Below are 57,671 nucleotides of genomic sequence, written 5' to 3'. Positions count from 1 at the left end.
CGAACCGCCAGTCCCCTCCCTGTTTACCTTTAACATTAAAGATAAAAGACTAGAAGATTTAGCCGGTGTTAGCGTTGATAGCGCCCGCTTGCGATTGCCAATCGCGGGTAAAACCGCTTTAGAACAAACCGGCGCATTACTCGTCACTCACTGGGGTTTAAGCGGCCCTGCCGTACTGAAACTTTCGGCTTGGGGTGCTAGATTGCTCCACGATTGTAACTATCAAACAACCCTGGTAATTAACTGGCTACCGCAATCCAATCGGGAAAATTTACACCAACAACTACTAGCCGTTAGATCCCAGTTAGCGCGACGCCAAATAGCTGCTAATTGCCCAGTTCTCCTGCCGCGACGCCTGTGGCAGCAGTTAGTTACTTATGTAGGTATTGATGCAGAACAAAAATGGGCCGAGTTATCTAACAAAGTACTAAATCAACTGATTCAAGAACTTTGCGAAGGCAAATATCAAATTCAGGGGAAGGGCGTTTTCAAGGAAGAATTTGTTACCTGCGGCGGCGTCCGTTTAAACGAGGTCAATTTTAAAACAATGGAAAGTCGGATAGTGCCCGGTTTGTTCTTTGCTGGCGAAATTCTCGATATCGATGGCGTTACGGGTGGATTTAACTTCCAAAGTGCTTGGACAACTGCATGGCTAGCCGCTAGGGGGATGTGCGACCAGGGGGCGAACTGATAATTTTTATCGTAGTTGGAACTAAATCATTGCATTTGGGTCAAATGAAACTAAATTTCAGATGAATTTCCATCTCATATCATGTCCGTTTGATTACCCATAGTTAGGACTGACGCCCAGACGCGGGGACACGGGGACGGGGAGAGTTTTAATTATGGGTGAAAAGCCTGACATGATATGAAATCTAAAACTTCAAGGGGGAACTATTAAAATGTCATTTGCAATTTTTGACGAACGTTTTTACCTGGAGAGAAACCCTGACGTGAGAGCAGCTGTAGCGTCACGATCTATCGGTTCGGCACTGGAACACTTTCAACGCTTTGGTATCGGAGAAGGCCGCGTTCTCGTCTCATCCCAATGGAACGAATCAGAGTATTTGCGACTAAATCCGGATGTAGCAGCTGCTGTAGCAAGAAGGGAACTCGCTTCGGGACTACAACACTTTATTTTATATGGGGAAAACGAACGCCGTCCCGGCGCCCCCGTCATCGTTAGGGAAGCGGGTTTCAACGAATCGTTTTACCTATCCCGCAATACCGATGTAGCAGCAGCTGTTGCTAGGGGTGAATTCGCTTCTGGAAAGGCTCACTTTATTCGGAACGGACAATTAGAAACTCGATTGGCTGTATTTACAGGCACAAGCGGGGATGACATTGTTACTGGGATCGGTCAGCAAACGGGTGTGGTCGGAGTACAAGTGGATGTTATTGCTAGCAGGGATATGCCCGATATTAGACCCGTAAGTTTGGGAGTCGGTGAACTCGATTTACTGACAGGTTCTGGCGGGTTTGATACCTTTATTTTGGGCGTAGGCAGAAGCCCTGCTAATGCGTTTGCTCAAAGATTTTACGTGGGCAGGGGCGACGGCGACTATGCTTACATCAAGAACTTTGAGCGCAATCGAGATGCGGTTCAGCTAGCGGGAAGACCGAGCGACTACAATATTGCGACTGGTGGGACAGTGCGCGTGGGAGGAGTAGATCTACCGGCTGTGAGCATTCTTACTAATACTGGCGATCGCGTAGCTATAGTGGAAAACGTATCATCCCTACAGTTGACTCAGGACGATCCCAATCAAAACATCTTTTTCCTCGCCTAGTAGGCTTCTTGAGCAGAGGGGCAAAAGGTGCTCCAGGGGCAAAGGGGAAATTGAATCAACATTCTCCCCATCTCCCCATCTCCCCATCTCCTGGAGCACACCCGCTCCTATTGGATCGGTTGGATGCGAACCGGACCGCTGGGTATAGTCCCAGGTTGATTAAAGCTGGGTGGTGCAGCGGGTGGTGGGGGTGGTGCGATCTGTTGTTCGCCAAATGGAGCGATGGGCTGGATGCGTACTGGTTCGCTTGTACTGCTGCTGCGACGGCGGCGAATCTCGATTTCAGAGTCTCTCCGCTCAACTGGGCGACTGAAATCGGTCGCCGTACTGCCTCCAGGTTGGAGCGGTTGGATGCGAACCGGGCCGTTTGGTAGGGGTGTAGTCGGTTGATTGAAGTTGCGTTGTTGGTAGATGGGTTGTTGGTAGATGGGGGAGATGGGCTGGATGCGGACGGGTGTGTTGGAGCCAATTCTGTCTCTAACTTCTTCGCTGCGCTCAATTTGACGGCGAATCTCGCTTAAGGAATCTCCACTGGCTAAGCGATTTGTCCAAGTATTCAGTCCCCTAGAATCGGCATCGCGCCCCAAAACTTCGCGATAAATTTGGTTAACTGCTGACCTGGCTTCGGAACTATTAGCAATTTCGCGGCGGATATCGTTGAGCGAACGACCTCTGGTTAAGCGATCGCTCCAAGTTAGCAACCCCTGCCGATCGGCATCGCGCCCCAGAACTTCGCGATAAATCCGGTTAATATCATCGTAGCTATAGCGTCGCCGATAATAGCGGTCATTGTAGCCATACCGATAATAGGGGTCGTATCGATCATATGAGTCATACCGATAATAGGGGTCGTATCGGTAATCAGAGTCATACCGATAATAGGGGTCATAGCCATAATATTGCGTGACTATTGTGCCGCTGAGGTTGGCACCATCGAGATAGGCATTTCTTGCGTCAACACCTCTCAAGTTGGCATTTCTCAGGTTGGCATTCCTCAGATTGGCACCATCTTCCGCCGCACCTCTTAAATCGGCTTGCTCTAAGTTTGCACCATCGAGGTAAGCACCCCGCAGGTCGGCATTTCTGAGATTGGCATTTCTGAGATTTGCACCCCGCAGGTCGGCATTCCTGAGGTCGGCATCTCTGAGGTCAGCATTTCTCAGGTCGGCATAGTTCAACTGAACGCCGCTAAGATCGCACTTTGCACAAGAGTTAGTTTGTGCAAGTTGTCTAATGTCTCGCAGACTGGCTGCACTTGCCGGAGTTGCTAACCCAATCGCGAGTAATAAAGCAGTGGTTGTCAGAATGGGAAATTTCATACAAGGCGCCTCAACTGCTTGCACGTCGTTAGGCGATGATATATAACACTTACTTGTAAATAATGACCGTTGTATCCTTTCCTGGGTTCCTCCAGTTGGGTGAAATGCGTTTCTATCCCATGGGTTGGATGCAAACTGAACCGCCAGGGATGGTTTAAGGTAGATTGGGGTTGGCTTCCTTGCTGCGGATACGGCGGGGCACTTGGGGGAACCAGTGTTTAGCCAGAAGTTGCCCCCCAGGGGGCAACTTCCGCTGCAAATTTATCCCAATCATTCACTTTTACGCTTCTGCCACTGTCTATGTGGCAGTTGAGCGTGGGGAATCTGGGTTAAGAAATAATAAAACAATCAGTCAAACAAATCTTTGATGTGATACTTTACCAGTAACTTACCATATTATTGCGGTCGAGCAATCCCAGACATCTCGAACATCAAAAACGGGAAAGTTGCGCTTAAAGACCAGTTTTTATATGTTGCTATATAAAGGCGATTATGAAGCAGAAAATAAAATCTATGATCCAGTTATCCCTGCGGAGCTTTGATATCGAGCTCGCACGCTACAGCTCACTAAAAGCGACCGCGAGAAAGGCTAGAGACATGGAGTTACTACTCAGTATGCCTGAAGAACGCGCTGCGGAAGTATTGAAAAATCTGCGAAAATCCCGTTCACAGATACGTCAAGATTTGTTTGTATTATCCCAATTGAATTTCAAGAAAAACGGTTATTTTGTAGAGTTTGGAGCAACAAACGGTGTCACTTTAAGCAATACATACTTGCTAGAAAAGGAATTTGGCTGGACTGGAATACTTGCTGAGCCTGCTATTTGTTGGCACGATGATTTAAAAAAAAACAGAAACGCTAAAATAGAAACTCGATGCGTCTGGAAAGATTCAAGTTCAACAGTTAATTTCAATGAAATTGCCGAATACTCCACTATCAATTCATACAGCGATAAAGATAGACATAAAGAAAGAAGAAAAAAAGGTAATACTTATGATGTAAAAACAATATCATTAAATGAATTACTAGAAAAACATGAAGCCCCAGTAGATATTGATTATCTGTCTATTGATACTGAAGGTAGCGAATTTGAAATATTAAATAATTTTGACTTCAGCAAACACAGCTTCAAAGTAATCACTTGCGAACACAACTTTACACCAATGCGGGAAAAAATATTTGAACTGCTAGTTAAAAATGGATATGTTAGGAAGTTGGAAAAAATCTCCGATTTTGATGATTGGTATGTTAGGCTAGATGTAGCAAGCGTGTCATCAGGGGCAAGTTAGTTTAAAAGTATTGGTATATAAGCTTTTAAGCTATATTTTCCTATTAAATCGTCTAGATATAGTTCCTACTCATCTGCCCAAAGTTACCACAGGGGTGGAACGAAAGAATAAGAGTTTTAGCCATGTTCTAGATATGACAAACTGAGGTTTTGTAAGACTTTGCCCCTGATGACACGCTTGCTAGATTTACCCCAACTTTTGTGGTTGATTTTTCGGATATAATCAGAGTTGTAGAGCTAATTATTAATAATTTTGCAGGAAAAGCTTGCAGTTGCGGCAAACTTTTCCTTTAATATCATGTCGGGTCGATTACCCATAATTAGGAGTAGGGAACATCCAACAGCTGCGTCAAAAAACTTTTAACCAATTGATGTTCCCTACAAGACAACGCACAAGAGAAGGTTTTTATTACGGGTGATTCAACGGACATGATATAAGTCACAGTGACAAGCGCAGAGGCGAAAAAGATAATAGAGAGAAGCGATTCGCCTCGTCGCCGAGATGGGAAAAGTAGCCTCTTCTCTCTGCCTATCGGATGGGTTGAATGCGAATTGGACCGCCAGGAATGGTAGAAGGTCGATCGCGGTTGGGTTCGTGGCGCTGGATGCGGCGTGCTTCTTCGCTGCGTTCGATTTGGCGGCGAATTTCGTCGAGGGAATCTCCACTCGCTAAGCGATCGCTCCAAGTTCTCAACCCCTCGCGATCGGCATCGCGACCCAAAATTTGGCGATAAATGCGGTTAATGGCGTCTCTAGCTGCGCTGCTGTTGGCAATTTCGCGGCGGATATCGCCCAGGGAACGACCGGAATTTAAGCGATCGCCCCAAGTCCTGAAACCCTCGCGATCGACTTCGCGTCCCAAAACTTCCCAATAAATGCGGTTAATCTCATCCCGACGGCGGGAACCGATCCATCTGTCGTCGCGCCAGGGACGATCGCGCTGGAGATCTGTACCGTCGAGAATCGCACCATCGAGGAAAGCATTTCTAGTATTAGTATTTCTCAGCTGAGCATCCCGCAGGTTGGCATTTGTGAGATTGGCACCTTCGAGATCCGCACCCCTTAAATCTGCTTGCTCGATGTTGGCGCGCCTTAATCTGGCGCGGCGCAAGTCAGCATCTCTCAAATTGGCACCCTGTAGGTTAGCATTGTCGAGATCCGCACCCCGGAGTCTAGCGCCGGACAAGTCTGCACCTTCGAGATCCGCATCATCCAGGGTAGCTGCTGCCAAATCCGCATTCCTCAGATTAGCGCCTCTGAGGTCGCATCCCGAACACTCACCAGAGTCTAGCAGTTGTCTGAGGTGTCGGCGATTAAATGCATTTCCCGGATCTGCTAAACCAAGGGTAACGAGTAGTACTGTAGTAACCAGAAGTCCAAGTTTCATTTTATGCCCCTCCACGCGCCTAGATGTGGGTGCGGTGTTTACATTGATCTTGACGCTGTAAGATCGGTTTTTGATTCCGGCTTCTGGTTCCTCCAGTCGGGTGAAAAAATTTATACGCGGAATCGTTCAACGGCGGGAGCATAACCAATTGGCAACACGAAATCCAGATTCGGGTGGGGACGGGGAATGACGTGGTAAGAAAGCAAGGGCGACTCGATGCTATCGATGTTTTTGGCAGCTTCTATCCCTGCTGTAACGGCGGAAAGCACCTCGGCGACATCTCCTCGAACAATGACGGTGACATAACCGATATCGATGCTTTCGTAGGCGACAAAGGTAACGCGGGCAGCTTTTACCATCACATCTGCCACGGCAGATACCGCCGGAATCCCCAGCACCTCAACCATTCCCACTGCTTTGGTCATTTGCTAGTGCGCCCCACTTTTGTTGCTTAGTGTCTTCATTAGTCGCATCCTACTAGAATTTTTATATTCTCTAAAAGAGGCTTCCAGTTCCCAATCTAGATCTTTAATAAAGAGAGCGATCGCTATGATAAACAACGAGTGGCTTTTGAGTGCAGTTACCTTTATTGTCGGTTTTACCCTGACCTTGCTGGTCTTGGGCAACATTCAAACCGCATTGTTAGCAGGAGTGTTCACGGTCCCTGCTGCTTTTGCGGGGTTGATCGCGGTGAATATCCAGCGCCGGATCGCCCAAAAACGGGTGTTAACGGCGCTACAGGTGGAAATTCGCCAGATGGAAAAGTTGAAACACCTGTTGCAGCAAGATTTGTGGGCGATCGCCAATCAATCCGACCAAATACAGGAACAAATCAATTATCGCCAAAACCAATTAAATTGGCTGCAAGTTCAAATCGGGGAGAAACAAAAGTCCAAGCAGGAGCTAACTTTGGCTTTGATCGGTTTGGGTGAAGATAAGCGCCTTATGGAGGAAGCTATTTATCACCTGAACCAACAGAAAGAAGAACTGGATTTATCCGTGCGATCGATCAAATCCCAACATTACAAAGCCGAAACCAACAAAAACGAATTGCTCGCCGAACTACAGCATTTAAAAGAAGAAATTGCTTTTCAAAAAACCGAAAAACAACGGTTGCAGGAAACAATCGATTTTCTGCGGAGTCAATTCCACGAATGGCAAATGGAAGACATCGAAGTCCACGACATCACCCCCCCAGTTCAGGACTTAACTTCCCCCGAAACTCAAAAACTGCTAACCGCTTCGGATGACCAAGAAGACGCTCTGACGCCCAGAAAGGGAGACTCGGAGAGTAACCTTTCTCAAGAGGGCAGCAGTGGGCGCAGCGACAGCGAATCTATTAGTGGAAAAGAAGAAAGATCTGCCGATTTTGAATCAACAGAATTTATTGATGGTGTATCCCCGCGTCTCCCTTTTTCCGCGTCCCCTTGTCTTCTTCAAGAGCAATCCGACGCAGATTTAGATGCAGAATGGGCTGAGTTTGTCGCGCAATTAACTTATCCAGAACTTGAGGTACTCAAAGCCATAGTCGAGCAATCCAATCCAAATTCCACGATTAAAAATATTGCCGAATCCAACATAACCATGCCAGAATTGCTCATCGATGCTATCAACGAAAGAGCGATCGCGACCCTTGGTGATATAATTATCGAACCCGGTACGGATGCGCCAGCGATCGCCGATCCGGAATATTTGGAAACTGTCAAAAAATTGCTGGAAATCAAGGCAGTAAAATGAACAGGAATTATGCAGGCGGGGTGAGAAACCCGGTTTCTTGGTCAACGTCTTGTTGCCAGGACAAATTTTCAGAGAAACCGGGTTTATTTGCGCGTTGCATTCCCAATCCTTCAATCTAAAATCTAAAATCCCCCAATGGCAAAGCCTAAAATTCCTAAAAGAGTTTCTACTGCCCTCATCAACTCCTTAAGTGCGGGAGTTGTGCCAAGAATTGGTCTAGAAAACATTGCCGTAGGTCGAGAAAAAGAAATCGCCGCGCTTTGGCAAGATTTGGAAAATATCGCCGCTGGCGGTGCAGCATTTCGCTTTGTTGTGGGACGTTACGGTTCCGGCAAAAGTTTTATACTGCAACTGATTCGCAACCAAGCAATGGAAAAAAATTTTGTCGTCGCCGATGTTGATTTATCCCCCGAACGCAGACTAGCAGGAACCGAAGGACAAGGCGTCGCCACCTATCGCGAATTAATGCGAAATATTGCCACAAAAACTCATCCCAATGGCGGTGCTTTAGCCCTAATTTTAGAACGATGGATTAGTGGGATTCAAACCCAAGTTGCCCAAGCAACCGGAATGGGACCAAACGATAATGGCTTTGACGACGAAGTAGAAGCTAAAATATTAGCAGCAGTTAAAAATATTGAAGGATTAGTTCACGGATTTGACTTTGCCACCGTCGTCACTGCCTATTGGCGCGGTTATCGACTCGATGAAAGCGATAAAAAAGATGCCGCATTGCGGTGGTTGCGGGGAGAATTTGCCACTAAAACCGATGCCAAAACTGCCTTGGGAGTGCGGGTAATTATTGATGATGAAACATGGTACGATTATATCAAATTATTTGCCAAATTTGCTGCGGATATTGGCTACAAAGGATTTTTAGTTTTATTCGACGAAGCCGTTCATTTGTGGAAAATTACCCATGCAGTATCCCGCCAGAACAATTACGACAAATTGCTGGCAATGTTTAACGATACGATGCAGGGTAAAGCCGAACATCTGGGTATTATTGTGGGAGGAACGCCCAAATTTTTAGAAGATCCGAAGCGGGGACTTTTTAACGACCCCGCATGGCAGAGACGCACAGCGAAAAGCCGTTTTGTGCAAGCCGGTTTTCAGGATACTTCGAGTCCGGTGATTCAGTTAGAAAGCTTGACACAGCCGGAAATTTTGCTGCTGTTGCAAAGGTTAGCAGATGTTCACGCCACTCATTACGGCAGTGAAAAGAAACTCAACCAGAAAGAATTTGAGGAGTTTATGCAAGAAATTGTTAACCGTTTGGGTGCAGAAACATTGCTAACACCGGGAGAGATTGTGCGGGATTTCTTGAGCGTGATGAATATCCTGCAACAAAATCCGGAAATGTCTTTGAGTCAATTAATTCATGGTGCTGGGTTGCCACTTTCTTCGGCTAAGAAAACCCAGGTAGATGAAGATGGGGAAATAGCCGAGTTTACTTTATGAAATCATAGGAGCAGCTTGAGGCAATACGGGAACCTCATCATCTGGGATGGGAATTGGTACGCCTAAAACCCGCCTCGCATCTGCTTCTGCCATCTTGCGGTCATGTTCGTTGTTGAATTGACCTTTATCTAGTAGATAGTCGCTGCGTGCGGCTTCATCTTGTGTTGGCTGATTGCCATTTTTCCATCTGTACTTAAAGTCCATAAGTGGCTCGATGCTTTTAGCAAGCGATACTATTTTTCCTATGTTAGAGTTCGATGGAAAATGGGACTTCTATAGTTGGGAATAGAGTGGGAACGCATCTCGCTATTAAACTAGCTCAATCTGCATATTACTATAGATAGAGATACATTTTTTCAAAGTGGACATCAACCAGCAAAAAGAACAATTTAGCAATACATACATACAGGCAGTTGCCTCAGTTGCAGGCTACTCTCTCTACAGACCTGACGTAGACGATGACAGCGTTGACTTGGGAATTGCCGCTAGAGGTGGAATGGGGCCAATTCTTTCTCCTAGACTAGAATTGCAGTTAAAATGTACCTCAAGGGACATACTCGACTCAGCTTGTGTTAGATATCCGCTCAATCTCAAGAACTACAACGATTTAAGAATTAATACTCTTGTCCCTCCCATTCTAGTTGTAGTTTTAGTTCCTGACAATTTAAACGAATGGTTACAGCAGTCTGAACAAAAACTATGTATGAGGTATTGCGGTTATTGGATATCGCTGCGAGGACAACCAGAGACAAGAAATACAACGGCTGTAACCGTTGAGTTGCCTCGCTCAAATCAGTTTACAGTAGAAGCTCTTAGAGGCATAATTGATCGCATTAGTTTAGGAGGTGTTCCATGAAAGTAACGCTGCGAGATAGTGACATTCTTAAAACGATTGATCCAAAGGTTTTGGAGACGCATTTGAAAGCATTTGGCTGGCACGAACAAGGGCGGATTTATAATGGTGCCGGAGCAATTTGGAGACTGAAAAACGGCTCTGTTGATGATGAGTTTGAAATTTTGTTACCTCTGATTAAAAGTCTTGGGGATTATGGGGAGCGAATTGCCGATGCTATTTCGACCTTAGAAATAGTAGAAAAGCGATCTAAGTTGGAGATTTTAAGCGATTTGCTTACGAAGGCTTCCAATGTCGAAATTCAAGGAATTGTTGTTGAAATTCAAAATTATGATGCAACGGGTACTGTCACTTTGATGGGGATTGTTGTCATGAGAGGGATTGTTGTTGGGAAACTCCAGAGAATCAAGGTTGAACTAAAGCAACCAGAATACACCCTGGCAATTAAAGCTTACCAGGAGCGTTTGCCAGTAATATGCACTGGCGATTTGGTTAAAGAGGGTAGCTTCTTTGTAGTGAATAAACCAGGCCAATTTGCGCTTATATAGTTTTATATCCAGGATTTGAGCGATCGCACAAGCTTCACTGTAAAATTTAAAATCTAAAATTGGCATGATCGATTGTTTTAAAAGATTAGCACCCTTTATCCAAGAATACATCTACACCCACGGCTGGACTGAATTAAGGTCAGTTCAAATTGAAGCCTGTCGCGTTATCTTTGAAACCGACGCACATCTATTACTAGCCGCAGGAACCGCTTCCGGAAAAACCGAAGCCGCCTTTCTTCCCGTCATCACTTTATTGTACGAACAACCTGCTACAAGTATTGGCGTTTTATATATTGGCCCGATTAAAGCATTAATCAACGACCAATTTGAGCGGTTAAACGACCTATTAAAAGAAGCAGAGATTCCCGTATGTTCCTGGCACGGGGATGTAGCGCGCAGCCGTAAGGAAATATTCCTCAAAGATCCGAGAGGCATTTTGCAAATTACGCCCGAATCTTTAGAAAGTTTGTTAATTAATAAAAACGAGACAGAGCTAACTCGTTTATTCAATGATTTACGATTTGTAATTATAGATGAAATACATGCATTTATGGGAAGCGATCGCGGCACTCAAATTCTCTGCCAGTTATCGCGTTTATCCAAATACGTAAAACAACCACCGCGTCGAATCGGTTTATCAGCAACCTTGGGAGATTATTCATCTGCTGAAAATTGGTTGCGTTGCGAAACAGATCGACCAGTTATAACTCCCGAAGTCAAAAGCAATCAAAGGAAAGTTCACCTAGCCTTAGAACATTTCTACATTCCCGAAGACCGCAAAAAACCTCCCCTAACTCGTTCCCAGGTTCAACCTGGGAACGAAATACAAGAGGCTCCGCCTCGGCTAATTCCTAATGTAAAATCTCAGCATTACAGATATATTTTCGACCGCACAAAATCGCGCAAATGCCTGATATTTACCAACAACCGCACCGAAACAGAATCCGTCATCGCCAACTTGCGTCAAATTGCCAAAACTGAAGGACTCCCCGATATTTATCACGTCCATCACGGTAGCATTTCTGCCAAATTGCGACAAGCAGCAGAATCAGCAATGCGCGAATCTGATGCACCCGCCGTCACCGCTGCAACGGTAACCTTAGAAATGGGAATTGATATCGGACAATTAGAAAGAGTAATTCAACTAGATGCACCTTTTTCTGTTTCTAGCTTTCTGCAAAGATTAGGACGAACTGGTAGGCGCGGCGCACCCGCAGATATGCGATTTGTCTGCACTGAAAACGAACTATTAGGAGAAGAATCATTACCTGAACGCATTCCTTGGCAACTTCTACAGTGCATCGCAATTATTCAACTTTATTTAGAAGAACGCTGGATTGAACCGATTCGACCCGTTCAATATCCTTTGAGTTTACTGTATCACCAAACTCTGAGCATTTTAGCGGCAATGGGAGAACTTTCACCAGCAGAACTTGCGGCGCAGGTGCTAACTTTACCGCCATTTCGAGCAATTTATCCAGAGGATTACAGGCAATTATTGCGCTATCTCATTAGCATCGACCACATGCAAGAAACAGAACAAGATAAACTCATCATCGGTATGACTGGCGAAAAGATTGTGCGGTCTTTTCAGTTCTACGCCGTATTTTCTGATACTAAAGAATACGTCGTCAGAGATGATTCGATGGAAATTGGCACGATAATCTTACCGCCGCCAATTGGACAAAGGTTGACGCTAGCGGGTAGAACTTGGGAAGTTATCGATATTGAACCAACAGCGAGAACGCTTTGGGTGAAACAAGTGGAAGGAATTGCTAATAGTGCTTGGCCAAGTAGAAGTAGTAGCAATATTCATACTAAAATTTTAGCGCGAATGCGGCAAGTTTTGTTGGAAGATGTGGAATATAGTTACTTGCAAAAGGGTGCTAAAGAACGCTTAAAAGCGGCTCGGCAATTGGCTCGAATTAATGAAATCGATCGAAGTAATATTATCCTTTTAGAAGATAGGGCTTATTGCATCTTTCCCTGGATGGGGACGGTGGCTTATCGCACGCTGGAAAGATTGCTGAATTTCTTTGGTAGGGAAGCTTTGAATATTAGAAGTATTGGCGGTGTGAGTCCCTATTTTATGATTGTTAAACTTGGGAAAGGTAAAAATGAATCTTTTCCAGATGAATTTGTTAAGCTTTGCCAGAAAAAGATTTCGGCGCTTGATTTGGTGGGTGATGCAGAAGCGCCTAAGTTGCAGAAGTATGATGAATTTATTCCGAATAATTTGCTGCGGAAAGCGTTTGCGTTTGATTATTTGGATGTGGCAGAAGTTCGAGAAGGTTTGGGTTGAGACAAAAAGCCGACACCCTGAAGGGTGCGGCTATACAAACTTTGGCTGCCTACGCAGCCTGTCAGAATCAGTACTTACGCAGCAACTCTGTATATGGTGGTGACGGTGCGTTACGCTATCGCTAACGCACCCTACTGGACTGTCTCAGCTAATTTAGTGCATTAGGTAGGTGACGGTGCGTTACGCTATCGCTAACGCACCCTACTGGACTGTCTCAGCTAATTTAGTGCATTAGGTAGGGTGTGTTAGGCGGCGACAATCTTTGATATAGCCTGAATTTAACCATCCGCCGTAACGCACCATTTTAGCTGAGACAATCCACTACTGGACTGTCTCAGCTAATTTAGTGCATTAGGTAGGGTGTGTTAGGCGGCGACAATCTTTGATATAGCCTGAATTTAACCATCCGCCGTAACGCACCATTTTAGCTGAGACAATCCACTACCTGTGGAAACTTTGCGTAAGTCCTGAGAATTTCAGCCCACGCAGGTGGGCTTTGTTTGTGTAGCCCCAGGCTTTAGCCTGCGGGCGTTTGATAAAATTGGCGAAGGTATTGTCTAAAAAACCGGGTTTCGGGTTCCTTAAACAGTTAATTAACAATAATTCGCTGTTCTCGACAAGTCCGTTCGTAAGCAGCATTGAAATCGACGGGTAAACAAATCTCGCCATGCAACCATAATGGCAGGGTTGGTAGTGCTTTTCCTATACCGATTTCCTTTTGCCAAATGTCAAGACTCGACTGTCCGTTTCGCTCTATTGGTCGATAGGAAACAGCATAGAGATCTGCATTCAATAACAAGGCATTGTCCCCAACTAAGCGCGTCAGTAAGTCGTCGTGAAGGTTCGCCTTTCGTCCGGTGACAATATCAACAATCGCTAGTCCAATTCCTTGTCGCAAGTAGGTTTCGCATTTAGAAACAAAAGCATTTCGATGGGTGGTTCTATCTTTGTTGGCGGGGCTAACTAATTCTATTGCGCCTGCTATAATTGGGCCTGCTTCTGTGTTGAAAATGCCGATTTCTACGGTTTCTGGATTGGGGAGAAAAGGTATAGTTTGGTTGGGGATTGGTGGTGTCCATTCGTTGTAGGAATTGCTGGGTATTTGAATTGCGCTTTCGCCATTTGTTGGTTCTTCAAATGCGGCTACATCTATTTCTATGCCAAACTGTACGTTGGGTTCTGCAAAGTAGTTTGGTGGCAATTTTTGGTTTAATTCAGAGGCAATGTAGGTTGCCCAGGCGTTGTGAAAGGCGTGCCAGTGACGGCGGATGCTTAGGGGTGGGTGAAAATGATCTTGGAGTACCATATTGTTATAAGTAAAGCGGTATAAATAGGGTTGAGAGCGGTATAAATATATTTGGCGGGCGAGACGCCCACCCCACAAGAGGGATGGAAATTATTGTGGGGTAGGCATCCTGCCTGCCGCTCACCCCACAAACCTAGTTAAAATTCTTGTGGGGTAGGCATCCTGCCTGCCCTATGTTTAAAATAACTATTTTCACTCGATTTACCTGCACCTACATCCGCAGACAGGGCGAAGCATTTGAATATAAGTACCTGGGTTGAGTTTCATAGATTGTCGCCCAAATGCTACGCTCCTATCTGTTCTGAATTAGAATAGCGCTACGCCGAGAGATTTTGATTCATGGTTCAAGATTTCCAAATATTAAAGCGAATCTACCATGCTTTTGACCCATTTCGACCTTTGCCCGCTGGCGACCCAACTTATGTTGATTGTCGCGAAGTGAGGGGCGATGGCGATATTCTGGTAAAAAAAGGGCGAGAAATTCTACCTGAACGGAGAAATATGCCTGTGGATGGCAAAAAATATAAAGAAGCGATCGCATCCTACAATCTAAACAATACACATTTTGGATAGGTGACCCTGCCCAAACTTTACAATGCTCAACGATCAGGACTTTCTTCATGGTGCTGCGTTTTTGCAGCTAATTAATTATGGAGAACGTCTTACAATTACTCATGCGTCTTGGATACACTCATCAATATACCTAGTTGAAACTGATAGCAGTAAGTCTGCTATACTATTTAAAGTGTCTAAAAAACCAAAATCTGCATGGTCTTTCACATTTAGCAGTCAAGAAGAGTCTGCCTTGGATATTCTGCACAGTAAATATCCCAATTTTTCAGTATTTATATCTCTCATATGTCACAAAGATGGCATCTGCTGCATGGCCAAGAAGCGCATTAGGAGTGTTTTAGATGGAGAGACTGGGATTGGAGGGCAGTATATATCTGTGTCAAGGCAGCCTCGCGGTAGTTATCATATAAGTGGCCCCGGCAGGCAGAAAATGGAGCAAACCATACCCCAGAATGACTGGCCTCGCGTAATTTTGTCAAATTATAAAGAGTAGCTATGAATAAAACTCCTATTAAAAGTGATGGATATTGCATTAGCCAGCTTATTAAGAGACTGAAAAATAAAATTGGAAATAAAGCGGCTGAGCAGTTAAAGCAAACAGCTGTTGAAATTGTCCAAAATTGCGTCGATGTTTATTCCCAAACATTCGGTTATGGTGATGTTGGTGAAACAGGGACAGGTATTGTCAGTCAACCTTACAAGGGCAAAATTCCGAATGGCACTACGGGTCTAATCTATGGCAGAGTTCAGAGTGGTAAAACTAATACTACTATTGCTACGCTTGCAGTTGCTCAAGAAAATGGATTTCGATGCTTTATTGTGTTAACTTCTGACAATACTTGGCTCGGAAAACAAACATTCGAGCGATTCAATCAGCTTGACGGTGGCCCAGTTGTCTTTGATTGGGAACAATGGAGAAAAGACCCACAAGATTTTGCTGAAAGTAAATTACTTCCTTATCTCCAAGATACTGGAGTGGTTCTGGTTTCAACAAAGAATGTACGCCACCTAGATAACTTAATTCAGGTTCTCAAGTATGCTAATGCAAATAAAGTACCTACTCTAATATTTGATGATGAAGCTGACAATGCTAGCCTGAACACCAACGAGGCAAAGCAAGCAAAAAACGGCAAAGATACAGTTCCAGATAGTGGTATTTTTGAAAGAATAGGTCAAATGCGGAAAGAGGTAGGTAATCATATTTACATACAAATTACAGCGACTCCTCAAAGCCTGCTACTGCAAAATCTTGACCACCCATGCAAGCCAGTTTTCTGCGCTGCTCTTCCTGAAGCAGGTGATAGTTATATGGGAGGTGATTTATTCTTTGAGGGAAATAGCTACTACTGCCAAATAGTCAGTTCTGAAGAAGTCAAACAGTTGAAAAAACAAGAGGGAAAGATCAACCCTGGCGATAATTGGAATATTCCTGATGGTCTTAGACTAGCTCTGTGTTGTTTCTTCTTAGGTTCAATTTACAAGATGCAGTCAGGAGCAGATGAGGATGCTATCTATTCTTTCCTGGCTCACATCTGCTACAAAAAAGGAAACCACGAAAATTTAGAAAAAATAATTAGTGGCTTTGTTAGAGAACTTGATAAAGCTCTTCGAGGCCAATCATCAGCAACAAAGCAAGATCAGGCATTGAAGTGGCTGAAAGAAGCATATGATGAGTTAAGCAAAACAGCACCGAATTTACCACCCCTCGATAAGCTCATTGAAGATCTAAAACATAAATTACGGAGAGCTATACCCAAAGTCATCAATGCCAACAATCCAGATAAGGAACCACATTATAGCCCAGGAATGAATATACTGATTGGGGGCAATAGGCTTGGGCGTGGTGTAACTATTGAGGGGTTGATGGTAACTTACTATGCACGCGATGCCAAACAAAAAGTTATGGATACTGTGCATCAGCACGCAAGAATGTATGGTTATCGCCAATCATTAAAAGATGTAACACGCCTCTTCTTACCTCAGCACATATTAGAGGATTTCAGAGCTATTCATGAGGCTGATGAGGGTATGCGCCAAGCCATTGGTGACGATCCCAGTCAAATTAAGCTGAAACCTGTATGGGTTGGTAAACAACTCAAACCAACCCGTTCTAATGTTTTGAATCCAGCAGAAATTAATGCTTTCACTCCTGGCTCGGCTATTTTCCCTCGCGATCCACTTTGGAAAAAAACAGATGTGAGTCAGCACACAGAAGCTCTCAATCAGCTTTTAGCTAAATATGAAGGTGATGATGAATACTACGAGGTAGATATTGACTTTCTAATCCAGATTCTTGAACACATGCCGAGTGGTCGTTGTCCTGGCTATTTGTGGGAGGATAAACGAGTTAAAGAAGCACTCAGGAGTATGAAACAAGAAGGTATAGATAGAGGAAGACTCAATGTTCGTCGAGGGCGAAAAGGGGATGGACTAGATTTGTCTAATCAAACGACTAGACCTTGGCTGGGTTCCGGTTTTGCTCAAAATAAATGGGTCAGTAAGCCTAAACAAAAATACCCAGATGTCCCAACACTTGTTGTTATGTATGAAAAAGGTAAAAAAGATCCAAATAAATGGGACGATCAACCACTTTATCTGCCAACGCTAATTTTACCTAAAAGCAAGTTTGTCTTCATGTTCAATTACTCGGAGGAATATGAAGATATAGAGGATGAACTGGAATGGGATGATTCAGCAGAGATGGACGAACGTGAATGGCTTAAAGCAGCTTCAAATAATCCGGTTTTTGATTTCCTGAAAGACCCAGAAGAAGACATTTACACATTAGCTGATGGGAAGCCATTCAATGACTAAGGGTAAAGTTGTTCTGGTGCCTTTCCCGTTTGATGATTTATCGGCTACCAAGGTGCGTCCTGCTGTCTGTCTGACCAATCCTGTAGGAAAGCACGGTCATGTTATTCTTGCTTTCATCACCAGTCAAATACCCGCTAATTTGCTAGAAACCGACGTTGTATTAGATACCAATCATCCTGACTTTGCTGCCAGTGGGTTGCATAAACCATCTACGCTCAGGTTGGATCACCTAATGACAGTTCGTAAATCAATCATTGTGCGCGAGCTAGGTGTTTTGTCATCGGAAACACAAGCGCAAATTGCTGAAAAATTGTGCAAGCTGCTAACTGAGTGATGTAGCGCTCGCACACCCAAATGCCCGACTTCTCTTGTGAAGTCAGGCATCTAGCTGCATAAGTCCCCTTGCGCCAGAGGTAGTAATAAATAGGAGAAGGAAGTTAAGCAAGCTAGATTCTCCAGCAAGGTGGTGTTAAAGATGTGCTGCTACAACAAAAAAGGTTCTCCACTTATTAAGATTGTCTACACCAAGGTCAACAATGAGGGGAAAGAAGAGCTTGTTGCACTCAAACTTTATGCCGATGGTTCGGTCGAACGCAATGATTAAAGGGATGCATAGAAATCAAAGGTATCTAGCTATGAAAATGCTTTACAAACCTGGCTTCTCTAACAATACCTTCGCCAAAATCCGACACCCTTAAGGGTGTCGCTATAGAAACTTTGGCTGCCTACGCAGCCTGTAAGAATTTTAGCCTGCTAAGCTACGGCTTTGTTTGTGTAGCCACATGCTTTAGCGTGTGGGCGTTTCAGAAAATTGGCGAAGGTATTATCTAAGAAACCGGGTTTCTGCTATTGAAGTTCACCCAATTGAATGACCTCTTTAGCTGCCAGATTGTTCTACAGTCCTTTGCAATCGCACAACTGAGCCTCGGATTTCGTCCCAGTACATTTCCGAATTAGAGATGTACATATCTAACAACAGGTAAATGTGACGACTGGACAAATTGTAGATCGAACCGTCCTCAATCAAAAAGTCGGAACAGCTTCTGACCAGCTGGTGCAATTCTCGCAGGGTTTGCAGACATTCCGTAATGTGTGCCAGATTATCAGAAAAGCATTGGAGAGCGATCGCACTTTCCAAAGGTAAATTTTCGCGATCGCGAGACCGCGATTCATCAGAATTAGATACCATATACAATGCCGCTCCTATACGGCTCCTACGTTAGGGGTTGGAAGTCGTCGTGATGTGGTGCTAGACACACCGCATCCGGCGCCTGATTTGTTTGGCAGTAATTATACCACTAAACTTACCAATATCATCTCCGGCAGCTTTGGCAGTGAAGAGGATGACAAGGGTAAACTCGAAACTATACCTTAAGCGCAATAAGAAGCTCGGCAGCAGCTATGGACGCAAAAACCAGGGGATTCGATTTATCTATTGTTAGCAAAGCAGTTGCTTTGGTGCGACGGTTGTTTCATCCTGCTGAGTCCGCAGACTATCAGGAATGGCGACAGGGATTTATGCGCGATCGCTTGCACCTTTCCTTATGGATTATCATCCTTTATTTTTTGACTTCTTCAGCCAGCACTATCTATGTATTTTTTATCAATTCTACCCAATTCAATAAAGATATCGTCAAACTCTATAAAGATCCAACCCTCGCGGATCGATTCAGAAGCGTTGTCACCGTCCATAGCTTAGTCTTTGTAATTTTATTAGTTAGTTTCCTGTTTTTGCAAAAAACCAAATGGGGACAACGCAATTTAGGATTGCTTTTCCTTGGTATTTCTTGGTCGATGACACTAGGCGATCATATCGTCGCTACATTCTTTAATATTCCGTTACCTCCCCACTGGACTTTGGAGTTTTTAGGACAGGCAATTTTAATCCCCGTTTGTTGGCGATTGCATTTGTTATCCCAGCTAGTACCGATCGCTTACTATGCCTGTATTTATCCGCTTTTGGGAGTAACTAAAATCGGCGAGCGTTCGATTTACGATTTGTACGCGATTGGCGGGATTCTAAATCTATTTTGGGTTTGCCTGATCTGCGATTTGGCAGTGTATATGTACGAAAAACTGCAACGCGCTGAATTTGAATCTCGGCGGGGATTGCGAGTGTTTTTGCATTCGGTTTCCCACGATTTGCGAAGTCCCGTCATTGGTACTTCAATTGTTTTGCAAAGTCTTTTAAAGAAACCAGATCAAAAATTGGTGGTCGAGCGATCGGTGCTGGAACGATTATTGCAGGGAAGCGATCGCCAGATGAATTTAATCAATTCTTTACTCGAAGCTCATGCTACCGAGGTGCAAGGAATTACCCTCAACTGCGAACCACTCCAATTAGACAAGCTGGTAGAAGCTGTCTTGTCAGATTTGGCACCCGTTTTAAATAAAAATCAGGTAATTTTACACAATCGAATCGGTGCGGATTTGCCTTTAATTAACGGCGATGCGACTCAATTGTGGCGCGCGTTTACCAACTTAATTTCTAACGCGATGAAGCACAATCCCCATGGAATTACTTTAACCTTGGATGCAGAAATAGTCGAGGAAAATCAGAACAGAAAGCAAGCGCGTAACCCTAAAATGATTCGTTGCACCGTCGCCGATAACGGAATTGGCATTTCACGCGCACAATCCCAGCGGTTATTTGAACTGTACGCTAAAGGCGATCGCGCTCGCTATATGCCAGGTTTAGGTTTAGGATTGTATTTATGCAAGCAAATTATTACCGCTCACGGCGGCAAAATAGGCGTAATTAGCAGTCCTAACGCCGGATCAACTTTCTGGTTTACACTACCTTTAGCGCCAAATTAGATCTTGCATTTTTCCACTGCCCCGCCCGGAAATTAATTTCCGGGGTAATAGCAAAAGTCCTCTAAAGAGGACTGGAAAAAAGCAAGCATCAGTCCATTTTAATGGACTTTAGCTATTAGCAAGGAAATTTATTTCCTGGCGGGCTATAACCTTGCGGGCGATAACCAAGTATCAATTGCCTGAGTTGATTTTACAACGTGCATCCCAGCATCAGCAAAGCGTTGAAAAGCGGCATCCGCTTGTTCGCTAAAATCAATTATCCCTGGAACTACAACTGGCGATGTGCAATCTTCCAACAGATAGATTTTTTTAGCCAGATTCGCATCTTTTGCCATAATTTCCGTCAGCAAATCGTCTATTGTCCAAGCGACGCAGTGACTTTTAGCTTGTCCCGCAATAATTACTTTGTCAAATTCCAGCAATTTTTGCATAAAAGATGCATTTTTCTGAGCAATAAGACTCCCGTCGTAACTATCTAAAACTTCGGGACGCAGGACAGAGTAATTTTCAGTTAGGGGATTGTTACCTTTAATTTCAAACAGCGTTTGACTGTTCCTAGCTATGTTATGGAAAAATATCGCTTCTTCCACAGCAGAAACTAAAGCGTGACCAATCCCGCCCAACATAGAATGATAAGGCCAAACGGTTAAAGGATATTTGCCTTCATCGCTCAATTTTTGGACGTAGTGCAAGGCATGTTTTTGCAATAAGTTGTAGTCGCCATTGGCAATGCTGTAAGCAATATCTGGATTAACTTGCCAAATGCCTTTTTGCACGTCATCTAAAGTAATGCTAGTTGTTGGTTTAGGATGTTCGCCAGCATTGTTTACCCAGAATAGGGGATGGAAAATTTGCGCGGCGGTGTGGGTGTCCATTGTGGGTGCAATGGTTGTGATTGCCCCTAAGTTGCGATAGATAAATTCGCACAGTCGCACGTTGTCATCGACGGCACCCGTACCCGAACGACCTCCAACAAATAATTCAAATTCGGGAATGCAAAAGGTGTTCTGAACGTCAATTGCTAATAAACAAATGCGGGTTTTGTCTTTAGCTGCGGGTTGAATATTATGCTGTTTTGCCCAGGTTTTGGCTTCTGAGGCTAGGTGTTGGTAATTAACTCGCCAAACTTCTCCAACTTTACTGGAGTCAAAGTGAGATGGGATTGGTAGTTCTTTAATTGTTTGTGTTGCCATAAGATTAAACCGCCAAGAAGCCAAGAACGCCAAGATTAGAAGTTAATAGAGATTATTTCACAGGACTTACGCAGCAACTCTATATATGGTGGTGACGGTGCGTTACGCTGTCGCTAACGCACCCTACATATGGAAACTTTGCGTAAGTCCTGTTTCACTTATTATAACTCTTCAAAAAACTAGAGTCTAGGGCAGGCAAGATGCCCACCTCACAATAGTTTTTGTAGCGATCTATTAGCAATTAGCAATTAGCAATTAGCAATTCCCCATTAAAATGATGAATTTGGTTGTTTCAGAAATTCCGCTTCTTCTGGCGTCGTTTCGCGGCCTAAAATTTGATTGCGATGGGGAAAGCGTCCGAATCGTTCGATAATTTTTAGGTGTCGAATGGCGTAGTCAAGCGCGCCTGCACAATCAGGATATTCGTTTAACCCATTACATAACTCGACTGCTTGATGTTGAGCGGCAAGATTTTCGCTATGTTCAAAAGGTAAGTAAATAAACCATCGCTGTACGGGTAATAATTCGCGTTCAAAACGATTATTAACAGCGTGGTTTGCTACTGAGAGTGCTTGGGAGTCGGTGGCGAATGCTTTCGGTGTACCGCGAAATATGTTTCTGGGAAATTGATCTAGCAAAATTATCAACGCCAGACAAGTTTGAGGTGAATTTTTCCATTCATCCAGTTTGCCTGATGCGGCTAATTCGTAGTCTGTTTGAAATTGCGATCGCACTGTAATATCGAATTCTGGATCTGACGCGAACCAAAACTGGCGAGGTTTGCCGTAGCTAGACTCGTCGGGGTGACCAAACCAAAAATTTAGGATTTCTTGAAATTGTGACATACTGCCCGCCTCCACCTGAATCGTTACAAAAAAGTTGGCTTCGCCCTCAGTGCGTATAAACACTAAAACTTTATCTTAAATTTGTATTATTTAAAACTAAAATATAGTTAAAAAATGTTAACCTAATCCTCGGTCAAACTAGAACACAAATCTGTATTTTTATAAATTGTATTTAGGTATTTTAATTTGTATTTTTTGGATGAAGATTGCGCGGAATTACTTGCTATTCATGCTCAAAACAGATAATTATTAGTTTACAATAAAGCATAACTAAAAGGTTAACTATATCGGGAGGTTTTTTGTGACTAATATCAAAGCTTTATCAATAGTTTTCACAAGTGCATCGTTGCTGTTGTTAAGTCCAGACAAAAAAGCGGGTGCTGCAACATTTAATCCTTCTCCTATATTTGAAGATGTTGCGAGCTACACCACTACTATTTCTGCAAATAACGATATAGCTGATATTTACTTTCCCAACCCACCTAACCGACAAACTGGTAATTACTCATTTCCTGTTGCTTTGTTGTTGCAAGGCTTAAATGTAGATAAATCAGATTACTCTAATTTTGCTAACATCGTAGCTCGCTATGGATTTGTGGTAGTTGTACCCAACAGTCTCAGGACTTTGCCTCCGCCCCTACAACCAGTATTTGGAAATACAGCGCTGTTCCCTCAAATATCACAAATTGACGCTGTTATGGCACAAATAAAGATAGAAAACTCGAATCCAGTTTCACCTGTTGCTGGCATTGTCAATACAGAAAAACTAGGTTTGCTCGGTCATTCCGCCGGAGGCGCTGTTGGGCTGTCTGCTATTGCAAATATCTGCCTTCCTTTTATATGTGATGGTTCATTTAGCAGACCGAAAGAACTTGTCGCAGGTGCGTTTTTTGGTGCAAATTTACGCAACCAACTTACTCAAGAATTCATCCCCATCAATAATTCTGGAATTCCCACTGCGCTGTTGCAGGGAAATCTAGATAGTATTGCTCTTCCTTTGAGAGCGCAAATAACTTACGACAACATTCAAACCCCTCCCAAAGCGTTGGTTAGTATTCCAGGTGCTAACCATTATGGGATTACAAATAGCAACAATCCTCCAGGTCTAGTACCTGACAGCAACGCTCCCACCATTGCACAAGATGTAGCAGTAGAAACTGTAGCTCGTTGGAGCGGTTTGTTTTTACGCGCGAGTATTCTTGACGACAAAGATGCTTTTAATTACGTGTATTTTACAGGTGATACAACTGACCCGAATGTAACTGTAGTTAGCGTCGCAAAACCTGTTCCAGAACCAGCAAATGAACTGGGTTTGGTAGTGCTAGGTGTTGGCGGCGCAGTGACTTTGAAGATTCACAAATACAGGCGCAATAAGAGTAGGAGCAAACGCGAGGTTTACTATTAATATCAAATCCGCTTTGATCGCCCCTTTTATGCCGAACGACGCGCATTCGCGGCTACACAAACAAAGCCCGCCTTCGCGGGCTATAAAATAAAGGGGGGCTTTTGTATCAAAGGTTATATCATGTCCTTAAGATTACCCATAATCATCAGCCAGGACACGGCACGATCAAAGTTATCTGTTTGTCCGAGATATCGTCAGATGCCGTGTCCCTACGCAACGACTGGGTGAGGTTTTTTTATTTCTCGTTATTTCTCGTTCCCAGGTTCAACCTGGGAACGAGATCCGGGAGGTTCTACCTCCCGTAGTCCAAGATGTGAGGTTATTAATTATCAAGTAAGATTAATCCGCTAACGCACCCTACTGGTATTTTTCCAACAATTGCGGGATGTAATCGTAGCCATCTACGCCAATTACAGCAATGATTTGAGGGCGATATTTTTGCAGGATATTTCGGAAGGTTTCATTGCCAACTTGTCCGCGCAAGATTGTTACCAATCCGGCTGTTTGTCGCCATTGGGGTGAGTTTATTTGCTCTAATAAATACATCCCCAAGCTGCCAATGTAGATAGCTTTTTCAGTTTGTTGCAAGCTGTAATTTGCTTCTGCTAAGTAACTCAAATTTAGCCCTTGGAGATACAAATCGCCCGATTTTTGCGCCGCTTCAAACCCTGATTGCAGATAGTTAATAGCAACTTGCGGCTGAGATAAAACAATGTGGGCAATGCCGAGACTGCTGCAACAAAGTGCCTTACTTTGTTGCAAGGCAAAACCGGCACCGTAGTTGTCGCCCAATCGTTCGGATAGTTGCAATCCTTGTTGCAGGTAATTAATCGCGCTTTCGTAAACTTCTGGTTCGGCGCGTTCTAATTGTTGGGCTTGAATAACTTCGCTGTAACCTAAATTTGCGAGGGCGTTGGCTTCTCCTAAACGATCGCCACTCTGACGGCTTAATATTAAGGCGCGTTGGCTGTAATTGATGGCTTCGGGATAGTTCTTTTGCGCTACGTGGATGCGACTGATGTGATTGAGATTGGCAATTTCGCAAATGCGATCGCTCTCCCTTCTCGCAATCTCCAACGCCTGTTCGTGAAACGATATCGCCTCTTTATAACGCCCGACTGTCCCCATCGAATATCCCAGTAAGGTCAGAATTCTTGCTTTCTCTTGAGTGCCTTCAACTCGTCGCAGTGGTTCGTCTAAATAATCCAATGTGGAACGCAACGCACTGCCGCTGAAAGAAGCAAAAATCCCGCCATAAAGGGGAAAGTAATTTCTTTGGGAAAAGTTTCGCAAGATTTGCAGCGTCACTTGAAAACAGCCGTTGGCGAATTGATTGTGAGAACTGGAACTAAACCCGCTGGCTAATTGCGACCAAATAAAGGCAAATGTCAAATAAGTGGAAATCGACAATTTTTCCGTAATTTTGGCATCGTAAACTAATTGATCGAACCAATTCACCAATCCCCGCTGCAAGCATTGTAAAATTACTGCCAATTCTACAAATCCGCTCAGTTCTGGATGTTGTTTTTCTGCCAGTTCGCCCACGGATTGATTCAGCGCCAAAGTGTGAAATAATGCTTTAGGAAATGGACTGTTAACTTGATTTGCCCATAGCCCCCAAGGACCCCGTTGTTCTGGTGCGCCTTCAAATCCGATGCTGCGATTTTGCTCGTACATCCAACTGACTAAATGTTCTTGCAATTTCTGCCAAGATTTTAGACCCTCGGTTAGACCAAAAGATAGCCGTTGCAAATCTCGCTTTGCTTCTGGATCGGATTCGGCTTGTTTTTGTAATGCTTTGGCTAATTGCTGAATTTGGTCTAAATTTAACGGTTGAGCTTGATTGGGGTCGATCGCTTGCAAAAGGTTGGTAAGTTGTTGGTTAGATTCGGCGAGTGCGATCGCATTCGTCGCCGCGAAAATCGCCGCCGATACCCGATTATCAACTTGATACCGGGAAAATTCGGCCTCAATCGTTTTCATCGCCCTCAAGCTGCGAGTAGCTTTTGCTTGCTTGAGTTCATCGGTGGGTTTGTCTATTTCAGATTGTGCCGCAACCATGCGATCGCTCAAACACCGCTCAAAAATTTCCCCCTCCCCCGCCGCAATCTCTTTCGCCAGCATTTGATACACTTGCTGTTTGGAGCGGATATTCCCTTTCAGGGTCATTTGGACGATTTCGTCGATTAGGGTAAGGTAGCGATCGCGTGGAGATTCTGACATAGACTTTCGCTTATCGGTTCTGCCACTAAAATAGCTCGTAATCTCGTTTCCCGCCTACCCGCAACAGTTGACAGCCCACTGTTGACTCCGGCTATTGGCGAGCTATAATATTAATTAAGGTAGATTTTACCAAAATTTTGGGGTTAAACTTCTCAGATCCTAGATAAATCTACCCAATCCGGTGCTTCTGCTTGAAGTGTGCGTACTTAAACGGACTTAACTTGCCTCACTGACAAATTGGTTACCTTAAAATTTTTTCCCAATTTGTTGCCCGCAATTCGCCTCGTAGATATCGTACACCACTGCAAGTTAAAATCGTCCTTCCTCTTTATTCTTTAACCTACGGACTATATCGTAAGTTCAGGTTAGTAGTGCAGATGCGTTCGCTGCATAGTGAGTCGTAATAGGCTCATCTGTCAGTAGAAAGAAGACAAGATCGCTCTATTTGGAGAGGAAATCAAAGCAACCGTCAGATTAAGCTCATAAACAAGAGGTTTTGAAAACTGTATGCCCTTGGAGGATTATTATGGACAGCAGCGCCTTTGAATTAACCCTGGAACAAGAATTCCAAATGAGATTGATGGAAGAATCAGCTCAGAACATGAGCCGCGAACAGATGATAGAAACCTTAATTCAAGCATCGCGGCTGCTAATGGTTAAAGACAACGTAATTCGCAATATGCTCAAACAGTGTGCGTTATAGTCAGAGCGGTGATGGTGAATTATTTAAGGGATGAAAGAGAGTGATGAAAGGCATCAAATCCTCGTAGAGGCGTTCTGCAACGCCTCTACATACTAAGGGTTAACTATATTTCCTCAAATACCCTACAACCCACACTTTAATGAAGATTGAAAACCCCGATCTATCAGCGTGTCGATAATTTGTTGCAGATGCTGAAGTCCGCGGGTCTGTAGCACAAATTCCACTTCTGCTAACTGCAAAGGTAAGCTGGTGAAGGCACGCTGATGGTGAAGTTCAACAATATTCCCGCCAACATCGCCAATGCACCGCGTCACCTCGGACAGTGCGCCCGGAACATCGCGGATTTGAACGCACAGTCGCGCCAGCCGACCAGAGCGAACCAAACTTCGCTGGATAATCGATGATAGGGTTAACAGGTCAATATTCCCGCCGCTTAAAATAACTCCTACTTTTCGTCCGGCAAAAAGTTGGCGATGCACAAGCAGTGCCGCGAGTCCAACTGCACCTGCTCCTTCTACAACTGTCTTTTCTAATTCCAGCAGCAAGCGCACGCTTTCTTCAATATCGCCTTCGTCTACCAGGAGAATTTTATCAACTAGCTTTTGTACAATCGGGAGCGTTAACTTTCCGGGTGCTTTGATGGCAATTCCATCGGCAATTGTTGAGCCGCCGCAGGTAGTTGGTTTACCTTCTAATGCTTGTAACATAGAAGGAAAGCGGGCAGTTTGTACGCCGATTATTTTAATATTAGGTTGAACGCTTTTGGCTGCGATTGCATTCCCCGAAATTAGTCCTCCGCCTCCTACAGGAACTACCAGCACCTCCAAGTCGGGGTAAGTTGCCAGCATTTCCAAAGCAATTGTTCCTTGTCCGGTAATAATCTTTTCGTCATCATAGGGAGGAACGATACAAAGCTGCCTTTCCTGGGCAATTTGTTGGGCTAATCCAAAAGTTTCATCTAGAATTTCTCCATGTAAAATTACCTCGGCACCAAACGAACGAGTGCGTTCTACTTTAGCATTTGGCGTGAAGTGGGGCATCACAATTAAAGCTGGAATACCTAAGCGCTGAGCTTGGTATGCAACTGCTTGGGCGTGGTTACCTGCTGACATGGCAATTACCCCTTTCTGCCGTTGTTCTGGCGTCAGGGAAAGCAGCTTTACTAAAGCACCGCGTTCTTTAAATGCGCCGACAAATTGCAGGTTTTCAAACTTTAGGATGACTTCTGCTCCAACCATTTCAGAAAGCTTGCGGGAATAGGAGCAGGGAGTATGAGCAACTTGGGAGCAAATTAACTCAGATGCTTTGCGGATATCTTGCAATGTGATAGTCATATTTTTATGTGGAAACGAGCCACCAATTAAAATGCGCTGGCAGCTCAAGTGCGTATATTACTTAACTTATCCCTTCACTGTTGCTAAATCGGTGTTTTGAGACAATTCTACATCAATATCATTCTGGCATGAAATTAGAGTCTAAAACTTCTGTAGATGTATAAGGACATAATTGGGGAAAAGTTGCTTCTGGCAGTCCAGTTTCAGCACTTGCTTGTTCAATTGCATCCAAATAGCATTCAGCAAATACCTCTTCAATATAAGGTTTGAGGCTGGGAGAATCCTTAACGGCTTCGCGAATGCGTCTGCGATGCTCGACTATGCTGCCCTTCCAGCTACCGCTTCTCAATTCTGGCTGATATTGCCATTTGAGCAAGTGCAGCAGAACAATAATAAGATTACTTTTTAGACTCCTACGCTCACTCCGCCCCATGTCCTCAAATTCCTCAATTAGATTTTCCCAGTCGATGTTTGAAAAGTCCTTTACTCGTAATTTTTCCACTGTAGTTTCAATCCATTTCAGGTAATCTGTCTCGTATAAGCTGTGTCGGTTAGCTTCTAGGTTTATCTTCATAACGGCTGACTGAAGGAACGCTTTTCAGGGTGGATTGCTATTTATATTTTAGGCGAACGCGAGTGCGGAAGGGAGGCATATCGCACCAGCCTATACGCACATATACTCATTCTGCTGCTACCCTTGCGGGTAGTTTTACCCAAATCTTTAAAATCTGCCAACAAATCGCTAATTTCCACAAAAATTTCACACCCTGTCTGTAACGTATGTATCAGTCCAGATTAGAAAACCATCAACCATGAATGCCATCGAACCCACTCAGGTTCAAGTTTGTCGTAACGTCATGGAAACTCTTGTCTCTAAAGAGATAGACGCACAACTGCTCTTGCTACCGCCTCGCGTCGCGCAATCTATTAATAAAATTGATGTGATGACCTACGCAATGAATAGATTGCCAGCGCTGTATGCTTCGAGTCAAAAGGGTTGGCAGTACCAAATCTCTCGCGCCCAAAAGCAGTATGGTCAGCAGATATTACTAGCTGTACGTCAGGCAATAATAGCAGTGCAACGCGATCCCTTGCGAAGGGTAATTCCCCTCCAGTCCCACGGCGATGTACAATCCCAAGCAGCTCAGGTTGCGCTAGATAAACTAAAGGAATTACTCCAAAACGAGCAGCTGTCTTGGAGTAATTTAGTAGTCGTTGTTGAGCAAAGTCTGATTAAAGCTTCCCGTGGAGAAATGAATAGCAAATCCCCGCGTTTCCTCGCCCGCTCAATTGATATGTGGGAGAGACATGGTTACTTGAGGTAAGCAAAGCTTGCTGCAATATATAGATTTTAGTTCCCTGACTCGCTCTCGCCAGACCCAATCATTAGTAAATATGATTCGTTTTGTTGTTGAACCACCTGCTGTTTCCAAACCATTTTTTCTGAAGAGTCCTCAAACAAAACAAGTAATTGTTGGTTTGAATGCTCTTGGGTTGGCTCTGCCATTACATAAATATTTATATAATCAGGCCGTAAACTATTGCAAGATCTAGCAATCTCTTTGATCTCAAAACTGGGGCGTTGATTTTCCAGAATCTCTAAAAGAATAGATTCGATTCCAGTCAACTCTGGGAAGGCTAGGGTAACTTCTCTGCCTATAGCGAGATCGGCAGGGTAATCGGAATATTTTTTAACTTCCGGAGAAATATTTTTAACAACTAAGTCTCTATCCACTATTAGATACTCCATGTTATGCAATGCCAGGAGTTTCATCAGCGGTGAACTCAACGAATTATCCGATTTTGTTGTGTTTCCTGACAAAGGCTTAAGGCGATAACCCAAACCGTGGACTGTCTGGATTAAATCTTCGGCGCCTGCTTCTTTGAGTTTACGTCGCAATCCTTTAATATGAGTTCTGACTGCATTTTCAGTTGGAATTGAATCGTCAACCCAAATGCGTTCAATAATAGCAGCCGAACTTAAAACATGATTCGGATGATCGAGAAATAACTTTAGCAGTTCGTATTCTTTGGGATACAAGCGCAGAAGGGTTCCTTTGTAACTTACTTCACATGCTTCAGGATCTAAATGTAAATCTTCCCGCTGATTCATCGGTCATACTCCAACAAAACGAAAATAGGGGTGCGGTCAATTTTAGTTGCTAGGATGCCAAGGAAGGTGGTGAACCTATCGTCCTCATCTCCCTCGTCTTCCTTATCTTTGCTCTCTCGATCGCACCCCTGTATATCACACACTTTATTAGCACGCTGTGACCAAGATCAAGCCAAATTTTCACAAATCTTACACGCAAGCTCTGTAAGCTGGAGATCTGTTGAGGTCAGAAAAACCAATATGTCAACAACTGAAGCAACCAGATTTGTGGAAGTGAAGGTTGATTCTAAACGTCATTTACGAGCAGTTTTGACACCTCTGCGTGCATCAGGGCGATAGCCGGATCCCGTTGGATAGCACGATAGTATCGCGTTTTTAAGCTGGGGCCTTCTTCTGATGGATCTAGCAGCATTCTTGCTTCTTCTAGCAGCTGATTGGCTTCGGTTAACGTTACGGGTTCTTTGCTACTGAGGAAAGTATCCATCTGAACGATAAATTGGGAAATAGGACGCAACCAGCTAAACCAATCGTGATTGATAACCAGTTGAAAAAACTCGGTGCTGGATTGAATGCGTCCGTAAAATTGTTCGTAAACAACCCGTTCGGACTCTAGTAGCGCTTTGTGAAGGCGCAGTATACCTTGACGTACCAGGCGCAGGCGTTGCAGCGTGAAATCTAGGGATGGATTGGATGCAGACATGGGGAAGCGCGATCGCTAGACACTTTCCCCATCTTGCCATATCTATCGCTACCAGATCGCCAGTTCACTAATAGTTGAGCCGATCTCAGGCCATACTGTAGTCAGACTCTTGACTCCAGACTCTGGTATTTTATCCGCGAAATTTGGGCAAGCTAAAGTCTGAAGTGATTTGTCTGTCCTCTTAGTTCCAGGAAAAATCCATGAGCGATAATGTTAAAGCATCTGGCTGGATCGAAGATTTAGATCGCGTTGTCAAAGTTCGTACCGAAGTTGCCGATCTTTTGGATGCGATCGCCCAAACTCTCACTCAAGTGGAGTCCGAAGGCGAAAAAATCTCCGGAAAATTAGGATTGGATCGAGATATCGAACGTCTCGTTACCACGGGGGAGAACTTGCGCCAGGGTGTATTTCAACTCCTGGTTTTAGGGGATATGAAGCGGGGAAAAACTACTTTTCTCAATGCTTTACTGGGACAGAATTTACTCCCCAGCGATGTCAATCCCTGTACGGCTTTGTTGACGGTGCTAAAGTACGGTGAAACCGAGAAAGTAACTTGCGGCTTGGGAATTCATCGCAAACAAAAAAATCGCCGCCGCCTTCTCCCAACTAGAAGAAAAAGCAGCAAACTACCCGATACAATACGACGAAGTTGTGGAAGCGATGAATAGTAAACTCCTGCGCTATCGATTTTACGCGGTGGGACATGTTTATAAACCCGCTGCCTCAACTTGGGCGGATTCTGTCATGGATGGATTTGGAGCAATTCCAGATAGTCTCAACCGAGGAATTGGCTCTTTTAATATGTTTTGGCAAAGCGTTCTTTCTTGTGTTTGCGTTACCCTCGTCCTCCAGGCAATCGGCATAATTTTTGCTAGTTTAACCCTCTCTGTATTGGGGGAAATTTTAGCCGGAATTGGGGTAATAGCAATCCAAGCCGAGTACGTGCGACAACAATTCATTGCCGCAACTAAGAAAGAATTCACCAAATACCAGCCGCAAATAGCCGAAGAGCAACAGCAAACTATTTTTGAAGCCGTGCAAAAATGCTTCGATGTGTACGAAAATCAGGTGAGCGATCGCATCAACGCCGATATCAACTCCCGCCAAGCCGAGTTAAACAACTTGCTGCTGCAAAAACAGTTGCAGGAAATCGACCGAGAAGCCGAAACTCTCCGATTGAAAACTGCGGAAAGCACCCTTTTATCTCGCTTGCGTCAAATTGATTTGGTGCGCGCATCTTTGTAGTTTCATGCACGCAAACAAACCGGGTTTCTCTGAAAAATTGTTTATGGAAACGAGAGATAGTAGCAAGAAACAAAGGTGATGGCTTCGGGAAATCTATTTTCACAGCGAGTAGCTCAAGTTCATAACCTCAAATCCATAACCCGCCCGGAAATAAATTTCAAAGGCTTTTAGCTAAAGTCCTCTTAAGAGGACTGAAAGCTTTTGATCGTAAGTATTTAGTCCTCTGAGCGAGGACTTTCGTTACTCGCTGTGGGAATTTATTCCCTGGCGGATGTTGGGACTGGTGCAAGATGTGAGTAACCTCAAATCCATAACCCGCCCGGAAATAAATTTCAAAGGCTTTTAGCCCAAGTCCGTTGAAACGGACTGAAAAGCATCTGATCTCAATAGTTGGTTTTAACCAACTTTAGCTACTCGCTGTGGGAATTTATTCCCTGGCGGGCTGGCTTGTTATCTCAGAGCTTGGCCTCGTCGCGCGTAAGTTATGATTGCCAAAAATTGTGGTAATATTATACCAGATTAGACTGTAAACAAATACAATAATTTTTATATTGAAGATGGTGACTGAATTGGAATTTAACTTTTTTCAACAGTGGTATCCCGTTTCACCACTAGAAGATCTCGCTCCAACCCGCCCGACGGCAGTTACCCTTTTAGGTCGTCGTCTCGCAATCTGGAAGCCGAGTTTTTCGGAACAATATTGCCCTTAATTATTCTGGCGTTAATTGGATTAGGAGGGTATGCTTGGCTGAAATTCTGGCTAGAACCAAAATTTTACTTTGTGGACTACATACACGCCGATAAATAGATGCTGCTGGGTACAGTAAGCGATTTTAACGAACCGCTCCAGACGCAGAGAACGCAGAGAGAAGAGAAAAGAAGAGGTGAGAAGCGAGTAATATTGAATCGATTAACATCTCTCTTCTCTTTCTCTGTGTCCTCTGCGTCTCTGTGGTTTAATTTCTACGTCCTCATCGGTTTTGTGCGGAGTTGTTATCTCACCCCACGAGCAACTAATTGTTCCTGAACGCTAGGAGGAACTGGTTGATATTCGGCGAATTCCATCGAGAAATTTGCTTGTCCGGATGTCAGACTTCGCACCGCCATCGAATATCCAAACATCTCTCTCAACGGCACTTCTGCACGAATAACCGAATAATCTCCCATCGTTTCCGAACCTAACACCAACCCGTGACGGGAAGAAAGATCCCCCTGAATTCTTCCTACATACTCATTGGGCATTTCTACTTCCACGAGCATAATCGGTTCCAGGATAATTGGATGAGCTTTTTTGTAGACTTCCTCAAACGCATAACGCGCCGCAGTCCGAAATGCCAATTCGGAAGAATCTTCCCGATGATAGCTACCATTTTGGAGAATTACTTTCACTCCAGTGACTGGATAACCAATCAGAAGTCCGGAATTAATCGCATCGCGGAAACCTTTTTCGCAAGCGGCGATAAATTCTTTGGGAATCGCACCGCCAACGACTTTATTCTCGAATACAAACGTTTCCGTACAAGGTTGAATTCGACCCATAACCTGGGCGTATTGACCAGCACCACCCGTTTGCCGTTTCCAAGTATAGTCGAAGGTTACCGCTTTGGAAATCGTTTCGCGGTAAGCAACTGCTGGCGCACCAACATAAACCTCCGCGTTATATTCCCGCTTCATTCGTTCGATGTAAATTTCCAGATGGAGTTCTCCCATCCCCGAAATTAAAGTTTGTTTGGACTCCGGATCTATGGTGAGATGGAATGTTGGATCTTCACGTTCAAAGCGGGTGAGTGCTTTGGTCATTCGATCTGCATCTTCCTTGTGCTTTGGCGTCACGGAAAGCGTCACCACGGGTTCTGGTACGAACATTGCTTCCATTGAAAGCGAGGTGCCGTTGCTACAAAATGTATCCCCAGAGGCGCAGTCAATCCCAACTAACGCCACAATTTCACCAGCGGCGGCGATTTCGATGTTTTCCCGTTTATCGGCGTGCATTCGCACAAATCGTCCCACTGTAACCGCTTTGTTGGTGCGACTGTTGCGGATGCGATCGCCTTTCTTCAATGTCCCCGCATAAATCCGGGTATAAGTTAGTTGTCCAGCTTGTTCATCATCGGTAATTTTGAACGCCAGTGCAACCAACGGCGCATTTATATCTGCCGGAACATCAACTTTTTCATTCGTTTTGACATCGAACGCTTTCACCACTTCCCGATCGGTTGGCGATGGCAGATATAAGGTAACCGCATCGAGTAGGTTTTGCACCCCTTTATTCTTGAAAGCAGAACCAAGCAGAACGGGAGTCAGTTCCAAACTTAAAGTTGCCGCGCGAATCGTTGACCAAATTAATTCTTTGGGAACTTCTTCTCCATTCAGCAACTTTTCTGTCATCGCTTCCGAAAACAAAGAAAGGCGATCGAGCATTTTATCCCTTGCTTCTTGCGCTTGGGATAACAAGTTTTCGGGGATTGGTTTAACGACTCGATTTTCTCCATGTTCTCCTTCGTAATAATTCGCCGCCATCTCAATTAAATCGATAACGCCTGCGAATTCATGTTCTCTGCCAATCGGATATTGCAGCAATAAAGCATTCAAACCCAATTTATCTCTGAGTGCTTGCACAACCCGAAACGGATCTGCACCCACGCGGTCTAACTTGTTGATAAACGCGATGCGCGGAATGCGATATCGCTTCATTTGCCTATCAACAGTTATCGATTGAGATTGCACGCCACCAACCCCGCACAGCACCATAATTGCACCGTCGAGAACCCGCAAAGCGCGCTCAACTTCAATCGTAAAATCCACGTGTCCGGGAGTATCAATTAAGTTAATTTGGGTATCGTGCCACGTACAGGTTGTAGCAGCAGAGGTGATAGTAATTCCTTTTTCGATCTCTAGCTGCATGTAGTCCATCGTGGCACCTTCCACACCCACCTCGCCAATTTTGTGGATTCTGCCAGTGTAGAAAAGGATGCGTTCGGATAAAGTTGTTTTACCCGCATCGATGTGGGCAGAAATTCCAATGTTGCGAATTTTTTCCAGGGTAATCATAGGACTTGCTCCTTACTAGAGAGCGAAAAACATGTTTGACGCTTGCCGCGTCACCCTATATACTACATTGTGTCTTACACAAGCGTCAAGGAGCGAACGCGCAGGCAGAAATTCTCCTACCATGGGAGTCAAATAAATTGTACTGGCATAATCCAGGGTATAAGGGGAATTGTAAGAATTTCTTCAATTAACTTGATGTAACGCAAGTTGCTAGTTATAAACTTGGGGGTGGCTAATTGCTAATGGCTAATGGGAGCATTTTTCCTGCCATTAGCCATTAGCCATTAGCCGCTATGCATGAGATAACTAGAAACTTGAGTTATGTAGTTATTTGCGGTAACATCTATCTGAAGTTAGAAATTTATTGATTTTATGTGGCTTGTAATTATTAGCTGTTCGGGGGATGCGTGGAAACGTCATGGAGTGGAGTTTAAGGCAATGGCAGAAAAGTATGCCGGTACTTGTACATCTTCTAAAAAAATGCCCGATGGTCAACGTTTGATGGAATACAAAATAGAAGATGTAGGAGACGCAGAAGCGTTTCAAGATGAATGTCTTAACTTAGAAGGATTCACCGCTAGGTTTGAGTCGGTTTAACCTAGTAACTCAAGTTGCTCTTATAAAAGCGATCCCCCCAACCCCCCTTCCCAAGGGGGGCTTTTAAAGTTCTGCCCCCTTGACTCTCCCCTTGGGGTAGACGCCACAATAGCAGTATGAGCAACTTAGAGATATCCAACCTGATGTCAATAGGACAGTTCGCGGTGCGTTCGCGTCTTTCCATCAAAGCACTCAGACTCTATGATTCAATTGGTTTATTACCACCAACTACAAATTAATTGGTTGGTTGCGGTATATTGCAATGCCTTTAGATCGAATCGCCGAGTTATTAGAGTCTGACACAGAACAAGCACTACACCTTTTAAATGATTACTGGCAAAAGGTTGAAGTCAAAGTTGCTCAACAGCGTAAATTTGTGAAATACCTCCAGGATTATATCGGGGAAAAGGAGTCTGATATGACTTACGAGATTCAAGTAAGGAATGTACCTAAGCAGCAAATTATTAGCATCACCAAACGAGTCTACATTGATGATTTGGTCAAACATATCTGCGATTCATTTTCTGCCCTCCACGAACTTGCCAAACAGCAAAATATCGCCGTTATCGGTCACGAAACTGTAATTTATCACGGTCGCGTCGATGAAGATAGTAACGGTCCAGTGGAAGTTTGTTTGCCCGTCGCCGGAAATTTAACCGATAGTGGTAGCATCAAAGTCGGAGAATTATTAGCGGGAAAAGAAGTATTTACGCGCATTACGTTAAAACAATGTCAGTTTCCCGAAATTCTTCAAGCTTACGATGCCGTAGCAATGTGGTTGCATCAACAAGGATATCCCACGGCAGGTTCGCCCAGGGAGATATACTTTAATCAAGTGAAAGAATCGCAAGACGATCCGTTTTGCGATGTGGCGTGGCCTTTTTTAAGCTAGTTTAGATGGGAAGCGATCGCCCAAACATACTTCTTCGATCGAAATATGAGAAACTAAATTAGTTATTTAGTTTCAAATCGAGTATGTGGCGCGTAATTATTAGCTGTTCCGCAGAAGCTTGGAAAGCTTCTGCTGTTGAGTTTAAATCAATAGCAGAAAAGTATGCTGGTACTTGTATATCTTCTAAAAAAATGCCTGATGGTCAACGCTTGATGGAATATAAAATAGAAGATGTCAGCGACGCAGAAGCGTTTCAAGATGATTGCCTCAGATTAGAAGGATTTACTGCTACGTTTGAATCGCTTTAACTCAAGAAACCTGGTTTTTCAAGCAAACCGGGTTTCTGACTAATTTATCCTTGGTTTAAATTAGCGATCGCTTGACTAAACCAACTCGCTGCACTAATATTCGTTCCCTCGCTCAATCGTTCTAAAGTTTGGTCTAATAAAGAAATTGGTAATCCCTTCAAAACCACAGATTCAGTACAAAGTTTATAGCTACCATCCGACTGCAACCGAAAAGCAAACACCCGCTTCCCTCGTACATCAATCACCCAATATTCGGGAACTCCCAAAGTGGCATAAAGTTTTTTCTGTTCATCTAGGTCAGAAGACAGAGTAGTATCGCCGACTTCACAAACTAAATCGGGGACTCGCCATTGATTGAGATTAATATAACGAGATTGCCCTGGTTGCCATTGCGGAACCCCTTCACCGATGTATAAAACTATATCTGGCGATGCGGCTTGCGTATTTGGTTTTTCCAGTAAAACACCCCCTAAATCGCTTGCTGTTTGCTCTGGGAAGCAAGTAAACCAGATATAAAACAGCATGGCGAAAAGACGAGCAATACTGGCGTGGTTGATTCCTTCGTTACCCATGTCAACAAAAAGATAGTTTTGATTAAAAAACAGCCGAACTCTCTCTAAAGTTGGATCGTCGCGATAGCGTAAGTAATCTTCCCAATTTGCTGCCTCCCATTTGGGAAGCGAGGTGCTATCAGCTATTTGAGCAATTTTAGGCGTTGCAGTTGTCATAGGTTTATTTTTGATTTCACTCCTTACATTGCCTTGGCAAAAAGGGTTACTGTTATTTTAACTTGCTTTAGCGATCGCACTCTCAAAACTGGATGCGATCGCTAGTTTTTTCTTCACTAATCAATCAAAAAAATCGCCTTTTTCAGGATACTCATCATTTCCCCTGAATTGCCATAAGGCATTAACGGACTCCACTCCCAAACGGCTGCAAAATTCTTGTGATGCAGCGTATGAATGGTGCGGACTACTGCTTTATGCGAACCAATTACAAGAACTTTGATAAATTCTTTCCCTGAAACTGGATCGCAAGATGGTTGAAGGATAACAGACGCAGAGTTTGTTTCACCCGCATCGGTCAGAAAGCTGTTGTGCATTGAGTTCACCTTTTGTTAAATGTTCCGATTAGTCACATAAGCTATCTTACACCCAATGTGACTAAATGGAACGTTTACTCGGTTAAGATCCTCTGACACAATCAAAGTCATGGGAAAAGCAGGTAAAGCCCTCAAACAGGCATTAGTAAGCTATGGCATTAGCCAAAATCAGCTAGCAGCTGCGATGGGAGTTGGACATGCCAACGTCAGCCGTTGGGTGAACGAGGTGAGAGATCCTGGAGGTGAGACAATCCTTCAAATTCGCACAGCACTTGGGCAGATTAATCCAGCAGCGGCAGAGGAATTCATCAGGTTATACCTGGAATAGCCGAAAAATGAAGACTAGAAGACATGGGAAAAGCGGGAAAAGCTCTCAGACGGGCGTTGGAGACATACGGCATCAGCCAAAACAAATTAGCCGTCACCTTGGGAGTTGACCGATCCGTTGTTTTTCATTGGTTTCATGAGAAAAGAGATCCATCTGCGGAAACCGTTGTGCAAATTGCTACTGCGCTCAAAACCATCAACCCAGAGGCAGCAGCAGAATTTATTAGCTTATACGTGGGCGATTTCCTTTACCACGAGGATGAAAACCCGTCCTAGATTATGGGAAAAGCAGGCAAAGCCCTCAGACAAGTTCTGGAAACCTACGGAATTAGTCAAAATAAGCTGGCAGTCGTAATGGGAACGAGGAGATCGAATGTAGGTCGCTGGTTTCACCAGCAAATAGACCCTACAGGCGATACAATCGCTGAAATTGTTGCAGCCTTGAGTAAAATTGAGCCAACTGCGGCGGAGGATTTTGTCAGGTTGTATTTAGGAGATGCAATGCGGAATGGAGAAAAAACTGCAAATCCCGAATAAGTTATAGCGGATTGTGACTTGACAGAATACACTTGATTTTTCATGAGTTCAGGACTTACGCAGATCATCCATATATAGTGTTTTGTAGGGGCAATCCCCCCGTGGTTGCCCCTACATCTAGAGGCGTTGCGTAAGTCCTGGAGTTAATAGCCCGTGTAGACGTTGCTCGGTTTGTATAGCGGCTGCCATTTTTGCTGCCGCTATACAAACCAAGCCCCAAGGGCTGTATTCCACCAAGTCACAAACTGCTATATAACGCTTGAACCCGCCCTAAAATTGATGCCAAGCACATCAGGAGAACCTGAGATGACCAAAAGTTTGTGGCAACCTCCCCGCCTGCGGACGGCTGAAAACGCTGACGAAGAACGCCGCGCTACATGGCTGGAATTATTTTACGATCTGGTTTTTGTGGCAGCGATCGCACAAGTCGCCCATTACCTGGAAGCGCACATCACCCTCGCGGGTTTTTTCAGCTATGTGTTGTTATTTATACCAATTTGGTGGTCTTGGGTAGGGGCGACATTTTACGCTACGAGGTTCGACACCGACGATTTGGGACATCGATTGCTGACCTTATTGCAGATGGTAGCGATCGCAGTTCTAGCAGTCAATGTCCACGACGGTTTAGGAGAAAGTTCGGTTGGTTTTGCCCTTTCCTATGTCGGCGTCAGGGCGATCTTAATTTTGCAATATATCAGCGCCGGATATTTTGTCCCCGCCGCCCGTGGGTTAGTAAAATGGTACGCTACGGGTTTTAGTATCGCCGCTTTGATTTGGTTAGGATCGATTTTTGTACCAATTCCTTGGCGATTTGCGCTTTGGGGTGCGGCACTAATTGTAGATTTTGGCACGCCTTTAACAGCAGGTAAATTAGTCAGCAAAATACCGCCGAGTTTTTCCCACGTACCAGAGCGTTTGGGCTTATTTACGATTATCGTATTAGGCGAAGCGGTGATTTCTGTAGTCAGAGGTGTTTCCGAGTTGGAATGGGGGATTTTATCTGCCGTTGTCGCTTTATTGGGGATGCTGATTGCATTTAGTTTATGGTGGATTTATTTTGACAGCGTTGATGGTTCTCCCTTGCAAGCAATGCGCGTTGGCAATATGGGAATAGGTTTAACTTGGCTGTATTCCCACTTACCCCTGGCGATTGGTATTGCTGCTACGGGTGTCGCCGTGCAGCATATAATTGTGTCGAGTAAAAAGGAATTATTACTGCCAGATGGGGATCGATGGTTGATTTGTGCAGGTACAGCAATATGCTTGACTGCATTGGCAGTAATACACTTGATTACTTGTACCTTGGGACGCGATCGCAGTAAAATTTTAGCTGCCTATCGGATAGCCTCGGCGGTGTTTGTTTTAGGGATAGCAATTGCCGGAGTTAATCTATCACCAATAATAGGGATGAGTTTAGTAGCAGCAGCTTGTGCAGTCCAAGTAGTTTTAGCTCTTCTGGAGACAAGAAATAATAGCCTAAGTGGCTAGTTATAACTAGAAAAATTGCTAATGGCTAATTGCTAATTGCTAGTGGGAATATTTTACGATTCTACCATTAGCTATTATCCATTAGCTATTAGCAGTCCTTACATGACTGCAAGCTTTTGGGGTCAAATGAACCCAAAACCCTTTGTACCAAGGCTTCTGGGCATCGGAAGTTGCAAGCAGCGGGGCAACTTCCGCTTAATTGTTACGATTTATCCCACTAAGGGCTAGCCGTTGAAGCTAAATACCTAGCCAAAAGATCTATATTTGGGTAATTGTAAAGCACATTAGTAGAGAGATCGCGTTCCAGCCAAGCCTCCAATTCCCCAGTCAAAATTATTGAATCAGCCGATCCTAAACCATAGCGTTCAAAAGGAAGTGAGCAATTTACCTCATCTGGGTCAATTTTCAATACTTTTGCCATGTAGGCAACTAACCAAGCTTTTATTTCTTCCCCTAAAGGCAGTTTCTTTTCTCTATCTACCTTTGGCAGCGTCGCCACTATTTGACTGTACTGCTTCATCGCTTCACTGCGACTCATGCCTTTAAGTTGATTCCACGCTTGCCATTGAATATACTTTCGAGGTTGCAAAATCGGATCTGGCTCTTCTTCCAGACAATCCCCTTCCATTGCTTGTTGATAGAGACTCTCAAGCTCTATTTGTTTCTTGCCTTGGGGGAGTTGAACATGACCAAAGCGAACTAGATTAGACATGGTTTGGAATTCCACTTCTGTATCGTCTAGATCGTGAGAATCCCTGACAACGTTGATTCCATAAGCATCATGCCCTGACACCAAAATACAAAAATGTTTTTTGATGTTATGAAAATTTTCATCGATGAAATCGCCTTGCCAACGATGGGAATAAACCTGCACGCTGGGAGGAACATAGCGTGCATTAATAGCTAGTCGGCGTTGGTTAGAGTTATTGCTATAAGAAGAATGCATAACCCTCTCCGTGAAAATAATGACTTGACCCATCTTCGCGGGTACAGCTTCCACTTCCCATTCATTTTCATCGAAGTCAAACACGGCTGAATATTGTCTCCGTCCTTGCCAAACCATTTTGTGGTTTTTAATACCTGCAAACATTCCCTCTTCCGCAGGCACCTGCACTCGCTTAAATTTTTGCTTGTGCGTTCTATTGGCAAAACGCAAGCAGCCATTTTCAAGAGTAGCGTCATCTAAAGCTACCCATACTGTTAAATTTAAAAAATCTTCATTTTTGGGATAAAGCAGTGCTGGCTTTTGAGGGTCATAGGCACTGGGGTCGTAACAATCATAAACTTGATGCCATTTGATTTCACCTTCTCCCGGCATTTTGCCAAACACATTTGTGTTCCACAGTAGCAAATTCTTCTCACCCAATTGGTTTAATAGCCCAACAATTTTGGGGTTTTTAAACATCTCTGCTATGGGTTGATGAAACAGATGAAGGTCACGAGATGTGCTGAGGTTCAAGACATTATTGTACAGCATCATCATCGGCTGACCATCTACTTCTTTAATAGCACTATTGGTTTCTAGGCATTTTTTGACAGTTTCGACTTCTGACCTTGTAAATATATCAAGGGGGCCTACCCATCCTTTTTCTTCAAATTGTTTAATTTGGTCTTGTGTGAGCATATTCATACTTTACCTTTTTTTGCTTAACAGTTGAGCGCTGACAAAGTTTTTTCTAGGAAATGACTTCGACAAGTGCGACGCATGATCTTGCCACTTGAAGTTTTAGGAATGCTTCCTGACTTGAGCAAGGCTATCGCATAAACTTCGAGTTCGTGTTGCGCCATCAACGCCTGACGAATATCTCCAATTACTTCATCTAAATTCAGTTCTGGCAGCCAACTTCGATCGACTTCCTGAACAACAACTAATTTCTCTTCGCTATCTACCTCAATCCCAAACGCGGCTCCAGAATTTTTACGCAGTGCCGAGTGGCTCTGTTCGACTGTAAATTCAATATCCTGGGGATAATGATTACACCCTCTAATAATGATAACATCCTTCAAGCGCCCAGTGACAAATAGCTGACCATTTTTAATAAACCCTAAGTCACCCGTCCGTAGAAATGGACCTTCACCAGTGTCTTGTAAATAGACCTCAAATGTCTCTTTTGTTTCCTTGGGTTTATTCCAGTAACCTTGAGCAACACTTAAACCTGATACCAAAATTTCGCCAACTTCATCTGGAGCGCACCGAGTTAAAGTATCGGGATTAACAATAACTACTTTCATCCCACTAATCGGGAAACCACAACTAACCACATATCGACTTTCCTTTTGATCGCCCTCGCACTCAACAATCTGATTTTTCTCGAGTGCTGATGCCGAAATTGAGGCAATTTGAGGCACCTGATTGTGAGACTTGGTTGCGACTAATAAAGTGGCTTCGGCAAGACCATAAGCGGGATAAAAAGCTGTGGCACGGAATCCACAAGGTTCAAAGGTTTTAATAAAATTTTCTACAGTGTCTTTACGGATTGGTTCTGCTCCATTACTGGCTGTAGTCCAACTCCCAAGATCTAAATTCACCAATTGTTCTGATGGAACTCGGCGCACACAGTAGTCGTATCCAAAGTTGGGGCTTTGGCTATGAGTAACTCTATACTTAGAAATCACCCTCAGCCAACTTATCGGGTTCTTGATAAACGTCAATGGTGACATCACATAACAAGTTATACCAGAATAAATAGGCTGGATTAATCCATCAATCAGACCATAATCATGGAAATAAGGCATCCAAGTCGCCGCAATACTATCTGAAGTGTAGTTCCATGCTTGATTGATGCAGGCAGAATGGTGTATGACATTGTGATGGGTTACAATGACTCCTTTTGGCGTCGAGGTAGAACCAGACGTATATTGTAAATAAGCTATAGCATCTGGGTTAATCGTTAATTCCTGCCATTGGTCTGCCAGTTCGTCTGCTATCTCGTCAGAATACAGCCACAATAGCTTGTTATTACATTCAAGTTTTTTTTTCCATTCCTCTGAAAGCTGAGAAGAAACTTCAGAGGTAGTCAAAGCGAGGGAAGCTTGAGCATCCTGAATCAAAGATTGAAGTCGAGGTAGAGTTCGCTTGATCCCAATGGCATCAGGTGGAGGAGCAGGAATAGGAATGACTCCAGCATATAAACATCCAAAGAAAGCACAAATGAACTCCAGAGTCTGAGAATAAAGCAGCAATGCTCGTTCCCCTTTTGTTACCCCCATCCCCTGAAGCTGAGCGGCGATCGCTCGCGCCCGCTTTTCCAATTTTCCATAAGTTAAAATTGCTGTTTCTTGTTGCCTATTACCAACAAAGCCATAGACTTTTTGGTTCTGTTGATTTCTTGCTCGATAACGCAGCAGGTGTACCAACGATGAAAATTTTTGCTGATTCTCCATCGATGAAAATTTTTGCTGAGTCTCCATAAAACTTGTTCCCCATTTATTCAGAGCGGGCTTGGGTAATAAACTGTTTTTGTGAACGCAATCGGGTTACCCGCATTTGTAGCCCTTTTGCAGGACTCAGCACAGCACCTTTACGGACAGGTTTGACCGATTGAGGATCGATCAGTTCAATTTCCCAGTGAGATAAAATTGTTGCGAGCGCCATTTTCATCTCAAACAACGCAAATTCTGCGCCAATGCAGCGCCGATTTCCGCCACCAAACGGCAAGAATTCGTGAGGTGCAAATTGTCGTTCTAAAAATCTTTCGGGCTGAAACTGCTTGGGCTGAGGATACAAATCTTCCCGATGATGAGTCAAATAGATCCCTGGAATCACTAAAGTTCCTGGTTCTAGCTGATAACCCATAATTTCTATGGGTGATTTAACCACTCGCTGTAAGCCAACCAATACGACTGGATATATGCGTAGTGCTTCCGAACAAACAGCGTTTAAATAAGGCAACCGTAAAATTACATTGGGATCGAGGTTGACACTCAGAGAATCCACTTCCTCTAGGAGGTTGGCGTAGATTTGAGGCGAAGCGTAAATCCAGTATAATGTCCAAGCTAAAGCCGTTGCGGTTGTTTCATTGCCAGCAATTAACAAAGTGATTAGTTCATCGTGTAATTCCTCCTCTGTCATCGGCAGACCGTCTTCATCGCGGGCTAACATCATCAGCGATAATATATCATAGCGGCTTTGGTTTGTCTCTTCTGTCCGCTCATGAATTTCATCGTAGATCAGTTGGTCAATCGTTTGGATCTCTCGCAAAAAACTGCCCCAAGGACTCCAAGCACCCAGGTCTCGACGTAGTGCCGGGATCATTATAGCCAGTATTCTTAAGAATGGCGTTTTTAAAAGACCTATGGAGAGTTTTTTAAGAGTTTGGTAGCGTGATTTGTCTTCTAGTCCAAAGATGACTTTGAGAATCACTTGACTGGAGATCTCCCGCAACGATGGCAGAACCGCAAAAGGCTGATTTATTGGCCATTGCCTGCTGACTTCTTCGGTAATCTGGGAAATTAGCCTGCCGTTTCCTAGCATTTTCTCCCCGTGCAATGGAGGTGTCAGCAGTTTTCTCTGCCGTTGGTGAGGTTTTCCTTCTAACGCAAGCAGCGATTGCGGACCAAAAAAAGGTGAGTTTATCCCTGCCGGTTCACCCGAATCCAATTTGCTCGTAGGAGTGGCAAAAACCTGCTGCAGTGCTTGCGGATGACTCACTACGACTTGAGGTTTAAACACCGGACCTATTCGGATAGTAAAGATATCCCCCCAAAAATTCTAAAGGATGATTGAGCCACTGTAGCGTTTGTACGAAAGGTGAATCTTTAGGACCATCAGGTAACTGAGGATGTTGCATATTTTTGCAGACTTTGCATTTACATTGGATAGATGAAGGCTAACTGACCTTACCAACCCAACTTTGATAAAATTCTCTCATCTTTAACGGAGGTTGATCGTAATTGATATAAGCCCGACCCCCATCTGGGTTCATCGTATTTAAGACTTCTATGTCCTGTCCCATCGTATATTCAGTTTGCAAAACATAAAACAAAAATTCAAGGATGTTCCGTAAAACGTTGGTCTTTTTCTTGATCGTTGTCAACATCCAAATCTGTGTCTCGTTGGCGGTAATTGGAGTGAAGCCCACTAACACTGCACATCTATCTAAGCCATCATGAAAAACAGTCATTTTAGCTCCACTAGACCAACTATCTATTCGCACTTTTATGTTCTGAGGATATAACCCTAAAGCCTTGAATGCGGAACCTACTTTTCCTAAATCGTTATTGACATCAATCTGGAATTCCGAACAGAGTCCAATCCACGCTTCTTTTGGAATCGGAGGTTGACTATCTGACGTTAAATACTGGTCCTCATTCAACAGATAGTATTTAAAAGAACCAGAAACTTTTAAATTGTGTGTCGAGAAGAAATGCAGAACATCAAATAAATTTTCTTGCACCCGCAGCGCTGTGGTTGTTACATGATAATCTTTACGATACAACATATAGTTGTGCCTGTTGCTCTCTGCTTCTGAAAACTCAGGCAAAGGATACAGAGTGGTTGGGCAACCATACCACACCCAAATATAACCGTACCTTTCAACAGTGGTATAAGCAGACTGAAACGCTGTTGGAGGAATTGTGTCTGACTCAGGTACCAAAACACACTCCCCAAAACGATTGTAATTCCAGCCATGATACGAACATCGAATACAATCGTCTACAACTTTACCAATCGCCAAACTTGCCCCCATGTGCGAACAGTAAAGTTCCATGACTGATGGACAGCCATTTCGATCTCGCCAAGCAATCAGTTGCTGACCAAATAGCTGTATTTGTTTGGGTTTTTTCTGCAAAGCCTTGGAGGACATTGCAATATACCAACCTGTGGCAAAATTCCCTGTCTTTTTATCAACTGCTGTTTTTAATTGATTGCCCCTGGGAACTCTCAAGCTTTTAAGATTGTTCGCGTTCATTTTTCTTTGAGTTTTACCTATTTTTGTTTTCTATTTTTTATTAATGGAATTAAATCTACAAGGCTAAATTCTTGGCGAATGTCTAGCAGAGAACGATCTAGCATGGGTTCGTATTCATAATATGACCAATACTTTTGATGACCGCGAGTTTGAAACCACATCACAACTATTTCTGGCAGGACTAGAAGTAAGGAAATCACAGCCCAACTATACCAAATGAATGGATTGCGATCCTTCAGTACATCATCCAAAAGCCCGCTCACTGCGGGATCGTCCCTGTCACGCAGCCAGTCCTGATAAGCACGCACATATTCTTTAAATGTGTAGGTACTGACAAAAAATGTGAAAAAGAACAGTCTCCATTCATCACACATATCAGTATCATAGCCAAATACGACGTGGGTGATGTCATGAGCCATTAACAGTTTGCCAAAATCCTCCCTCATTCGATTTGGAGGGGTTATATGAGGATTTGCTTGAAAATACTCCTCCATACCTTGTCGTAGAGTTTGAGTGCTATATTTCTCTGTATATTGCAGGTATCGATTAAAAGAACGTCGATTCATTTCCCATTCATTCCCACTCTAATACTAGATCTATGCACAAATAACTCTAATTCGTCTAGCTCTTGTAGTTTGATAACAATATAATATTGCGAGCCAAAGCAAAAGAACTGAGAGTTCTGAGAATACTCAGTTTTTCACATTTGATTCCTGATTGCTATATCTAATAATAAAAAGGTACTTAAGGACTCCACACGAAAATATCTACCATTTAAGTTATTCCCCATTTGGAATATAACTTGTTTAACGGGTATGATTTTCGTCTAACTTCCTTAATTCCCTTTTTATCCATCTTATTCAGCTCAGAAATACTAGAGTTTGGCTCAGTATGTTTCTCCACCTCACCTTACTTAAGAAAACATACTACGAACCAATTCGCGATTTTCTTCTTTGCTGATCATACCGTTCTTGTCTTTGTCAATTTCAGCAAAAGTTGCTTGTGCTGCGCCTAAATTTGACTCAAAAACTAAAAAGAACCCTTTACTTTCCTCAAACGAAATATTTCCGTCACCATCACTATCTGCTAGATCAAACACCATATCTGCTGTTTTCACAAATACATCTTCAATAGTGCTATTTCCAGCCTCCTCAGCGAACTTAATAAATTCATCGAGGCTTACTTTCTGATCTCCATCTGTGTCAACTGCTTGCTGGAGTTTTTTCCAGATTTCCAACAACTGTGAACTGATGGCGTTGTATTCTGCTGAACCCACAGCGTACCCCTTGAGTATTGCCAGGGACTTGGCTTTTTCTTCATAGTCTTCAGCCGAGACATATCCTGTTCGATCAACATCTAGGGCATTAAATCCAACTTTCAGCTTTTCTTGTTGGCTTGCTGTTAGAGGCATAATTACTCCAGAGGTAATTTCTACAAAATGAATCTTTCACAACCACTTACCTTCCCATACATCTAACCCCATGTCAAGCCTATTTTACAAAACTTAATGTTTTGATTTTAAAGGGGACAATATGATGAAAAAATCAGATTTAGAGTTATTATTGGTCTGAGCTTTTAGCCCGCAATTGCCAAAATATTAAGAAAATATAAAGTTTGTTAAATTATGACACAACAATATCTACAATTGACCGAACACAACACTCGGTACACTTGAGCAAGTGTAGAAAGGGAATCCAGCCTCAACTAGAAACATAAAAATCAAAAAGGGAAAGAAAAATTATCAATGGAACCCATCGCAATTATAGGTATTGGTTGCCGTTTTCCGAGTGCCAAAGACCCGGAATCTTTTTGGTATTTACTCCAGAATGGATTGCATGGAATCACCGAGGTTCCCCCAAACCGATGGAATAAAGATGTTTTATATGACCCAACGCCAGCAACACCCGGAAAAATGAACACACGTTGGGGTGCTTTTCTACAAGAGATAGATTTATTCGATCCAGAATTCTTTAGGATTTCGCCTCGGGAAGCCGTGTCCGTAGACCCCCAACACAGATTGATCTTGGAGGTTGCATGGGAAGCATTGGAAAACGCGGGAATTGTACCAGAGAGTTTAGAGGACAGCCAGACAGGGGTTTTTCTAGGAATTGTGGGTAGTGACTATGGCAGACTTGTATTTAGCGATCCGCAATCTATAGATGCTTATGGTGGCACTGGAGTCACACCTAGCATTGCGGCTAATCGCCTGTCTTATTTATTAAATCTACATGGACCCAGTTTAGTCATAGACACCGCTTGTTCCTCATCACTCGTAGCATTACATTTTGCTTGCCAAAGTCTGCAAAGCGGGGAATCTAATTTGTGCTTAGTAGGAGGAGTAAATTTAACTCTATCCCCAGAGTATACCCTCGCTTTTTCTCAAGCGAGGATGATGGCTGGCGACGGTCTTTGTAAAACTTTTGACGCTGCTGCTAATGGTTATGTACGCGGAGAGGGATGCGGTATCATTGCGATCGAGCGTCTCAGTGACGCTATCCAAAATGAAGACAATATTCTCGCCGTGATTAGAGGTTCGGCAGTTAATCATGACGGTTTTAGTAATGGGATTACCGCTCCCAATGGATGCTCACAGCAAGCGGTGATGAGTCAAGCTTTAAAAAATGCTGGTATAGCCCCAGCCCAAATTAGTTATGTAGAAGCTCACGGTACGGGGACATCTTTGGGAGATCCAATCGAAGTTGAATCGATCCAAGCTGTGTTTGGAAATGGGCGAACACCGGAGCAGCATTGTTGGATTGGCTCGGTTAAGACAAATATCGGACATTTAGAAGCCGCTGCCGGGATAGCTGGGCTAATTAAAGTCGTTTTATCTTTGCATCATCGGCAAATCCCCCCCCATTTGCATTTAAAACAACTTAATCCCTTAATTAAGTTAGCAGGAACACCCTTTAGCATACCTACAGAGTGCCAATCTTGGTCTGTTGTTACAGGGAGCCGGATGGCTGGGGTAAGCTCTTTTAGCTTTGGGGGTACCAATTGCCATGTCATCTTAGAAGAAGCACCCAAACAGGTAGCAAAAACTAACGAAATCGAGGGTCCCCTCCATCTATTCACCCTATCGGCTCAAACAAAAAATGCGTTATTGGAATTAGTAAGTCACTATCAAAGCTATCTGGAAACTCATCGAGCATTAGCGATATCTTCGGTTTGTTTCAGTGCCAATACGGGGCGATCGCACTTTCAGCATCGTCTAGCGATCGTTACCTCCAATCGAGAAGAATTAGCTAATCAATTAGCAAAAATTAGTGCGGGAGAAGAAGCGAATGATGTTTTTTCGGGAAAAATCCGGAGGAATAATCAATCCCCTAAAATTGCGTTTCTGTTTACAGGACAGGGTTCCCAATATGTCAACATGGGAAGACAACTCTATAAAACTCAACCCGTTTTTCGTCGAACCTTAGACCAGTGCGATCAAATTCTACAATCTTATTTAAAAAAATCTATTCTAGACATTCTTTATCCTCAAGATAGCCAACAATTAAAGAGTTCAGTCATTGACCAAACTGTTTATACCCAAGCTACTGTATTTGCCCTTGAATATGCCCTAGCCCAATTATGGCAATCCTGGGGAATCAAACCAAACGCGGTTATGGGCCATAGTGTAGGAGAATATGTTGCAGCAACAATCGCAGGAGTATTGAGTTTAGAAGACGGTTTAAAATTAATTGCCCATCGGGGACGCTTAATGCAGCAGTTAGATCGAGAGGGTAAGATGTTAGCTGTTATGGCATCCGAGGAAGAAATACGTCCATTAATTGCCTCATACCCAACAGAAGTCGCAATAGCCGCCATCAACGGACCCCAAAACCTTGTCATTTCCGGTCAAACAGAAGCCATTAAAATTTTGAAAACCCGCTTAGAATCACAGGGAATTCAGACCAAACTGCTACAAGTCTCCCACGCTTTTCATTCACCCTTGATGGAACCAATTTTGGCAGAATTTGAAGCAGTGGCGCATCAAATCACCTATAATCGCCCTCGAATTCCATTAATCTCCAATGTCACAGGAAGTCGAGCTGATGATACGATTACGACGGCAAGCTACTGGGTCAATCACATACGCCAACCCGTGAAGTTTGCTCAAAGTATGAAGACCTTGCATCAAGAAGGTTACAAAATCTTCCTCGAAATTGGAGCTAAACCCATTTTAATAGCGATGGGAAAACAGTGTTTGCCAGAAGGAGTAGGAGTTTGGCTACCCTCTCTGCATCCAAGTCAAGAAGACTGGCAACAAATGCTCCAGAGTTTAGGAAAATTATATGTGCAAGGAGTTAAAGTTGACTGGTCAGGGTTCGAGCGAGATTATGCCCGTAGCAAGGTAAGATTGCCCACTTATCCCTTTCAACGGCAACGTTACTGGATTGAAACCAATAATCATCATTTAAGCTCTCAACAGAAATCTCTATCAAATCAAGAGAATCTTCACCCGCTACTTGGTCAAAGATTGTATTTAGCAGGCTTAGATCGGCAAATTCGTTTTGAGTGCCTTCTGAGTCCCTCCCAACCCAGTTACCTGAAAGATCATTGTATTTTTTCTCAACCGATATTGCCCGCCGCCGCTTACCTGGAAATGATTTTAGCAGCAGGTTCAAATCTGCTCAAATCAGACAATTTCACCTTAGAAGATATCCAGATTGAAGAAGCACTGATTTTAGATGAAATCAAAACGATTCAGGTCATTTTAAACCCAGAAAAAACGCAAGCCTATAGCTTTGAGATTTTCAGTTCAGATTTCAATTATAATCATTCAGAACCGATATGGACTCTCCACGTTCAAGGAAAATTGCGAGCGGGGGGACAAAATGCACCCAGAGAAACAACCGAATTAAAAAACATTCAATCTAATTATAACCAAGAGATATCAGTTCAAAAATTCTACCAAACGTTAAAAAAATTAGGCATAGATTATGGTTCAAACTACCAAGCAGTTCAAAAACTGTGGTGCAGTACAGGAAAAGCACTGGGTCAAGTTCAGTTACCAGAAACCTTAGTTTCAGAAGCCAGAAAATACCAACTGCACCCCGTGCTTTTAGATGCTAGCTTACAGGTGTTAGCAGCAGCTTTGGGTGAAACCGACGCTCAAGAGACTTATTTACCAGTAGCAATCAAACGATTAAAAATGTACCGTACTTCCAGCACTGGTCTGTGGAGTCGAGTGGAAATAAAGGCAAATCGGGAAGAGCGTGTACAAACTCTAACTGGGGAAGTACATCTATTCAGTGATGAAGGTCAGCTAATTGCCACAGTAGAAGGACTTACAGTTAAACGAGTCACTGCTCAAGCTTTAGCCAGAAATCATCAAGAGTTCATACAAGATTGGTTTTACGAAGTAAAATGGCGTACAAAAGTTTTCTTTAGTCAGCAGAGCGGGGGTAATTATTTACCAACTCCTGATGAAATTGACCTCAAACTGCGTCCACAAGTTACCCATTTGCTCGCTCAACCTGACTTTAAAAGATATAAAGAAGTCTTAACCCAGTTAGAGACATTGAGTATAAACTATGTCCTAAAAGCTTTCCAGGAATTGGGATGGAATTTCCAAGTTGGAGAATCTTTCTCAAGGTCATTCATTATCCAGAAATTGGGTATAGTCCAGCCTCATCAGAAGCTATTGGGACGTTTGCTTGAAATGCTGTGTGAAGTAGGTATCCTCAAACCCATAGATAGTGAATGGGAAGTCACTCAAGTACCATTAGTTCAAAACCCAGAGATCCTCTTTAGCTCCTTATTAAGTCAATATCCCAGTGCCAGCACAGAACTAATGATACTGAAACGTTGTGCTTCTCAACTCGCTTCTGTGCTACGGGGAGAATCTGAACCAGCGCAATTGGTTTTCCCAGAAGGAGATTTAAGCAATGTTACCCAACTTTATCAAGACTCTTCAGAATCTAAGGTGATGAACACCTTGGTTCAACAAGCAGTCTTATCCGCATTAGAAAAATTACCAAAATCTCGTGGAGTGCGAGTGTTAGAAATTGGGGCAGGAACTGGAGGAACGACTGCCTACATCTTACCTCACTTGAATCCAAATCAAACAGAATATGTATTCACAGATATTGGTTCTTGGTTCATCACCAAAGCTCAGGAAAAATTTAAAGATTATCCTTTTGTTCGCTATCAAAACCTAGACATTGAGCAAGACCCATCGACTCAAGGATTTGAACTCCATCAGTACGATCTAATTATTGCAGCGAATGTGCTGCACGCGACCCAGGATTTACGTCAGACCTTGCAACAGGTACGGAAGTTATTAGCACCACAAGGAATATTAATCTTGCTAGAAACAACCATTCGCCAAAGAGGGTTGGATTTAATTTTTGGACTGCTTGAAGGGTGGTGGCGGTTTCGCGATCTCGATTTAAGACCCGATTATCCATTACTCTCAGCCCAAAAATGGCAACAACTGCTGCAAAAAAGTGGTTTTCAACAAACTGTCAGTATCCCAGAGCTTCAGGAAAATCACGTCGCATTATCCAGGCAAGCCGTAATTTTAGCTCAAGTTGCAGCTCCACCATTATCAAATACTCAATCTGAATCCATCGGTCATTGGTTAATTTTTGCAGACACAGTTGTGGGAGAAAATTTAGCCCAACAACTGCAACAGCAAGGCGGTGAATGTACTTTGGTGTATCGAGGGGATAGCTACCAAAAACTAGACAAAGGTTATCAAGTCAATCCTTCTCACCCCCAAGAGTTTGAACAACTCATTCAATCTATCCAAGAAAACAGTAACTTCCCCTTAAAAAAGATCATTCATTTGTGGAGTTTAGATACTCCAGATCCGCAAGAATTAACAATCGCTACGTTAAAGTCTATCCAGCGCTGGGGATGTGGCTCAGTGCTTCATTTAGTGAAAGCACTCATCAAAACCAAGCCGATGCCCAAGCTATGGTTAGTGACCCGTGGTAGTCAATCAATCCTCTCTAAAACCGAACCCGTCTCCGTCGCTGCATCACCTTTGTGGGGTATGGGGCGAGTAGTCTCTCTAGAACATCCGCAAATGTGGGGGGGTTTAGTAGATTTAGACCCCCAATCTGCAGCGTCGGAAACCGAAACTCTATTAAAACTTCTCGCAGATCGCGATCAACCAGAAGACCATCTAGCTATTCGAGGAGAGGATATATATGTAGCTCGTCTAGTTCAGCAATCTTTCAACCCATCCCAACCCTTATCACTAGAGTCAAATGCAACCTATCTGATTACAGGGGGATTGGGAGCTTTAGGATTACATACAGCGAAGTGGATGGTTGAGAAAAACGCAAGACATCTGGTCTTAATCGGTCGCACTCAGCCCTCACAAGAGCAACGAGAAGCCATCAATCATTTAGAACAACAGGGAGCTAAAGTCATTGTTGCTCAAGCTGATGTCTCTAATTTTGAAGAACTGGCAAAAGTCTTTGAGCAAATAGACAGCCACCTACCACCCCTGAAAGGAATTGTTCATGGGGCTGGTATAGGAGCATTTCAACTAATCGAGCAGATGACACTGACTCAGTTAGAAGAAGTCATGACCGCCAAAGTCATCGGTGGATGGATACTTCATCAATTGACTCGAGATCGAGAGCTAGACTTTTTTGTGAGCTTCTCATCTATGACTGCGGTATGGGGTGCCATCGGTCAAGCTCACTATGCAGCATCAAACTGTTTCTTAGATGGGTTAACCTATTACCGTCAAGCAAAGGGATTGCCCAGTTTCAGTATCAATTGGGGGCCTTGGTTCGGTGGTGGTATGGCAGGAGAACAAGAGTTAAGGGAAGCCCGGAAAATCGGTGTGGCAGCCCTATCTCCCCAGCAAGGAATCGCCGCCTTGGAGCAATTATGGAGAAGCGGTCACATCCAAACAACAGTAGCGAATGTCAATTGGAATTTATTCAAACAACTGTATCAAATCGAAAGAAAACGATTACTTATAGAAGAAATTGAGGTAAAAACCCTCAAAAACCAACAAGAAAAATCTCAGCATAAAGCTGAAATATTACAATTAATCAAGTCATCTCCCCCACCAGAAAGAGAAAATATTTTGCTCGCTTACCTCCAAGATGAAATCTCTCAAGTCTTAAGAAAGAGAACCGAGCAAATTGATGTACAACAACCTCTGAACACAATGGGAATTGACTCCCTGATGGCTTTGGACTTACGAAATCGGCTTAAAACGGCTTTAACCGTGGATGTACCGCTCGTCAAATTTATAGAGGATACCAGCATTGCTGATTTAGTAGCCAAAGTATTAGTAGCTGAAGTCAATGAAAAAATCAGCAAAAATGCTCCTGTTCAAAGGTTAGAATCAGAAAATACCGAAATAAATCTGTTTAGTAGTACCGAGGATAATGATTGGATTGAGGGGGAACTATGAATTTATCTGATTTTTTACAAGACCTCGTAATCAAAGGGTGGAAATTTTGGAGCGAAAACGGAAAACTTTGCTATCGTGCGCCCAAGGAAGAGTCAAACTCTCTCATCTTAGAGCAACTGAAACAGCATAAAGCCGAAATCTTACAATTAGTTCCGGAAAATCCCAGCCTTTTTAATTTTTATCCCCTCTCCTACGGTCAAAAGGGACTTTGGTTTTTGTGGCAACTCGCACCCGAAAGTTATGCTTATAACGTATCATTTCCCGCTCGTATTTCTTCAGTAGTAGATCTTACAGCGATTAAACAAGTATTCAGAACGCTAATCAAACGCCATCCAATCTTGGGTGCTACTTTTCCAAAACGAGGTCAAGAACCCATCCAACAGCTTCATGAAAATCCGGAATTAGATTTCTGGCAAATTGATGCTTCGACTTGGGACGAAGAGCAACTGACAGCGAAAGTCATTGAGGCGCATCAAACTCTCTTTGATCTTGAAAACGGCCCCATAATGCGAGTTAGATGGTTCACTTGTTCTGACCATGAGCATATCTTATTGCTGACTATCCATCATATTGCTTGCGATCGCTGGTCGATCGATGTACTGATCCAGGAGTTTGCCAAACTCTACCAGGCACAACAGACTAACGTAGAAGTATCCCTTCCTCCTCTCCAACATTCCTATGAAGATTATGTGAGATGGCAAAGGAAAATACTCTCAGGAACTCAAGGCGAAGAATTGTGGAACTACTGGCAGAATCAACTCGCAGGAGAATTACCCTCACTAAATCTACCAACGGATAGACAGCGACCACCCGTACAAACCTATAACGGTGCTTCCTATGAATTCAAATTATCTCCCCAGCTTACCGAGCAACTGAAAAAACTCGCTCAAATTGAGGGAGTCACATTTTATATGCTCCTCTTGGCTGCTTTTAAGGTGTTGCTGTATCGTTATACAGGTCAGGAAGATCTTCTGGTAGGTTCTCCCACAGCTAACCGAAGTAAACCGGAATTTGCTGCCATTTTCGGCTACTTTGCTGACCCAGTTGTTATACGGACAAATTTATCTAGTAATCCTAATTTTAAAGAATTTATTGGTCAAGTTCGTCAAAGAGTTCTTGAAGCATTAACTCATCAAGACTATCCATTTGCTCTGCTCGTCGAAAAGCTACAGCCACACCGCGACCCTAGCCGTTCACCCATTTTTCAAGCTTCTTTTGATCTACTCCAGCTACAACAATCTCAAGAGCTACAGAAATTGATTGTACATGAGGCTGAAAAAGATATTGATTGGGGAGGGCTGAAACTAAGACCTTTTAAAATCCCTCATAACGAAGGTCAGTTTGATTTAGATTTAGAAATGCTCGAGGGAAGTTCATTTGTTTTTGGAACTTTCAAGTACAACCGTGACTTGTTTGATGGGTCAACTATTGAGCGGATGGCTAATCATTTCCAAAACTTGTTGTCAGCGATTGTGGAAAATCCTCAACAAGCTGTCGGTCAATTACCCCTACTCAGTGAAGCGGAACAATATCAATTTTTAGTCGAATGGAATGAAACTGCAACGGAATATCCCTCAGAGCAATGTATCCATCAGTTATTTGAGGAACAGGTAGAGAGAACACCCGATGCTGTAGCCGTGGTGTTTAATACAGAACAGTTGACGTATCGAGAATTAAACCAAAGAGCTAACCAGCTCGCCCATTGCCTACAAACGTTTGGGGTAAAACCCGAAGTATTGGTAGGAATATACATGGAAAGAGCGGTGGAAATGCTGGTGGCACTTTTGGCAATACTTAAGGCTGGTGGGGCTTATGTGCCGCTTGATCTCAGCTATCCCCAACAACGCCTCAGTTATATGTTAAAGGATTCGAGTATTGGAGTGCTGCTGACTCACTCGTCTTTGCTTGCATCTGTGCCACAAAACCAAGCACGAGTGATTTGTTTAGATAGGAATTGGGCATCAATAGAGCAATATAGTCAGGACAATGTTGCTGTTCCTGGATTATGTTCTAATAATTTGGCTTATGCGATCTATACTTCGGGTTCTACTGGACAACCCAAGGGGGTTGCCATGAATCATCGCCCTCTTGTTAATCTTATAAGTTGGCAACTGAAGCAATCCTCTGCAAAATACGGCACAAGGACAGGGCAATTTACACCCATAAGCTTCGATGTTTCCTTCCAAGAAATCCTATCTACTTGGTGTTCAGGTGGAACATTAGTGTTAATACCAGAAGATGTGCGAAGAGATGGAACAGAATTGTTACAGTTTCTGAACCAACAAAAAGTTGAAAGACTGTTTTTACCGTTTGTTGCTTTAGAACAGTTAGCGACTAGCGCTTCTCAAGCTCAATTTCTGCCATCTAACCTGTGTGAATTGATTACAGCAGGAGAACAGTTACAAATTACTCCCAATCTAGTCAAATTTTTCGACAGGTTGTTGAATTGCCAACTAGAAAATCAGTACGGACCCACAGAAACTCATGTGGTCAGTGCTTTTAGATTACAGGGTTGTCCCAGTAATTGGTCATCACTTCCACCGATTGGTCGTCCTATTGCCAATACCCAAATCTACATACTAGATAAATACCTCCAACCCGTACCTATAGGCGTACCCGGAGAACTATACATTGGAGGCGATAGTTTAGCCAGGGGGTATCTCAACCGCCCAGAACTAACCCAAGAAAAATTCATCCAAAATCCCTTCTCGAATTCCAAATCAGAACGCCTTTACAAAACAGGAGATCTCGCCCGCTATTTGAGTAATGGTAACATCGAGTTCCTGGGTCGCATCGACAACCAAATCAAGGTGCGGGGTTTCCGTATCGAACCGGGAGAAATCGAAGCAGTCCTCAATACCCATCCCCAAATCGAACAAGCTGTTGCGCTCGCCACAGAAAATACTCCTGGAAACAAACGCTTAGTTGCCTATTTAGTCACATCGGATGAATCGTTTACCACCAATGAACTACATCAATACCTCAAGGCAAAACTACCAGAATACATGATACCAACAAGTTTCATGCTGCTAGAAAAACTGCCATTAACTCCGAGTGGAAAAATAAACCGTCAAGCACTACCAACAGTAGCAGCCCAACAGATGGGTGCAAAAGAAATAGTCCCAG

Annotated in this window: 52 protein-coding genes (1 of these 52 running past the window's edge); 29 read left to right on the top strand and 23 right to left on the bottom strand. The window is 43.5% G+C overall.

Features of this window, described 5'->3' with window-relative positions; genetic code table 11:
* Positions 1–691, top strand: partial view of an NAD(P)/FAD-dependent oxidoreductase gene (locus tag ACE1CM_RS08615; RefSeq protein ID WP_374876998.1) — the 3' portion only. 584 nt of this gene lie to the left of the window's left edge; only the last 691 of its 1,275 coding nucleotides appear in the window; its start codon lies off the left edge, out of view; it ends in the stop codon at positions 689–691.
* Positions 692–902: 211 nt separating this feature from the next.
* A complete protein-coding gene (locus tag ACE1CM_RS08610) occupies positions 903–1,790 on the top strand; it encodes a hypothetical protein (RefSeq protein WP_374876997.1) in 888 nt (295 codons plus the stop codon).
* A gap of 107 nt (positions 1,791–1,897) precedes the next feature.
* Here the strand turns inward: ACE1CM_RS08610 and ACE1CM_RS08605 are convergent, their stop codons facing one another.
* On the bottom strand, positions 1,898–3,109 hold the full coding sequence (locus ACE1CM_RS08605; RefSeq protein ID WP_374876996.1) for a pentapeptide repeat-containing protein: 1,212 nt from the start codon (positions 3,107–3,109) through the stop codon (positions 1,898–1,900).
* 615 nt (positions 3,110–3,724) lie between these two features.
* Here ACE1CM_RS08605 and ACE1CM_RS08600 point away from each other — a divergent pair.
* On the top strand, positions 3,725–4,399 hold the full coding sequence (locus ACE1CM_RS08600) for an FkbM family methyltransferase (protein ID WP_374876995.1): 675 nt from the start codon (positions 3,725–3,727) through the stop codon (positions 4,397–4,399).
* Positions 4,400–4,927: 528 nt separating this feature from the next.
* Here ACE1CM_RS08600 and ACE1CM_RS08595 read toward each other — a convergent pair.
* Positions 4,928–5,785, bottom strand: a complete 858-nt coding sequence (locus tag ACE1CM_RS08595; protein WP_374876994.1) for a pentapeptide repeat-containing protein — start codon at positions 5,783–5,785, stop codon at positions 4,928–4,930.
* 110 nt (positions 5,786–5,895) lie between these two features.
* The gene (locus ACE1CM_RS08590; protein WP_374876993.1) at positions 5,896–6,210 is read right to left on the bottom strand and encodes a carbon dioxide-concentrating mechanism protein CcmK; all 315 of its coding nucleotides are present in this window, start codon (positions 6,208–6,210) and stop codon (positions 5,896–5,898) included.
* 124 nt (positions 6,211–6,334) lie between these two features.
* On the opposite strand from ACE1CM_RS08590, the gene ACE1CM_RS08585 reads away from it, so the two are divergent.
* The gene (locus tag ACE1CM_RS08585) at positions 6,335–7,522 is read left to right on the top strand and encodes a tellurite resistance TerB C-terminal domain-containing protein (RefSeq protein ID WP_374876992.1); all 1,188 of its coding nucleotides are present in this window, start codon (positions 6,335–6,337) and stop codon (positions 7,520–7,522) included.
* Between the two features lie 135 nt (positions 7,523–7,657).
* Complete coding sequence (locus ACE1CM_RS08580) at positions 7,658–8,983, top strand: ATP-binding protein (protein ID WP_374876991.1); 1,326 nt, start codon at positions 7,658–7,660, stop codon at positions 8,981–8,983.
* Here the strand turns inward: ACE1CM_RS08580 and ACE1CM_RS08575 are convergent.
* Positions 8,978–9,187 carry a hypothetical protein gene (locus ACE1CM_RS08575; protein WP_374876990.1) on the bottom strand — a complete coding sequence of 70 codons (210 nt, stop codon included), beginning with the start codon at positions 9,185–9,187 and terminating at the stop codon, positions 8,978–8,980. The two genes, ACE1CM_RS08580 and ACE1CM_RS08575, sit on opposite strands and share 6 nt — an antisense overlap.
* A 157-nt stretch (positions 9,188–9,344) precedes the next feature.
* Between ACE1CM_RS08575 and ACE1CM_RS08570 the strand changes: the two genes are divergently transcribed.
* The 4 genes from ACE1CM_RS08570 (at position 9,345) to ACE1CM_RS08555 (ending at position 12,811) form a co-directional block, all read left to right on the top strand.
* Positions 9,345–9,839, top strand: a complete 495-nt coding sequence (locus tag ACE1CM_RS08570; protein WP_374876989.1) for a DUF4365 domain-containing protein — start codon at positions 9,345–9,347, stop codon at positions 9,837–9,839.
* Positions 9,836–10,384: a hypothetical protein gene (locus ACE1CM_RS08565; RefSeq protein ID WP_374876988.1), complete on the top strand. Its 549-nt coding sequence runs from the start codon at positions 9,836–9,838 to the stop codon at positions 10,382–10,384. Before ACE1CM_RS08570 ends, ACE1CM_RS08565 begins: the two co-directional genes overlap by 4 nt.
* A gap of 64 nt (positions 10,385–10,448) precedes the next feature.
* Positions 10,449–12,686 (top strand): DEAD/DEAH box helicase, encoded by a 2,238-nt coding sequence (locus ACE1CM_RS08560; RefSeq protein WP_374876987.1) that lies wholly within the window; start codon positions 10,449–10,451, stop codon positions 12,684–12,686.
* Positions 12,683–12,811 (top strand): hypothetical protein, encoded by a 129-nt coding sequence (locus ACE1CM_RS08555; protein WP_374876986.1) that lies wholly within the window; start codon positions 12,683–12,685, stop codon positions 12,809–12,811. Before ACE1CM_RS08560 ends, ACE1CM_RS08555 begins: the two co-directional genes overlap by 4 nt.
* Before the next feature lie 464 nt (positions 12,812–13,275).
* On the opposite strand, the gene ACE1CM_RS08550 is transcribed toward ACE1CM_RS08555, so the two are convergent.
* Positions 13,276–13,992: a DUF4058 family protein gene (locus tag ACE1CM_RS08550; protein ID WP_374876985.1), complete on the bottom strand. Its 717-nt coding sequence runs from the start codon at positions 13,990–13,992 to the stop codon at positions 13,276–13,278.
* Positions 13,993–14,331: 339 nt separating this feature from the next.
* Between ACE1CM_RS08550 and ACE1CM_RS08545 the strand changes: the two genes are divergently transcribed.
* The 3 genes from ACE1CM_RS08545 to ACE1CM_RS08535 all read left to right on the top strand — a co-directional run bounded on the left by ACE1CM_RS08545 (position 14,332) and on the right by ACE1CM_RS08535 (position 17,713).
* The gene (locus ACE1CM_RS08545) at positions 14,332–14,565 is read left to right on the top strand and encodes a hypothetical protein (protein WP_374876984.1); all 234 of its coding nucleotides are present in this window, start codon (positions 14,332–14,334) and stop codon (positions 14,563–14,565) included.
* A 495-nt stretch (positions 14,566–15,060) separates the two neighbouring features.
* Positions 15,061–17,379, top strand: a complete 2,319-nt coding sequence (locus ACE1CM_RS08540) for a Z1 domain-containing protein (protein WP_374876983.1) — start codon at positions 15,061–15,063, stop codon at positions 17,377–17,379.
* Positions 17,372–17,713: a type II toxin-antitoxin system PemK/MazF family toxin gene (locus ACE1CM_RS08535; protein ID WP_374876982.1), complete on the top strand. Its 342-nt coding sequence runs from the start codon at positions 17,372–17,374 to the stop codon at positions 17,711–17,713. The genes ACE1CM_RS08540 and ACE1CM_RS08535 overlap by 8 nt, the downstream gene beginning before the upstream one ends.
* A 543-nt stretch (positions 17,714–18,256) precedes the next feature.
* On the opposite strand, the gene ACE1CM_RS08530 is transcribed toward ACE1CM_RS08535, so the two are convergent.
* Positions 18,257–18,568 (bottom strand): hypothetical protein, encoded by a 312-nt coding sequence (locus tag ACE1CM_RS08530; RefSeq protein WP_374876981.1) that lies wholly within the window; start codon positions 18,566–18,568, stop codon positions 18,257–18,259.
* Positions 18,569–18,625: 57 nt separating this feature from the next.
* On the opposite strand from ACE1CM_RS08530, the gene ACE1CM_RS08525 reads away from it, so the two are divergent.
* Positions 18,626–18,754 carry a hypothetical protein gene (locus ACE1CM_RS08525; RefSeq protein WP_374876980.1) on the top strand — a complete coding sequence of 43 codons (129 nt, stop codon included), beginning with the start codon at positions 18,626–18,628 and terminating at the stop codon, positions 18,752–18,754.
* A 26-nt stretch (positions 18,755–18,780) separates the two neighbouring features.
* Complete coding sequence (locus ACE1CM_RS08520; protein ID WP_374876979.1) at positions 18,781–20,196, top strand: sensor histidine kinase; 1,416 nt, start codon at positions 18,781–18,783, stop codon at positions 20,194–20,196.
* 143 nt (positions 20,197–20,339) lie between these two features.
* Here the strand turns inward: ACE1CM_RS08520 and ACE1CM_RS08515 are convergent, their stop codons facing one another.
* Positions 20,340–21,389 (bottom strand): isochorismatase, encoded by a 1,050-nt coding sequence (locus ACE1CM_RS08515; RefSeq protein ID WP_374876978.1) that lies wholly within the window; start codon positions 21,387–21,389, stop codon positions 20,340–20,342.
* 269 nt (positions 21,390–21,658) lie between these two features.
* Positions 21,659–22,234, bottom strand: coding sequence for a DUF924 family protein (locus ACE1CM_RS08510; RefSeq protein WP_374876977.1), 576 nt, complete (start codon positions 22,232–22,234; stop codon positions 21,659–21,661).
* Positions 22,235–22,535: 301 nt separating this feature from the next.
* On the opposite strand from ACE1CM_RS08510, the gene ACE1CM_RS08505 reads away from it, so the two are divergent.
* Positions 22,536–23,639, top strand: coding sequence for an alpha/beta hydrolase family protein (locus ACE1CM_RS08505; protein ID WP_374876976.1), 1,104 nt, complete (start codon positions 22,536–22,538; stop codon positions 23,637–23,639).
* A gap of 357 nt (positions 23,640–23,996) precedes the next feature.
* Here the strand turns inward: ACE1CM_RS08505 and ACE1CM_RS08500 are convergent, their stop codons facing one another.
* Positions 23,997–25,862, bottom strand: coding sequence for a tetratricopeptide repeat protein (locus tag ACE1CM_RS08500; RefSeq protein WP_374876975.1), 1,866 nt, complete (start codon positions 25,860–25,862; stop codon positions 23,997–23,999).
* Positions 25,863–26,388: 526 nt separating this feature from the next.
* On the opposite strand from ACE1CM_RS08500, the gene ACE1CM_RS08495 reads away from it, so the two are divergent.
* A complete protein-coding gene (locus ACE1CM_RS08495; protein ID WP_226589113.1) occupies positions 26,389–26,565 on the top strand; it encodes an NblA/ycf18 family protein in 177 nt (58 codons plus the stop codon).
* 122 nt (positions 26,566–26,687) lie between these two features.
* On the opposite strand, the gene ACE1CM_RS08490 is transcribed toward ACE1CM_RS08495, so the two are convergent.
* On the bottom strand, positions 26,688–27,899 hold the full coding sequence (locus ACE1CM_RS08490; protein WP_374876974.1) for a threonine ammonia-lyase: 1,212 nt from the start codon (positions 27,897–27,899) through the stop codon (positions 26,688–26,690).
* 118 nt (positions 27,900–28,017) lie between these two features.
* Positions 28,018–28,473 carry a DUF29 domain-containing protein gene (locus tag ACE1CM_RS08485; protein ID WP_374876973.1) on the bottom strand — a complete coding sequence of 152 codons (456 nt, stop codon included), beginning with the start codon at positions 28,471–28,473 and terminating at the stop codon, positions 28,018–28,020.
* 238 nt (positions 28,474–28,711) lie between these two features.
* Here ACE1CM_RS08485 and ACE1CM_RS08480 point away from each other — a divergent pair, with 238 nt between their 5' ends.
* Positions 28,712–29,224 carry a late competence development ComFB family protein gene (locus ACE1CM_RS08480; RefSeq protein ID WP_374876972.1) on the top strand — a complete coding sequence of 171 codons (513 nt, stop codon included), beginning with the start codon at positions 28,712–28,714 and terminating at the stop codon, positions 29,222–29,224.
* Between the two features lie 26 nt (positions 29,225–29,250).
* Here ACE1CM_RS08480 and ACE1CM_RS08475 read toward each other — a convergent pair whose 3' ends face one another.
* From ACE1CM_RS08475 to ACE1CM_RS08465, 3 genes are all read right to left on the bottom strand, one after another.
* On the bottom strand, positions 29,251–30,012 hold the full coding sequence (locus tag ACE1CM_RS08475; RefSeq protein WP_374876971.1) for a winged helix-turn-helix domain-containing protein: 762 nt from the start codon (positions 30,010–30,012) through the stop codon (positions 29,251–29,253).
* Complete coding sequence (locus ACE1CM_RS08470) at positions 30,009–30,155, bottom strand: hypothetical protein (protein ID WP_374876970.1); 147 nt, start codon at positions 30,153–30,155, stop codon at positions 30,009–30,011. Before ACE1CM_RS08470 ends, ACE1CM_RS08475 begins: the two co-directional genes overlap by 4 nt.
* Before the next feature lie 143 nt (positions 30,156–30,298).
* On the bottom strand, positions 30,299–30,712 hold the full coding sequence (locus ACE1CM_RS08465) for a hypothetical protein (RefSeq protein WP_374876969.1): 414 nt from the start codon (positions 30,710–30,712) through the stop codon (positions 30,299–30,301).
* Between the two features lie 200 nt (positions 30,713–30,912).
* On the opposite strand from ACE1CM_RS08465, the gene ACE1CM_RS08460 reads away from it, so the two are divergent.
* Together ACE1CM_RS08460 and ACE1CM_RS08455 are read left to right on the top strand one after the other, a co-directional pair.
* Positions 30,913–31,380: a dynamin family protein gene (locus ACE1CM_RS08460; protein ID WP_374876968.1), complete on the top strand. Its 468-nt coding sequence runs from the start codon at positions 30,913–30,915 to the stop codon at positions 31,378–31,380.
* Complete coding sequence (locus ACE1CM_RS08455; protein ID WP_374877026.1) at positions 31,283–31,957, top strand: hypothetical protein; 675 nt, start codon at positions 31,283–31,285, stop codon at positions 31,955–31,957. Before ACE1CM_RS08460 ends, ACE1CM_RS08455 begins: the two co-directional genes overlap by 98 nt.
* Positions 31,958–32,950: 993 nt before the next feature.
* Here the strand turns inward: ACE1CM_RS08455 and fusA are convergent.
* On the bottom strand, positions 32,951–35,008 hold the full coding sequence (gene fusA / locus ACE1CM_RS08450; RefSeq protein ID WP_374876967.1) for an elongation factor G: 2,058 nt from the start codon (positions 35,006–35,008) through the stop codon (positions 32,951–32,953).
* 372 nt (positions 35,009–35,380) lie between these two features.
* On the opposite strand from fusA, the gene ACE1CM_RS08445 reads away from it, so the two are divergent.
* The 4 genes from ACE1CM_RS08445 to ACE1CM_RS08430 all read left to right on the top strand — a co-directional run bounded on the left by ACE1CM_RS08445 (position 35,381) and on the right by ACE1CM_RS08430 (position 36,805).
* A complete protein-coding gene (locus ACE1CM_RS08445; protein WP_374876966.1) occupies positions 35,381–35,605 on the top strand; it encodes a hypothetical protein in 225 nt (74 codons plus the stop codon).
* Positions 35,606–35,721: 116 nt separating this feature from the next.
* The gene (locus ACE1CM_RS08440) at positions 35,722–35,844 is read left to right on the top strand and encodes a MerR family DNA-binding transcriptional regulator (RefSeq protein ID WP_374876965.1); all 123 of its coding nucleotides are present in this window, start codon (positions 35,722–35,724) and stop codon (positions 35,842–35,844) included.
* A gap of 23 nt (positions 35,845–35,867) precedes the next feature.
* A complete protein-coding gene (locus tag ACE1CM_RS08435) occupies positions 35,868–36,497 on the top strand; it encodes a GyrI-like domain-containing protein (RefSeq protein WP_374876964.1) in 630 nt (209 codons plus the stop codon).
* Between the two features lie 83 nt (positions 36,498–36,580).
* Positions 36,581–36,805, top strand: coding sequence for a hypothetical protein (locus ACE1CM_RS08430; protein ID WP_374876963.1), 225 nt, complete (start codon positions 36,581–36,583; stop codon positions 36,803–36,805).
* A gap of 44 nt (positions 36,806–36,849) precedes the next feature.
* On the opposite strand, the gene ACE1CM_RS08425 is transcribed toward ACE1CM_RS08430, so the two are convergent.
* Together ACE1CM_RS08425 and ACE1CM_RS08420 are read right to left on the bottom strand one after the other, a co-directional pair.
* Positions 36,850–37,533, bottom strand: a complete 684-nt coding sequence (locus ACE1CM_RS08425) for a Uma2 family endonuclease (RefSeq protein ID WP_374876962.1) — start codon at positions 37,531–37,533, stop codon at positions 36,850–36,852.
* A gap of 116 nt (positions 37,534–37,649) precedes the next feature.
* Positions 37,650–37,907 (bottom strand): hypothetical protein, encoded by a 258-nt coding sequence (locus ACE1CM_RS08420; protein ID WP_374876961.1) that lies wholly within the window; start codon positions 37,905–37,907, stop codon positions 37,650–37,652.
* A gap of 109 nt (positions 37,908–38,016) precedes the next feature.
* Here ACE1CM_RS08420 and ACE1CM_RS08415 point away from each other — a divergent pair, with 109 nt between their 5' ends.
* The 4 genes from ACE1CM_RS08415 (at position 38,017) to ACE1CM_RS08400 (ending at position 40,259) form a co-directional block, all read left to right on the top strand.
* The gene (locus tag ACE1CM_RS08415; RefSeq protein ID WP_374876960.1) at positions 38,017–38,235 is read left to right on the top strand and encodes a helix-turn-helix domain-containing protein; all 219 of its coding nucleotides are present in this window, start codon (positions 38,017–38,019) and stop codon (positions 38,233–38,235) included.
* 23 nt (positions 38,236–38,258) lie between these two features.
* The gene (locus ACE1CM_RS08410) at positions 38,259–38,510 is read left to right on the top strand and encodes a helix-turn-helix domain-containing protein (protein ID WP_374876959.1); all 252 of its coding nucleotides are present in this window, start codon (positions 38,259–38,261) and stop codon (positions 38,508–38,510) included.
* A 3-nt stretch (positions 38,511–38,513) separates the two neighbouring features.
* Positions 38,514–38,771 carry a helix-turn-helix domain-containing protein gene (locus tag ACE1CM_RS08405; protein ID WP_374876958.1) on the top strand — a complete coding sequence of 86 codons (258 nt, stop codon included), beginning with the start codon at positions 38,514–38,516 and terminating at the stop codon, positions 38,769–38,771.
* Positions 38,772–39,077: 306 nt separating this feature from the next.
* Positions 39,078–40,259, top strand: a complete 1,182-nt coding sequence (locus tag ACE1CM_RS08400; protein WP_374876957.1) for a low temperature requirement protein A — start codon at positions 39,078–39,080, stop codon at positions 40,257–40,259.
* A 217-nt stretch (positions 40,260–40,476) separates the two neighbouring features.
* Here the strand turns inward: ACE1CM_RS08400 and ACE1CM_RS08395 are convergent, their stop codons facing one another.
* The 6 genes from ACE1CM_RS08395 to ACE1CM_RS08370 all read right to left on the bottom strand — a co-directional run bounded on the left by ACE1CM_RS08395 (position 40,477) and on the right by ACE1CM_RS08370 (position 47,582).
* Positions 40,477–41,889 carry an acyl-CoA-binding protein gene (locus ACE1CM_RS08395; protein WP_374876956.1) on the bottom strand — a complete coding sequence of 471 codons (1,413 nt, stop codon included), beginning with the start codon at positions 41,887–41,889 and terminating at the stop codon, positions 40,477–40,479.
* Between the two features lie 17 nt (positions 41,890–41,906).
* The gene (locus ACE1CM_RS08390; protein WP_374876955.1) at positions 41,907–43,670 is read right to left on the bottom strand and encodes a fatty acyl-AMP ligase; all 1,764 of its coding nucleotides are present in this window, start codon (positions 43,668–43,670) and stop codon (positions 41,907–41,909) included.
* A 16-nt stretch (positions 43,671–43,686) separates the two neighbouring features.
* A complete protein-coding gene (locus ACE1CM_RS08385; protein ID WP_374876954.1) occupies positions 43,687–44,931 on the bottom strand; it encodes a cytochrome P450 in 1,245 nt (414 codons plus the stop codon).
* Positions 44,932–45,088: 157 nt separating this feature from the next.
* Entirely contained in the window at positions 45,089–46,171 is a 1,083-nt protein-coding gene (locus ACE1CM_RS08380; RefSeq protein ID WP_374876953.1) for a Rieske 2Fe-2S domain-containing protein, read from the bottom strand.
* Positions 46,172–46,188: 17 nt separating this feature from the next.
* Positions 46,189–46,737, bottom strand: coding sequence for a hypothetical protein (locus ACE1CM_RS08375; RefSeq protein ID WP_374876952.1), 549 nt, complete (start codon positions 46,735–46,737; stop codon positions 46,189–46,191).
* Between the two features lie 347 nt (positions 46,738–47,084).
* A complete protein-coding gene (locus tag ACE1CM_RS08370; protein WP_374876951.1) occupies positions 47,085–47,582 on the bottom strand; it encodes an EF-hand domain-containing protein in 498 nt (165 codons plus the stop codon).
* 333 nt (positions 47,583–47,915) lie between these two features.
* Here ACE1CM_RS08370 and ACE1CM_RS08365 point away from each other — a divergent pair, with 333 nt between their 5' ends.
* Entirely contained in the window at positions 47,916–54,545 is a 6,630-nt protein-coding gene (locus ACE1CM_RS08365; protein ID WP_374876950.1) for an SDR family NAD(P)-dependent oxidoreductase, read from the top strand.
* Positions 54,542–57,671, top strand: a 3,130-nt coding sequence (locus ACE1CM_RS08360) for an amino acid adenylation domain-containing protein (RefSeq protein WP_374876949.1), incomplete at its 3' end; no start/stop codon positions are given. The genes ACE1CM_RS08365 and ACE1CM_RS08360, both read left to right, overlap by 4 nt.

Source organism: Microseira sp. BLCC-F43 (assembly GCF_041929235.1).
Lineage (GTDB): Bacteria > Cyanobacteriota > Cyanobacteriia > Cyanobacteriales > Aerosakkonemataceae > Microseira.
The sequence above is the reverse complement of the archived record's forward strand: the minus strand, read 5'-3'. Positions and strand labels throughout refer to the sequence as shown.

Excerpts from the sequence above, each read along its gene's own strand:
- ACE1CM_RS08500 (WP_374876975.1), bottom strand. The coding sequence starts at position 25,862 with ATGTCAGAATCTCCACGCGATCGCTACCTTACCCTAATCGACGAAATC.
- ACE1CM_RS08375 (WP_374876952.1), bottom strand. The coding sequence starts at position 46,737 with ATGAATCGACGTTCTTTTAATCGATACCTGCAATATACAGAGAAATAT.
- ACE1CM_RS08435 (WP_374876964.1), top strand. The coding sequence starts at position 35,868 with ATGCCTTTAGATCGAATCGCCGAGTTATTAGAGTCTGACACAGAACAA.
- ACE1CM_RS08510 (WP_374876977.1), bottom strand. The coding sequence starts at position 22,234 with ATGTCACAATTTCAAGAAATCCTAAATTTTTGGTTTGGTCACCCCGAC.
- ACE1CM_RS08590 (WP_374876993.1), bottom strand. The coding sequence starts at position 6,210 with ATGACCAAAGCAGTGGGAATGGTTGAGGTGCTGGGGATTCCGGCGGTA.
- ACE1CM_RS08390 (WP_374876955.1), bottom strand. The coding sequence starts at position 43,670 with ATGGAGACTCAGCAAAAATTTTCATCGATGGAGAATCAGCAAAAATTT.
- ACE1CM_RS08565 (WP_374876988.1), top strand. The coding sequence starts at position 9,836 with ATGAAAGTAACGCTGCGAGATAGTGACATTCTTAAAACGATTGATCCA.
- ACE1CM_RS08610 (WP_374876997.1), top strand. The coding sequence starts at position 903 with ATGTCATTTGCAATTTTTGACGAACGTTTTTACCTGGAGAGAAACCCT.
- ACE1CM_RS08460 (WP_374876968.1), top strand. The coding sequence starts at position 30,913 with ATGAGCGATAATGTTAAAGCATCTGGCTGGATCGAAGATTTAGATCGC.
- ACE1CM_RS08530 (WP_374876981.1), bottom strand. The coding sequence starts at position 18,568 with ATGGTATCTAATTCTGATGAATCGCGGTCTCGCGATCGCGAAAATTTA.
- ACE1CM_RS08545 (WP_374876984.1), top strand. The coding sequence starts at position 14,332 with ATGGTTCAAGATTTCCAAATATTAAAGCGAATCTACCATGCTTTTGAC.
- ACE1CM_RS08370 (WP_374876951.1), bottom strand. The coding sequence starts at position 47,582 with ATGCCTCTAACAGCAAGCCAACAAGAAAAGCTGAAAGTTGGATTTAAT.
- ACE1CM_RS08515 (WP_374876978.1), bottom strand. The coding sequence starts at position 21,389 with ATGGCAACACAAACAATTAAAGAACTACCAATCCCATCTCACTTTGAC.
- ACE1CM_RS08400 (WP_374876957.1), top strand. The coding sequence starts at position 39,078 with ATGACCAAAAGTTTGTGGCAACCTCCCCGCCTGCGGACGGCTGAAAAC.
- ACE1CM_RS08395 (WP_374876956.1), bottom strand. The coding sequence starts at position 41,889 with ATGAATATGCTCACACAAGACCAAATTAAACAATTTGAAGAAAAAGGA.
- ACE1CM_RS08485 (WP_374876973.1), bottom strand. The coding sequence starts at position 28,473 with ATGAAGATAAACCTAGAAGCTAACCGACACAGCTTATACGAGACAGAT.
- ACE1CM_RS08575 (WP_374876990.1), bottom strand. The coding sequence starts at position 9,187 with ATGGACTTTAAGTACAGATGGAAAAATGGCAATCAGCCAACACAAGAT.
- ACE1CM_RS08560 (WP_374876987.1), top strand. The coding sequence starts at position 10,449 with ATGATCGATTGTTTTAAAAGATTAGCACCCTTTATCCAAGAATACATC.
- ACE1CM_RS08425 (WP_374876962.1), bottom strand. The coding sequence starts at position 37,533 with ATGACAACTGCAACGCCTAAAATTGCTCAAATAGCTGATAGCACCTCG.
- ACE1CM_RS08540 (WP_374876983.1), top strand. The coding sequence starts at position 15,061 with ATGAATAAAACTCCTATTAAAAGTGATGGATATTGCATTAGCCAGCTT.
- ACE1CM_RS08535 (WP_374876982.1), top strand. The coding sequence starts at position 17,372 with ATGACTAAGGGTAAAGTTGTTCTGGTGCCTTTCCCGTTTGATGATTTA.
- ACE1CM_RS08380 (WP_374876953.1), bottom strand. The coding sequence starts at position 46,171 with ATGAACGCGAACAATCTTAAAAGCTTGAGAGTTCCCAGGGGCAATCAA.
- fusA (WP_374876967.1), bottom strand. The coding sequence starts at position 35,008 with ATGATTACCCTGGAAAAAATTCGCAACATTGGAATTTCTGCCCACATC.
- ACE1CM_RS08475 (WP_374876971.1), bottom strand. The coding sequence starts at position 30,012 with ATGAATCAGCGGGAAGATTTACATTTAGATCCTGAAGCATGTGAAGTA.
- ACE1CM_RS08490 (WP_374876974.1), bottom strand. The coding sequence starts at position 27,899 with ATGACTATCACATTGCAAGATATCCGCAAAGCATCTGAGTTAATTTGC.
- ACE1CM_RS08440 (WP_374876965.1), top strand. The coding sequence starts at position 35,722 with ATGAGCAACTTAGAGATATCCAACCTGATGTCAATAGGACAGTTCGCG.
- ACE1CM_RS08365 (WP_374876950.1), top strand. The coding sequence starts at position 47,916 with ATGGAACCCATCGCAATTATAGGTATTGGTTGCCGTTTTCCGAGTGCC.
- ACE1CM_RS08595 (WP_374876994.1), bottom strand. The coding sequence starts at position 5,785 with ATGAAACTTGGACTTCTGGTTACTACAGTACTACTCGTTACCCTTGGT.
- ACE1CM_RS08445 (WP_374876966.1), top strand. The coding sequence starts at position 35,381 with ATGTGGCTTGTAATTATTAGCTGTTCGGGGGATGCGTGGAAACGTCAT.
- ACE1CM_RS08605 (WP_374876996.1), bottom strand. The coding sequence starts at position 3,109 with ATGAAATTTCCCATTCTGACAACCACTGCTTTATTACTCGCGATTGGG.
- ACE1CM_RS08520 (WP_374876979.1), top strand. The coding sequence starts at position 18,781 with ATGGACGCAAAAACCAGGGGATTCGATTTATCTATTGTTAGCAAAGCA.
- ACE1CM_RS08405 (WP_374876958.1), top strand. The coding sequence starts at position 38,514 with ATGGGAAAAGCAGGCAAAGCCCTCAGACAAGTTCTGGAAACCTACGGA.
- ACE1CM_RS08585 (WP_374876992.1), top strand. The coding sequence starts at position 6,335 with ATGATAAACAACGAGTGGCTTTTGAGTGCAGTTACCTTTATTGTCGGT.
- ACE1CM_RS08580 (WP_374876991.1), top strand. The coding sequence starts at position 7,658 with ATGGCAAAGCCTAAAATTCCTAAAAGAGTTTCTACTGCCCTCATCAAC.
- ACE1CM_RS08465 (WP_374876969.1), bottom strand. The coding sequence starts at position 30,712 with ATGTCTGCATCCAATCCATCCCTAGATTTCACGCTGCAACGCCTGCGC.
- ACE1CM_RS08420 (WP_374876961.1), bottom strand. The coding sequence starts at position 37,907 with ATGCACAACAGCTTTCTGACCGATGCGGGTGAAACAAACTCTGCGTCT.
- ACE1CM_RS08430 (WP_374876963.1), top strand. The coding sequence starts at position 36,581 with ATGTGGCGCGTAATTATTAGCTGTTCCGCAGAAGCTTGGAAAGCTTCT.
- ACE1CM_RS08415 (WP_374876960.1), top strand. The coding sequence starts at position 38,017 with ATGGGAAAAGCAGGTAAAGCCCTCAAACAGGCATTAGTAAGCTATGGC.
- ACE1CM_RS08410 (WP_374876959.1), top strand. The coding sequence starts at position 38,259 with ATGGGAAAAGCGGGAAAAGCTCTCAGACGGGCGTTGGAGACATACGGC.
- ACE1CM_RS08480 (WP_374876972.1), top strand. The coding sequence starts at position 28,712 with ATGAATGCCATCGAACCCACTCAGGTTCAAGTTTGTCGTAACGTCATG.
- ACE1CM_RS08495 (WP_226589113.1), top strand. The coding sequence starts at position 26,389 with ATGGACAGCAGCGCCTTTGAATTAACCCTGGAACAAGAATTCCAAATG.
- ACE1CM_RS08600 (WP_374876995.1), top strand. The coding sequence starts at position 3,725 with ATGCCTGAAGAACGCGCTGCGGAAGTATTGAAAAATCTGCGAAAATCC.
- ACE1CM_RS08550 (WP_374876985.1), bottom strand. The coding sequence starts at position 13,992 with ATGGTACTCCAAGATCATTTTCACCCACCCCTAAGCATCCGCCGTCAC.